This window comes from Westiellopsis prolifica IICB1 (assembly GCF_004323185.1).
Classification (GTDB): Bacteria; Cyanobacteriota; Cyanobacteriia; order Cyanobacteriales; family Nostocaceae; genus Pelatocladus; species Pelatocladus prolificus_A.
The window spans coordinates 2,701,396-2,756,407 of the sequence record NZ_NAPS01000001.1; the positions used below are offsets into that span (position 1 = coordinate 2,701,396).

At 39.3% G+C, this 55,012-nt stretch carries 41 protein-coding genes and 1 pseudogene; 22 read left to right on the forward strand and 20 right to left on the reverse strand.

Annotation, left to right across the window (positions count from 1 at the left end):
- Positions 1 to 155 precede the first annotated feature (155 nt).
- On the reverse strand, positions 156 to 1,004 hold the full coding sequence (locus B4U84_RS11200; RefSeq protein WP_131118886.1) for an alpha/beta fold hydrolase: 849 nt from the start codon (positions 1,002 to 1,004) through the stop codon (positions 156 to 158).
- A 410-nt stretch (positions 1,005 to 1,414) separates the two neighbouring features.
- Here B4U84_RS11200 and B4U84_RS31940 point away from each other — a divergent pair, with 410 nt between their 5' ends.
- Complete coding sequence (locus B4U84_RS31940) at positions 1,415 to 1,546, forward strand: hypothetical protein (protein WP_278248328.1); 132 nt, start codon at positions 1,415 to 1,417, stop codon at positions 1,544 to 1,546.
- 107 nt (positions 1,547 to 1,653) lie between these two features.
- Here the strand turns inward: B4U84_RS31940 and purB are convergent, their stop codons facing one another.
- A complete protein-coding gene (gene purB, locus B4U84_RS11210) occupies positions 1,654 to 2,949 on the reverse strand; it encodes an adenylosuccinate lyase (protein WP_131117834.1) in 1,296 nt (431 codons plus the stop codon).
- 205 nt (positions 2,950 to 3,154) lie between these two features.
- Positions 3,155 to 4,072 carry a YihY/virulence factor BrkB family protein gene (locus tag B4U84_RS11220; protein ID WP_131117837.1) on the reverse strand — a complete coding sequence of 306 codons (918 nt, stop codon included), beginning with the start codon at positions 4,070 to 4,072 and terminating at the stop codon, positions 3,155 to 3,157.
- A gap of 257 nt (positions 4,073 to 4,329) precedes the next feature.
- On the opposite strand from B4U84_RS11220, the pseudogene B4U84_RS11225 reads away from it, so the two are divergent.
- From B4U84_RS11225 to B4U84_RS11235, 3 genes and pseudogenes are all read left to right on the forward strand, one after another.
- A pseudogene (locus tag B4U84_RS11225) lies at positions 4,330 to 5,394 on the forward strand (KGK domain-containing protein); the annotation flags it as partial.
- Between the two features lie 116 nt (positions 5,395 to 5,510).
- Entirely contained in the window at positions 5,511 to 5,756 is a 246-nt protein-coding gene (locus B4U84_RS11230) for an HNH endonuclease (protein WP_131117840.1), read from the forward strand.
- 37 nt (positions 5,757 to 5,793) lie between these two features.
- On the forward strand, positions 5,794 to 6,042 hold the full coding sequence (locus tag B4U84_RS11235; RefSeq protein ID WP_131117843.1) for a hypothetical protein: 249 nt from the start codon (positions 5,794 to 5,796) through the stop codon (positions 6,040 to 6,042).
- A 205-nt stretch (positions 6,043 to 6,247) separates the two neighbouring features.
- Here the strand turns inward: B4U84_RS11235 and B4U84_RS11240 are convergent, their stop codons facing one another.
- Positions 6,248 to 9,073, reverse strand: coding sequence for a DUF3536 domain-containing protein (locus tag B4U84_RS11240; protein WP_131117846.1), 2,826 nt, complete (start codon positions 9,071 to 9,073; stop codon positions 6,248 to 6,250).
- 609 nt (positions 9,074 to 9,682) lie between these two features.
- Between B4U84_RS11240 and cax the strand changes: the two genes are divergently transcribed.
- Both cax and B4U84_RS11250 read left to right on the forward strand, forming a co-directional pair.
- Positions 9,683 to 10,774, forward strand: a complete 1,092-nt coding sequence (cax, locus tag B4U84_RS11245; protein ID WP_131117848.1) for a calcium/proton exchanger — start codon at positions 9,683 to 9,685, stop codon at positions 10,772 to 10,774.
- 562 nt (positions 10,775 to 11,336) lie between these two features.
- Positions 11,337 to 12,113, forward strand: coding sequence for a peptidoglycan-binding domain-containing protein (locus B4U84_RS11250; protein WP_131117851.1), 777 nt, complete (start codon positions 11,337 to 11,339; stop codon positions 12,111 to 12,113).
- 1,134 nt (positions 12,114 to 13,247) lie between these two features.
- Here the strand turns inward: B4U84_RS11250 and purH are convergent.
- Complete coding sequence (gene purH / locus B4U84_RS11255) at positions 13,248 to 14,783, reverse strand: bifunctional phosphoribosylaminoimidazolecarboxamide formyltransferase/IMP cyclohydrolase (protein WP_131117854.1); 1,536 nt, start codon at positions 14,781 to 14,783, stop codon at positions 13,248 to 13,250.
- Between the two features lie 347 nt (positions 14,784 to 15,130).
- Here purH and tnpA point away from each other — a divergent pair, with 347 nt between their 5' ends.
- The 5 genes from tnpA to B4U84_RS11280 all read left to right on the forward strand — a co-directional run bounded on the left by tnpA (position 15,131) and on the right by B4U84_RS11280 (position 19,595).
- The gene (tnpA, locus tag B4U84_RS11260; RefSeq protein ID WP_131117857.1) at positions 15,131 to 15,601 is read left to right on the forward strand and encodes an IS200/IS605 family transposase; all 471 of its coding nucleotides are present in this window, start codon (positions 15,131 to 15,133) and stop codon (positions 15,599 to 15,601) included.
- Between the two features lie 264 nt (positions 15,602 to 15,865).
- Positions 15,866 to 16,519, forward strand: coding sequence for an alpha/beta hydrolase (locus B4U84_RS11265; protein ID WP_017313249.1), 654 nt, complete (start codon positions 15,866 to 15,868; stop codon positions 16,517 to 16,519).
- 176 nt (positions 16,520 to 16,695) lie between these two features.
- A complete protein-coding gene (isiD, locus tag B4U84_RS11270) occupies positions 16,696 to 16,908 on the forward strand; it encodes a protein IsiD (protein WP_009455186.1) in 213 nt (70 codons plus the stop codon).
- 120 nt (positions 16,909 to 17,028) lie between these two features.
- Positions 17,029 to 18,264 (forward strand): bifunctional phosphopantothenoylcysteine decarboxylase/phosphopantothenate--cysteine ligase CoaBC, encoded by a 1,236-nt coding sequence (coaBC, locus tag B4U84_RS11275; RefSeq protein ID WP_131117860.1) that lies wholly within the window; start codon positions 17,029 to 17,031, stop codon positions 18,262 to 18,264.
- A gap of 101 nt (positions 18,265 to 18,365) precedes the next feature.
- Positions 18,366 to 19,595, forward strand: coding sequence for a response regulator (locus tag B4U84_RS11280; RefSeq protein ID WP_131117863.1), 1,230 nt, complete (start codon positions 18,366 to 18,368; stop codon positions 19,593 to 19,595).
- A 21-nt stretch (positions 19,596 to 19,616) separates the two neighbouring features.
- Here B4U84_RS11280 and B4U84_RS11285 read toward each other — a convergent pair whose 3' ends face one another.
- The 6 genes from B4U84_RS11285 to B4U84_RS11310 form a co-directional block, all read right to left on the reverse strand.
- Positions 19,617 to 20,711 (reverse strand): chemotaxis protein CheW, encoded by a 1,095-nt coding sequence (locus B4U84_RS11285; protein ID WP_131117866.1) that lies wholly within the window; start codon positions 20,709 to 20,711, stop codon positions 19,617 to 19,619.
- A gap of 11 nt (positions 20,712 to 20,722) precedes the next feature.
- The gene (locus tag B4U84_RS11290; RefSeq protein ID WP_131117869.1) at positions 20,723 to 21,571 is read right to left on the reverse strand and encodes a CheR family methyltransferase; all 849 of its coding nucleotides are present in this window, start codon (positions 21,569 to 21,571) and stop codon (positions 20,723 to 20,725) included.
- Positions 21,572 to 21,592: 21 nt separating this feature from the next.
- Positions 21,593 to 22,660: a chemotaxis-specific protein-glutamate methyltransferase CheB gene (gene cheB, locus B4U84_RS11295; RefSeq protein WP_044448667.1), complete on the reverse strand. Its 1,068-nt coding sequence runs from the start codon at positions 22,658 to 22,660 to the stop codon at positions 21,593 to 21,595.
- A 55-nt stretch (positions 22,661 to 22,715) separates the two neighbouring features.
- Entirely contained in the window at positions 22,716 to 25,493 is a 2,778-nt protein-coding gene (locus tag B4U84_RS11300; RefSeq protein WP_131118888.1) for a hybrid sensor histidine kinase/response regulator, read from the reverse strand.
- 158 nt (positions 25,494 to 25,651) lie between these two features.
- A complete protein-coding gene (locus B4U84_RS11305; protein WP_242677605.1) occupies positions 25,652 to 27,607 on the reverse strand; it encodes a methyl-accepting chemotaxis protein in 1,956 nt (651 codons plus the stop codon).
- A 98-nt stretch (positions 27,608 to 27,705) separates the two neighbouring features.
- A complete protein-coding gene (locus B4U84_RS11310; protein ID WP_131117872.1) occupies positions 27,706 to 29,175 on the reverse strand; it encodes a methyl-accepting chemotaxis protein in 1,470 nt (489 codons plus the stop codon).
- Between the two features lie 830 nt (positions 29,176 to 30,005).
- Between B4U84_RS11310 and B4U84_RS11315 the strand changes: the two genes are divergently transcribed.
- Entirely contained in the window at positions 30,006 to 31,178 is a 1,173-nt protein-coding gene (locus tag B4U84_RS11315) for a substrate-binding domain-containing protein (protein WP_131117875.1), read from the forward strand.
- A 337-nt stretch (positions 31,179 to 31,515) separates the two neighbouring features.
- Here B4U84_RS11315 and B4U84_RS11320 read toward each other — a convergent pair whose 3' ends face one another.
- From B4U84_RS11320 to B4U84_RS11345, 6 genes are all read right to left on the reverse strand, one after another.
- Positions 31,516 to 32,382: a TauD/TfdA family dioxygenase gene (locus B4U84_RS11320; protein WP_044448671.1), complete on the reverse strand. Its 867-nt coding sequence runs from the start codon at positions 32,380 to 32,382 to the stop codon at positions 31,516 to 31,518.
- Positions 32,383 to 32,453: 71 nt separating this feature from the next.
- Positions 32,454 to 32,981 carry a chromate transporter gene (locus tag B4U84_RS11325; RefSeq protein WP_017313237.1) on the reverse strand — a complete coding sequence of 176 codons (528 nt, stop codon included), beginning with the start codon at positions 32,979 to 32,981 and terminating at the stop codon, positions 32,454 to 32,456.
- Positions 32,978 to 33,622 (reverse strand): chromate transporter, encoded by a 645-nt coding sequence (locus B4U84_RS11330; protein ID WP_017313236.1) that lies wholly within the window; start codon positions 33,620 to 33,622, stop codon positions 32,978 to 32,980. The genes B4U84_RS11325 and B4U84_RS11330 overlap by 4 nt, the downstream gene beginning before the upstream one ends.
- A 55-nt stretch (positions 33,623 to 33,677) precedes the next feature.
- On the reverse strand, positions 33,678 to 34,682 hold the full coding sequence (locus B4U84_RS11335; RefSeq protein WP_242677606.1) for an iron-containing redox enzyme family protein: 1,005 nt from the start codon (positions 34,680 to 34,682) through the stop codon (positions 33,678 to 33,680).
- On the reverse strand, positions 34,654 to 36,063 hold the full coding sequence (locus B4U84_RS11340) for a hydroxymethylglutaryl-CoA lyase-like TIM-barrel protein (protein ID WP_017313234.1): 1,410 nt from the start codon (positions 36,061 to 36,063) through the stop codon (positions 34,654 to 34,656). Before B4U84_RS11340 ends, B4U84_RS11335 begins: the two co-directional genes overlap by 29 nt.
- A 29-nt stretch (positions 36,064 to 36,092) precedes the next feature.
- Positions 36,093 to 37,067 carry a TauD/TfdA family dioxygenase gene (locus tag B4U84_RS11345; RefSeq protein WP_017313233.1) on the reverse strand — a complete coding sequence of 325 codons (975 nt, stop codon included), beginning with the start codon at positions 37,065 to 37,067 and terminating at the stop codon, positions 36,093 to 36,095.
- Between the two features lie 1,105 nt (positions 37,068 to 38,172).
- Here B4U84_RS11345 and B4U84_RS11350 point away from each other — a divergent pair.
- Positions 38,173 to 39,039, forward strand: coding sequence for a lysophospholipid acyltransferase family protein (locus B4U84_RS11350; protein ID WP_242677607.1), 867 nt, complete (start codon positions 38,173 to 38,175; stop codon positions 39,037 to 39,039).
- 145 nt (positions 39,040 to 39,184) lie between these two features.
- Here the strand turns inward: B4U84_RS11350 and B4U84_RS11360 are convergent, their stop codons facing one another.
- Together B4U84_RS11360 and B4U84_RS11365 are read right to left on the reverse strand one after the other, a co-directional pair.
- Entirely contained in the window at positions 39,185 to 40,300 is a 1,116-nt protein-coding gene (locus B4U84_RS11360; protein ID WP_017313230.1) for an ABC transporter permease, read from the reverse strand.
- Positions 40,301 to 40,383: 83 nt separating this feature from the next.
- On the reverse strand, positions 40,384 to 41,262 hold the full coding sequence (locus B4U84_RS11365) for an Npun_R2479 family HD domain-containing metalloprotein (protein ID WP_017313229.1): 879 nt from the start codon (positions 41,260 to 41,262) through the stop codon (positions 40,384 to 40,386).
- A 560-nt stretch (positions 41,263 to 41,822) separates the two neighbouring features.
- Between B4U84_RS11365 and B4U84_RS11370 the strand changes: the two genes are divergently transcribed.
- A complete protein-coding gene (locus B4U84_RS11370; RefSeq protein ID WP_207390922.1) occupies positions 41,823 to 43,007 on the forward strand; it encodes a 2OG-Fe(II) oxygenase family protein in 1,185 nt (394 codons plus the stop codon).
- Between the two features lie 138 nt (positions 43,008 to 43,145).
- Here the strand turns inward: B4U84_RS11370 and B4U84_RS11375 are convergent, their stop codons facing one another.
- A complete protein-coding gene (locus B4U84_RS11375; RefSeq protein WP_017313227.1) occupies positions 43,146 to 44,738 on the reverse strand; it encodes a helix-turn-helix domain-containing protein in 1,593 nt (530 codons plus the stop codon).
- Between the two features lie 1,152 nt (positions 44,739 to 45,890).
- Here B4U84_RS11375 and fdxB point away from each other — a divergent pair.
- The 8 genes from fdxB to B4U84_RS11415 all read left to right on the forward strand — a co-directional run bounded on the left by fdxB (position 45,891) and on the right by B4U84_RS11415 (position 54,895).
- The gene (fdxB, locus tag B4U84_RS11380; RefSeq protein WP_017313226.1) at positions 45,891 to 46,184 is read left to right on the forward strand and encodes a ferredoxin III, nif-specific; all 294 of its coding nucleotides are present in this window, start codon (positions 45,891 to 45,893) and stop codon (positions 46,182 to 46,184) included.
- A gap of 1,190 nt (positions 46,185 to 47,374) precedes the next feature.
- Positions 47,375 to 48,349, forward strand: a complete 975-nt coding sequence (locus B4U84_RS11385; protein ID WP_131117884.1) for a cytochrome c oxidase subunit II — start codon at positions 47,375 to 47,377, stop codon at positions 48,347 to 48,349.
- Positions 48,350 to 48,648: 299 nt separating this feature from the next.
- Positions 48,649 to 50,343 (forward strand): cytochrome c oxidase subunit I, encoded by a 1,695-nt coding sequence (gene ctaD, locus B4U84_RS11390; protein WP_017313224.1) that lies wholly within the window; start codon positions 48,649 to 48,651, stop codon positions 50,341 to 50,343.
- A 149-nt stretch (positions 50,344 to 50,492) separates the two neighbouring features.
- Positions 50,493 to 51,083, forward strand: coding sequence for a cytochrome c oxidase subunit 3 (locus B4U84_RS11395; RefSeq protein ID WP_017313223.1), 591 nt, complete (start codon positions 50,493 to 50,495; stop codon positions 51,081 to 51,083).
- Positions 51,084 to 51,180: 97 nt separating this feature from the next.
- On the forward strand, positions 51,181 to 51,669 hold the full coding sequence (locus B4U84_RS11400) for a hypothetical protein (RefSeq protein WP_131117887.1): 489 nt from the start codon (positions 51,181 to 51,183) through the stop codon (positions 51,667 to 51,669).
- 86 nt (positions 51,670 to 51,755) lie between these two features.
- The gene (locus B4U84_RS11405; protein ID WP_017313221.1) at positions 51,756 to 52,367 is read left to right on the forward strand and encodes a cysteine dioxygenase family protein; all 612 of its coding nucleotides are present in this window, start codon (positions 51,756 to 51,758) and stop codon (positions 52,365 to 52,367) included.
- Between the two features lie 429 nt (positions 52,368 to 52,796).
- On the forward strand, positions 52,797 to 53,246 hold the full coding sequence (locus B4U84_RS11410; RefSeq protein ID WP_131117890.1) for an ArsC/Spx/MgsR family protein: 450 nt from the start codon (positions 52,797 to 52,799) through the stop codon (positions 53,244 to 53,246).
- A gap of 314 nt (positions 53,247 to 53,560) precedes the next feature.
- Positions 53,561 to 54,895: a tetratricopeptide repeat protein gene (locus tag B4U84_RS11415; protein WP_510650805.1), complete on the forward strand. Its 1,335-nt coding sequence runs from the start codon at positions 53,561 to 53,563 to the stop codon at positions 54,893 to 54,895.
- The last annotated feature ends 117 nt before the right edge of the window (positions 54,896 to 55,012 follow it).

Below are 55,012 nucleotides of genomic sequence, written 5' to 3' on the forward strand. Positions count from 1 at the left end.
CAATACGGTTCGGTTAAGAATTTTTCGTCATAATTTTGGATATGTAGAGACGCGATATATCGCGTCTCTACAGGATTTAAATGCCAATCGATTTGTCTTATCCGAACCGTATTGGGGGTGGGGTGGGAATTATAAGTAATCAAGCGAACCTGATATTAATGTTCTCTATGAAGTTGTAAATAATCTTTTACAGTTTGATTAAAGGCTTCAGGTTGGGTCAAAAATGGCCAATGATTACCGGGAACTCGGCATAGTTGTAAGTTTTTGAGGTATGTTTTATAAGGTTTAAGTTGCCATTCTTGGCGGTTAACACCTTTTTCTGGCTGGACAAATAAGGTAGGAATATGAATTGGGACTGTTAAACCGGGAACCTGCATCACTTCCTCAAAAATGCGATCGCGTGCAACAATAGGAAACTTGCTACCCCAACTACCATCAGGTTTTTGTTCGATACCAGCTTGGAAAACTTTTTGTTGTAAGCGACTCCAGCCTTTGTATGCTGTTAATTGACGGGCTTGTGTTTCTGCTGCTTCGTAACTGGTGAATGGCCCCATTGCTTTGAGAAACGACAGGAAGCGGTACAAAATTGGAAATGTCATCTTCAAGAAACTGGGCATTTGCCAGATAAAAATCGGATCGACTAAAATCATACTCCGCAATCGTTCTGGATTTTGTCTAGCCCAGATGCAAGCTAATTTACCACTCCAGGAGTGGGCGAGGACATGAGTACTTGTCCATCCTAATTTATGCATCAATGCTTCCAGATCTGCGATCGCACTCTCAAAGCTATAATCTTTTTCTGGCTTACTACTTTCACCATGACCGCGTAGATCAGGTGCAACTATGTGATACTGTGGCGCTAGGTAATCTCCCAAGCTAGACCAAACCAAGGCGTGGTCAGCTAAACCATGAAGTAATAATAAAGGTTCCTGATCTTGAGTTTGGTTCCACTCCAAATAAGAAAGTTGAATATCAGGCTTTGCTAAAGTTTGACGTACAGGGATCATTGGAGAATTCTTGGTGAAGAGGTTGCTTCCGGTTTCAATGGTACAGGACTGATGCCAAATCTTTGATCAAGAAAAAAAGAGCGCTCCCAAGGAAGCGCTTTTGTTAAGCAATCATAGAACAATAAACTTAAGTTTAATATTAAAGGCCCTATTTTTAGATTACAGAAATTAAAGCAACAAAATTATTAAGAGAATTTATCTAGCTTGTATTTATGGATTTATATCCAGTAATTATTACAAGTCCTTGAGAGCTAATTACGAACAGATTCACAAAAAGTAATTAATAGACTTTTAGAAGCAAGCCCTAACTTAGGCGATGCTATTCCTGGTAGAACATCCTGGAATTGACTACAAAAGTTGTGGTTCTCTAGATAAAGCGACACCGTCTATGGTGCTATAGTAGTGTCATGTCTACCGCACCATTACTTCGAGTTGTCATTGATACCAACGTTGTCTTTGAAGGCTTAACCAAGCAAGGCGGGTCTGCGGATCTGATTATTGATGCAATTCGTCATCAAAGAGTGGAATCCCAAAAATAACAATAATTTTGGGGCTATAATCTGGCAAAAATTTCAAGAAGCGATCGCTGCTCTCGTAGATTAATCAAGTAGAGGCGAACGGTCGTTCGCCCCTACCAACCACTAAACTAAATCCCCAAACGTTGATACACTTGATCTAAATGTTGCAAATGATGTTGTGGATCGAAGCATCCTGCAATTTCTGTTGATGATAATTTTGCACTCACACGGGGATCTTTGCTAATCAACTCGCGGAAATTTCCTTCCGGTTTGTTCCAAGCGGTATGAGCATTTTCTTGAACGATTTTATAAGCTTCTTCACGGGTGATTCCCTTTTCTACCAAGGTGAGTAAGACTCTTTGGCTAAAGACGACGCCGCCATAAACGTTCATATTCCGCGCCATATTTTCTGGATAAACCAGTAGATTCTGTATCAAGTCAGTTGTCTCTACCAACATAAAATGTGTCAGAGTGCAAGTATCTGGTAAAATTACTCGTTCTACAGAACTGTGGGAAATATCCCGTTCGTGCCAAAGGGCAACATTTTCTAAAGCTGCAACAGCATGACTTCTGATAATTCTGGCCATACCTGTGAGGCGTTCGGAACGAATGGGGTTGCGCTTGTGAGGCATAGCAGAAGAGCCTTTTTGCCCTTTGGCAAAGAATTCTTCGACTTCCAAAACATCGGTTTTTTGGAGGTTGCGAATTTCCACGGCAAAACGTTCGATGGAAGCTGCAAGTAAAGCCAACTGTTGCACAAAGTCGGCGTGGCGATCGCGTGAGATTACCTGTGTTGAGGCTGCATCGGGTTGGAGTCCGAGTTTTTGGCAGGCGATCGCTTCCACGCGTGGTTCAATATTGGCATAGGTTCCCACTGCACCAGAAATTTTACCGACAGCGATCGTTTTGTGCAGAATTTGCAGGCGTTCTTGATGGCGCAACACCTCCGCTAACCACCCAGCTAGTTTAAAACCAAAGGTGATCGGTTCAGCGTGAATCCCGTGGGAACGTCCGATCATCACTGTGTAGCGATGTTCTTTGGCCTTTTGACGAATGACATCAATTAATGCTTGCAGATGTTGCAATAACAAATCCAAACTAGCAACCAATTGCAACGCTAAAGCTGTATCCAACACATCGGAACTAGTTAAACCCAAATGAATATAGCGTCCAGCATCACCTACATATTCATTGACATTTGTCAAGAAAGCAATGACATCGTGACGGACTTCCGCTTCAATTTCTAACACTCGTTTGGGATCGAAATTCGCCTTAGCTTTAATTTCTGCAACCGCCTGAGCTGGAATATAACCTAATTCCGCCTGTGCTTCACAAACAGCGATTTCTACTTGCAACCAGGTTTTAAACTTATATGCATCTGTCCATAAATTGCCCATCTCAGGCAAGGTATAACGCTCAATCACAGTCCGTCACAGAGTACAACGGTCATATTGTACAGTGGTCTGTGGGTTAAAGGATCGGGGATCGGGGATTGGGGATCGGGGATCGGGAAGAGACTTGTTAAATAATTCCCCCCACACTTCCAGACGCGATGAATCGCGTCTCTACATTACTCCCCACACTCCCAGACGCGATGAATCGCGTCTCTACATTATTTCCCACACTCCCCTATTCCCCGCGTCTATGTTTCCTCTTGTCGTCTTTGTTTATTTCATTTAGAGAAACTGCATAATCGGCTGGAGTAATGCAAGAACCATATCTGCGGGCGTAAACTTGGGTAAATTCTGCGCCAAAAAACAAGATTTGAGCAGTATAGTAAACCCAGACTAAGATGACTACTATTGAGCCAGCAGCCCCATAGGTAGAGCCAAAAGTATTGTTACCGAGATATTGTCCGAGCGCATACCTACCAAAGGAGAACAAAAGTGAGGTTAAAGCAGCTCCTATTAAAACATCCTTCCACACAATTTTGGCATCTGGCAAAACTTTAAAAATTAGCCCAAATAATAAAGTGGTAATGATAAAACCAAGAGTGAAGTTAACAATTTGCCAGAGAAAATCAACGCCTGGTAATAAATGTTGAAAGTAGTTAATTAGCGCTGCCAATGCTGTAGTAATTACCAAGGAAACTAGCAGTAAAAAACCAATAGCTAATACCATCGCAAAAGATAAAAATCGTTGGCGAACCATGTTTTTTACGACTTTTCCTGGTTTTGGTTTCACTTCCCAAATTGTATTGAGAGAATCTTGTAATTCTGTAAATAAACCAGTTGCACCAAAAATCAAAACAACGATACTAATCAGTGAGGCGATAGTTCCTGCTCGTGGTTGGCTAGCGCTTTCAATTGCATTTTGAATAACTTCTGCACCCGCAGGGCCAATTAATCCTTGAAGTTGGGTAAAAATTGCGTTTCTGGCTGCTGCTTCTCCAAACACTGCACCTGCGATCGCAATGACAATAATTAATAATGGAGCAATAGAAAATATTGTGTAATAAGCTAATGCAGCTGCTAACCGCGATGCTTTATCTTCCTGCCATTCGTTAAATGTTTCTTTGAGTAAATCCAAAATTACTTTTAGGTTCATTCACTAAGTCTCCTCTAGCAGGATGTTTTAACCTCCAGATTAAAAACATATAGAATTTTTTGTGTGTAAAACATCTTCCTTCGGATGCTTATATTTTATCCTAGAGGTAGAATTGATCGTGCCAACTCTGATTTTTCTCTTGCTTATATCTGGCTAGACAGCATCATACATCTACCAAATACAGTTTTCGTCCGATAAAATCTAGTATTTTAAATACTCTAAATTTAGCAGAGTTAGCGCGGACAATATCTTTGTAAAGAGAATTGCTCTACAGTGCAGAGGGACACGCTACAGGTACGGAATGCAAAATTGAATATGCACAACCAAATAAAGAACGAGTTGTATTGACTTTTTTAAGTGAAGCAGAAATCAGAGAACAGGCTGTTTTTCTATGTCAGCAGCTAGGGTTTACAAATATCACCAATATCAATCAAAAAGAAGTTATCTATCAGGTGTCTTCTGATAGTCTGACAATTATTAAACAAGAGGGTGGGGAAAGTAAATCAGAAAGAGCAAAACAAGCAAAAGCGTTGATTTTGTTGTTAGAAGGGTATGTGACAAATCGCCAACACATCCACACGGTAAATCATGCTACATATTCGATGGAGCAGTTTAATTTTACCAATCTCAAGGAAGCTGCTAGTTATGCACGACGTGGAAGTAATAGCGCGGTTTTAAAGCGAATTGAATATTATTGTCATCATCCGTTATTAGAAGATGGTAACGTGATTATCGACACGCCGGGAATTGATGCACCTGTGGAGAAAGATGCACAGTTAACCTACGCCAAAATTCAACACCCGGATACTTCTGCGGTGGTGTGTGTACTGAAACCTGCGTCTGCGGGTGATATGACGAAGGAAGAAACCGAACTTCTAGAGATGATGCGGAAAAATGCAGGAATACGCGATCGCGTTTTCTACGTTTTCAACCGTATTGATGAAACTTGGTACAACACCCAGTTACGTCAACGACTCGATGATTTGATTAATCAACAGTTTCGGGATACGACAAGGATTTATAAAACTAGTGGATTGCTGGGATTTTACGGTAGTCAAATTAAAAATACCCATGGTGGGGATAGGTTTGGGTTAGATTCGGTGTTTGCTGAGAGTGTTAAAGGTGGAGATGGAAAAGAAGAAACACCGCAATTTGTCAAACAATTGTCACAAATCTATTTCAACGCAAATAGCTGGCAAAAAGGTAAGATTAAAATAAAATTACAAATATCAATTGAGTTTTGTCCTGATGAACCAGAAATAACTCAATCAGAATCGTCTCTTGATGATCTTCGTCGTAAAATCAATGAATTCAATTCATAAACTAGTACTCCAGCAAATTGGTTTTGATAAGTCGCGGGTGTTCAGATCCCCGACTTCTTAGAGAAGTCGGGGATCTATGACCCTTGATAATCTACAATATAAAATCTTTCAAAAATATGCACAAAAACCCCCGCATACGTATTCCTGTGGAAGTGAGAAAATACGTACATCAACGAGATAATTATCAATGTCAAAGTTGTGGTCAAACAGCTAATGAAACTCATCTAACTATTGACCATATTATCCCCTTGGCGCGTGGTGGTACAAACGATATCAGTAATCTACAAACACTGTGTTTTACCTGCAATCAGCAGAAAACAGACAATATTGATCCGCGCTTTCGGCGTTATTTTGAGTCTTAGGCTAAGATCGATTGTTAGTTGATCATCAATGTACCGAATGCCGAAAAAATTGCATCACAATTCCCAAAATTGGACTCAAGCTTTTTTCAAACTCCTTCCAAGTGGCTTGATTTTTATTGCTGTTTTTATCGCATTGTTTCCATGGTTGTATGAAGTCAAAACCAAAGCTGGAATTAACATATCATCCAAGTATCATGCTGGGCCTTTTTTTGAAAAGCACACTCACGGATTATTTAAATGTGAGTGGCTTTATCCTTACCATTGCGATCGCCCAATCAGAAATTAGAATCGGGGATCGGGGATCGGGGATTGGGTATTTGAATAAATTCCTCCTTGTCTCCCCACACTCCCAGACGCGATGAATCGCGTCTCTACATTACTCCCCACACTCCCAGACGCGATATATCGCGTCTCTACATTACTCCCCACACTCCCAGACGCGATATATCGCGTCTCTACATTACTCCCCACACTCCAAGCACTCTCCCTTGTCATCCCATCTGATTCAACCAGTAACTAACGTCAACGGCTAATTTTTGTCCTAACTTTAATAACTGTCGATACTTTGTGATGTCTTCATTACTCGCGATCGCGATTTGACATTGAGGGATAATCTTGTTGTACAAACAGCTAAAGTATAGTTCTTGAGGTCTATTCAAAGTGATCCCGACATTTAGCTGATACCCAACATCTATCAATCTTTCCAAGCGCTGAATATCTGCATCAAATGTACCATTGGGATCGTGCAATAACTGCCAAAGTAATCGCAAAATCAACTGTTCTAACATCTGCTTACCTTCGGGAATATTTAACCGACAGCGCAGTTGTTTCGCTTCATTGGCGATCGCTTTTAGCTCCAGGATATGATTTATACTCAATTGAGGTTCGCTAATATCTTGCTCTAAGGCGCGCAGTATGGTCATACACCGATAGGTCAAAGCTATTTCGGCTGCGACTTGTAATTCTTGGGGTGCTGCTAATTCATCCCGATGGAATGCCATCAGAACCCCGTAATTATCCCGGTAGGTTTGTGTATAAAGTTGGTCTAATCTTGTCAATGTTTCCTGACTCAACAATTGCATCAGACGGTGGCGTTCTTCAGCGAAGAGATTTTCTAAGCTAAACGCTTGATCCCCGAATAACTGCATCATTACTAAGATAGTGTTTGCGGCACTAGCTTTTTGTAGTGATGCCAATAATTGTTCTTTGATTTGACTGTAATGACGCCTTCCTTCAAATGGTTGAATGCAACAGTGGAAATCCCAACCTCCTAAATGCAGCACTGCAAAGACTAAATGTTCAGTTTCCCAGGTGATTTCTGAGATTAACTTTAAGTGTCCGACTGCTAGTGTCAAGCTTCCCAGACGTTGCAGATGGTAATCTAATTCATGAACGTTATAGCAATAAACCCGTTTTTGGTAGGAATGGGAATGCTTGACAGTACAGTAATTGGGTGAAGTACCATTGCCATTGCGGGTTTCGCCTTTGTGATTGTTAAACAAAGAAGCGATCGCGTGATGGGCTGCAACTTGCTTAAACGTGATTTGTGAAGTTACCACCAGTTGGCGATAAACTTCCCCACCATGTCCGAAAATATCAATATTACTGGGAGCAATGGCAAGACGTTTGAGGAATTCTTTTTCTAGTTGCACACCTGCTACATCTGCTGCCAATTCTATAGCACGGGCGGCGTAGCGCAGAATCTGTGTTCCTTCCGGACGGGATATTTCCTCAAAAAACCAACCGCAACTTGTAAACATCAACAAAGCATGACGCTGCATTTCCAGCAAGCGTAAAGCGTCTATTTGTTCTGTATCCTTGAGTTCGCTTTTTTGATGGCGGGCGAGGAAGCGGTGAATATTGTTTGGTGAACGATCCAGAATTACCTTAATATATTCGTCTCGTGCTTGCCAGGGATCAAGGAAAAACTGTCTACCGTGTTCTTCATACACTTGCGTTAGGCGATCGCGTAACCAGTTTAAGGTATTTCGTAATGGACGACGCCATTTTTGATGCCATTCACCACCACCACCACAACCGCAATTATCTTGCCATCTATCTACACCATGGGCGCAACTCCAAGCGGTAACAGGCTTTAACTCTACCTCCCAGCTAGGAGGATTCAAGCTGAGATAATGGGCAAAGTTGGTAACAGTCCAACCCCGGTGGGAAAATTCTTTGGTAAAGGCGTATGCCAGAGTTTTCTCTGTTCCTCCCTTATGATGTCCAAAGGTTTCCCCATCTGTGGCTACAGAAATTAACTGTGCAGGACGATGATCCCCGCGTACCGCCGAACCAATCCGTCCTGCTAAATGTCCCGAATTGAACAGAACATCACTAAAACCCATATCCCGCGAAATCGGGCCATCGTAGAAAAAGATATCGATATAAGGAAGGGATTGGTGATCAGGGATTGGTGATTGGGAAGTCAAATTTTCTATCTCTTGCTCCCCGATCCCCGATTCCCGATTCCCGATTCCCGATCCCCGATCCCCGATCCCCGATCCCCGATCCCCGATCCCCGTTCCCCGACCCACCATACTCAAAGGAGAAGATGCTGTACTGAGTGTGGGTTTGAGATAGCAACGATAGGGACGGGTGGGATCAATCTGACTACCGCCGACTTCGTGCCATTCTGGATGGGGATTGTCTTTGGTAGGTAGGAGACGACAACGCTGTGCTTGGGAGGGTGCTAAGACGATAAAGCGAATTCCTTCTTTGATCAAGGCTTCGAGGGTGGCGTAGTCTACAGCAGTTTCCGCCAACCACATACCTTCGGGATCGCGTTGAAAGCGGGATCGGAAATCTGCTTTACCCCAACGAATCTGCGTATATTTGTCGCGATCGTTGGCTAGAGGCATGATGATATGGTTATATACTTGCGCGATCGCGTTGCCATGTCCATGCAAACGTTCACAAGATTTGCGATCGGCCTCTAAAATTCGCTGATACACTTCTACGTCGTGGCGTTCTAGCCAGGACATCAGGGTTGGACCAATATTAAAGCTCAAATACTCGTAATTATTAACGATCCCCACCAGTTCGCCCCGATCATTTAGCACCCTAGCAAAGGCATTTGGGCGATAACATTCATGATGAATGCGTTCATTCCAATCATGAAATGGTGCTGCACCCGGTTGGCGTTCGATCGCATCCAAATATGGATTTTCCCGTGGTGGTTGGTAAAAATGACCATGTACAGTCACGTAAACACCCGTAGCCGTCGTCAAGGGATTAGGCAATTTGGCGTTTGGAGAATTTTCTTGTGATGTCAAATTTACGCCAGTTTGACCTGGCAATTCAGCAGCAGAAGTCATGTAGTGTATCCAAAATCAAAAATACTTGCAATTGTGCCGACAAATATATGCGTTTACTTTGTATAGCGGCATTTCTGGTAAATATTAGCGCAGGTAGACAACAACAACCAGATGAATGCACTTCAGAGTATAGCTCATAAAATTACGGGCAATCTGCATCATCAAGCAGTCGTTTCCCGAAATACAGGAATAAAACAGCCAATTGAAAAAGACTGATGAAGTTTTTTCCACTGGCAGTACTAAAAATTTAATTGTCTTTTAATATATTAAACATTATTTTTGGTGTAAAATTTTTAGCTTAATAAAAACTTTTGCAAAGAAAAGTTATTAATACTCTTTAAAACTCCAATTTATTTTACAAATTTTACCATCTGTATGTAAACAGAACTATTTCGGAACAATTTAAAGAGTAGAAAAAGAAGACAAGGAAGTGTGGGGAGAGGTGGGAGACAAGGGGGACAAGGGAAGGGGGACAAGGGAGACAAGGGAGAAAGCAGAAAACCAACCACTAAAATCCAAAATCCAAAATCCAAAATCCAAAATCGATTGACCCTTGACGATTGACCCTTGACGATTGACCATTGACAATTGACCATTAACTATTAACAAATGTCAGGTAAAAACATTCTCTTTTTAGTTCTATTGCTGTTTATTCCAGTTTCTGTAGCGGCTCACTTTTTACACTGGGAAGATTTAATAGTATTCATTGCAGCTGGATTAGCAATTTTACCTCTAGCTGCTTGGATGGGAACAGCAACAGAAGAAATCGCTGTGGTAGTAGGTCCTACTTTAGGAGGATTATTAAATGCTACTTTTGGTAATGCCACAGAATTAATTATTGCGATCATTGCCTTAAAAGCAGGATTAGTGGACGTAGTCAAAGCCAGTATCACCGGCTCAATTATTGGTAATTTGCTGTTGGTGATGGGTTTGGCGATGTTATTAGGCGGATTGCGTCATAAAGAACAGACATTTCAACCGATAGTAGCGCGGATGAACTCATCTGCCATGAATTTAGCGGTGATTGCTATTTTATTGCCAACAGCAATGAACTTTTCCTCGCCAGGTATTGGTGAAAAAACCCTGCAAAATCTTTCTTTAGCAGTAGCTGTTGTCTTAATCCTGGTTTATGCTTTGACACTGCTATTTTCGATGAAAACTCACTCCTATCTTTACGATGTCGGTCTAGCAGAAACAGAAGGTTTGGAAGTGAATGATCACAAACCTAATATTTGGTTGTGGGGCGGGGTGTTGTTGGTATGTACTCTGTTAGTAGCAATAGAATCAGAACTACTGGTGGATTCTCTAGAAGCAGCCACCTCTGAGTTAGGCTTGACAGCGTTATTTACAGGGGTGATCCTTGTCCCTATTATTGGCAATGCTGCTGAACATGCTACAGCCGTAACTGTAGCCATGAAAGACAAAATGGATCTTTCCCTTTCCGTAGCGGTGGGATCAAGTATGCAGATTGCTCTGTTTGTTGCTCCGGTGTTAGTGATTGTAGGGAAGTTTTTCGGTCAACCAATGGATCTAGATTTTAGCCCGTTTGAATTGGTGGCTGTAGCTGTATCAGTATTAATTGCTAATTCTATTAGTTCTGATGGTAAATCAAATTGGTTAGAAGGCACGTTACTTTTAGCGGCTTACATACTTTTAGGATTTGCTTTTTACTTCTACCCAGTAGTTGATGCTATGAGTTAGAGACAGGACTGACGCAAGTAATAACTGAAACTATGATTTACACAGTAGGGGTAATTGATCATTTGCCCCTACTGTGTATAGTTTTGCATAAGCCGCAAGAGAATCATGAGTAATCGGTGATCAGTAATAAAAATGTGAATTATCTATCACTAATTACCAAAATAGTGTAGGTGAATAAATGAAGGGTGACACCCCTCAACCCCCTGATTCTTTGGCTTAACAAGGGAACTGAGCTATTTAGTAGCAAATTATAATTCCACTAACTTGAACGCTACTTTAACAGTATTAAATTTAAAATTTAAGTGTAAGAATAATAAAGTATACTATGGTTTACGTCTTTTTGTTTTTGGTTTCAAAGGGACTTGATATTACACATATATCCACTCTATCTGAAATTTTACTCAGATTTTTATTTGCCATCTATCAAAGGAGGCGATTCTGAATATCGCACCGATTTTTTGAAGAAAATAACTAAATTTTTTAGTTAGAAATACGCACTATTCCGGAGGATGAACTCTTTGGTGTGTGAAAGAAAATATGGGCGTTAGTAAAATGAAATACAATGAGTGATATGGGTCTACTGATAACAGGCGTGTTAACAACAGGACAACCTTCTTTACCTAATACTCAGGTGAATTCACCGATTCAGCTAGACAATGACATAAACAAGTCAGAAGAAAATCAGTTATCTGAAGTTGTTGTTGCAAATCAAATCACACCCCCTGAATTCATCACAGAGGATAAGCAAGTTTCTGTGATCCCGCCTGCGATCGCACCGGATGTAGGTGATAATAATCATCAAGCTCAAACTATCAAACAAAAACTGCAAAAATTTGATGAATCCAGAGATTCCCCAGTTGTCACAGAAGATACTGCTATAGATAGTGTTGATGGCTCAAATGTACAGCCAGAGTTTACTTCCATTTATGAAGGAACAACAACTGAGGACAATTTTTTACTTGCTTTTACTTCCACAACTCAGGCTCAAGATATAAATAAATATACTGCCGTTCCACGAAAATCTGTTCACCACCAGCCCCAATATATTGCAGGGGGACTTGGAGAACGGCCTCGTGTCAGAAATAAACAACCCACAAACAATACACGGGTAACAAAAGTTGCTCAAACTAGTCCGGTTTTACCAATTCTCGGTTTTGGTAATAGGGGTGATGCTGTCAGAGTGTTACAACGGGTCTTAAGATTTAACGGTTATACTGTGCAAGTCGATGGAATTTTTGGTGCTTTAACAGAATCTGCTGTCAAGGCTTTTCAAAATCGCCGAAATTTAGTTTCAGATGGAATAGTCGGTCAAAAAACCTGGCGGGAGTTAACAAGATAGTTCATGGTCAAATGTCCATTGTTAAAGATATAGAGAATTTAAAATTGACCATTGATTATTTATCTATAAATATTTATTGCAACAAAAGTTCAATTATTTGATATTAATATTATTCTCAATTTGAACATCAGTGAACATAAATCAAGTTTTTTATGATACTACAAATTTACCCAGTTCACTTATTTATAATAACAGCATGAGAATTGAAATTTGGGTGGGTCATTATGAGTGAACAAACACACCAATCAACACAAGATCATAGTGTAGCCAACATCATGATCATCTCTTTGCTTGCCTTGTGTGGACTAACTGCTATATTTCTACTAGGAATTTTTTAGTTGAGTTAGGATTCAAAAATCTTGGATTTGTTAAAATTTATCTTCAAACAGCAGCCTAGAAATTATCAAGATTGGGCTGCTGTTTTGCATTATTTGGTTGTTGCTTTAAAGACTAATGGTTAAACAAGCCTAAAATCCTTAGCAATGACCAATGACCAATGACCAATGACCAATGACCAATGACAACCTCTACCAGACGCGAAATTTAGCGTCTGGTACATTTGTGCCGACCTACTTATACCAATTATTTATGAAGATGCACAGAATATGAAAAAACTAACCGCCATAGACGCGCAAGCGGCTACTTACCCTACCTTCGGAACCCTCTTCGAGGGAACGGGAACCCTTTCTCTTAACAGAAGCCACTACCTACGGAAGCCGCAGAAGCGTCTACGTGTCTACCGGAACGGTAGACGCCAAGACGCCAAGAGTGGAGAGTTAGTCATTTAGTGCGGCTTCACATTAAATTGGTATTAGTTAAAAACCTTAAAAAACAAAAAGCGCTTGGGAGTGTTGCCGTGTTTCCACCCCAGGCGCTTTTCGTTTTACACTTGCTCCTCACACACAATTAAAAGATATCACTACTTTTAGATGATGACAAGTACTTAAGATAAAAATTTTTTCTCCTCAATAATTTGCCATTAAAAAAGCGCTTGGAGTGTTACCACGTTGCCACTCCAAACGCTTTTTACTTCAAACTTACTCCTCACACACAATTAAAGATTAACATTGTGTTTATCTATCTACAAGCATAATATAGACACTTTGGCAAGTGTAACATCCTACTTAAGATAGATTAATGTAAAAAGTGACGTACACCTGTGAAAACCATGACTAAACCAAGCTCATTTGCAGCTTGTATCGAATCTTGATCTCGCAAACTTCCACCTGGTTGGACTACCGCCATAATTCCCGCCGCTGCGGCAGTTTTTACAGAATCATCGAAGGGGAAAAATCCATCACTAGCAAGAACTGCACCTTTAGCTTTTTCACCAGCTTGTTCAAGGGCAATTTTCACCGAACCAACGCGGTTCATTTGTCCTGCACCAACACCTAAAGTTGTGCGATCGCTACTGACAACAATAGCGTTAGATTTGACGTGTTTGCAAACTTTCCATGCGAACAGTAATTCTGCTAATTCTGTGGGTGTGGGTTGGCGTTCGGTGACAATTTGCCATTGGCTGGTATCGGCGACAATATCATCTGAAGCTTGGACTAGGAAACCACCTGCGATCGCTTTGACTGTTTCTGTGGGGCCACTACTTAAATCTGGTAAAATCAAAATCCGTACCTTCGACTTTGCAGCCAGAATTGCTTTTGCGTCCTCTTCACATCCTGGTGCGACTACACATTCTAAAAATGTTTTTGTTAACTCAGTTGCGGTTGCAGCATCAATTGGACGGTTGAGGGCAACGATACCACCAAAAGCAGACACAGGATCAGCATTGAAGGCTTTTTGGTAAGCTGCGGCGATCGTGCTACCTTGAGCTGTACCACAGGGGTTAGTATGTTTGATAATCGTTGCAGCCGGACTGTCAGTGAATTCGGCGATGATGCGGCGTGCTGCTTCTAAATCAACTAAGTTATTGTAACTGAGTTCTTTCCCTTGCAATTTAGTAGCAGCAGCCCAACCTGTAGAATTTGCACCACTTTGATACCAAGCTGCACTTTGATGGGGGTTTTCACCGTAGCGTAAAGATTGTAGTTGTTTTCCTGAAAGAGTGAATGTTTCTGGTATTTCTGTTTGTTGTGTTTCGAGCAGATAAGATGCGATCGCTTGATCATAACTAGAAGTATGCAAAAATCCTTTCAAGGCACACTTTTGGCGAAATTCAAACGATGGTTCTGTGTGTTGGCGTAATTCCTGTAAATACTCGTCATATTGGCAGGGATCACACAACACCGTTAAATGAGCAAAGTTTTTGGATGCTGCCCTCAGCATAGCAGGACCACCAATATCAATTTGCTCGATTGCTTCTGCTAATGTGACATCGGGTTTAGCAATAGTTTCCTCAAAAGGATAAAGATTTACCACTACTAAATCTATCGGACGAATTTGGTTATCTGCCAAATCCATCATATCTTGAGGAATATCCCGACGCGCGAGAATTCCACCGTGAATGCGCGGATGTAGAGTTTTCACACGACCACCTAATATTTCTGGTGAGCCTGTGTAATCTGCGACTTTTTTTACTGGTAATCCCGCATTTTTGAGAGTTTGAGCAGTACCACCACTACTAATTAATTCAAAGTCAAATTCTTCTACTAAGCTACGGGCAAGTTCAATTAATCCAGTTTTATTTGATACACTCAACAGTGCTAGACGTGCCATAATTCCCCAGTTTTCTTTGATTAAGATAAGCAATATCCCGCCTTGGAATTGATTCCAAGGCTAAAAGCAAAAGTCGGCTTCAGCCGACTAGGAGATTTTGATTAATTGTTATATTCTCCAATATTTGGAACTTAGAACACAGTCGGCTAAAGCTTGAGTTGAGCTATTAGCCTCAAAATTAATTTTGAGGTGGACTCGGCGAAAAGCAATATCCCGCCTTGGAATCGATTCCAAGGCTAACAGCAAAACTCGGCTGAAGCTGACTAGAAGAAATCAAAATCAGTTAATTCTTATGGCGTTCGCGGGAATACTAAGTGCAAAACATATCAAATACAAAAAGCACTTTCATGTCTTTGTGGCGACTTTACTATCATCTTGTGTGGGCGACAAAAGAACGCCAGCCGTTAATCACCACCGATATCGAAACCCAACTTTATAATTACATTATTGGCAAAGCCGATCAATTAGATACCATTATCCATGCAATTGACGGGGTAGAAGACCACATTCATTTAGTAGCTTCAATTCCGCCTAAACTTTCCATTTCTAATTTTGTCCAAAATATCAAAGGTAGCAGCGCTCATTATCTCAATCATCTACCTTCTTCCAAAGAAGTCTTTACTTGGCAACGGGGATATGGCGTTTTTTCGTTAGGTGGTAAACAACTTGAGCAAGCTGTTGCTTACGTGAAAAATCAGAAAGCTCATCACATGAACGGAACCACGATTTCATCTTTAGAAAATCATGCTCATGAAGATGATAGTCCAAACTTTCATCTTCATGAGCAATATCCTGCTTGGAATCAATTCCAAGGCTAATAGCAAAAGTCGGCTTCAGCCGACTAGGAGATTTTGATTAATTGCTAGATGCTTCAATATTTGGAGCTTGGAATATAGTCAGCTTTAGCTGAGTTGAGCTATTAGCCTCAGAATTAATTCTGAGGCGGACTCGGCTGAGTTGAACTATTAGCCTCAAAATTAATTCTGAGGCGGACTCGGCGAAAAGCAATATCCCGCCTTGGAATCGATTCCTGTGAAGGTGGTTAAAACGGTCAATAATTTGATTAATATCGATAAAGAGAGTTGAATCATGGGAGAAAATATCTGTCTTTAGAATTTATTCAGGTTCCCCAAAGAACAGGAAAATCACCTAAAGGATTAATCGTCGCTTTGCATGGTTGGGGTGCAAATGCTGAGGATTTAACATCTTTAGCACCATACTTAAATTTGCCTGATTATCAACTTCTGTTTCCCAATGCACCTTTTCCTCATCCTCATTCGCCTATAGGAAGAGCGTGGTATGATCTGAGCGCGGAGAATATGTATGAGGGATTAACACAAAGTCGGCAATTACTGACAGATTGGTTGCTCAGTTTAGAAAGTAGCACTGGTGTACCGCTTTCGCAGACGATTTTAAGCGGTTTTTCCCAAGGTGGAGCAATGACTTTGGATGTCGGATTAAAATTGCCCTTTGCAGGTTTAATTGTCATGAGTGGCTATTTGCATCCCGGTGCAGCAGAGACATCGCTTGCAACTTCTCTACCTGAGGTTTTAATCATGCATGGCAGATATGATCAAGTAGTACCATTACCAGCCGCACTCAATGCTAAACAAACTTTAGAGTCGCAAGGAATTAGAGTACAGTACTATGAATTTGATACGGGTCATGAAATCCAACTACCAATGCTAGAGTTAGTACGTAATTTTGTGATTAATACTCAAGTCACTACAGAGTAGCTTGTTGCAAGATTTTGTCTCATCCCAGTTACAAAAGTTTTACAAAATCCGGTATATATCCGGAAAAATTTCACGTAATTAATGCTCTCAAATGAGTAATATATATTGGGTGGCTGCGTCGGGCGCAAACAAACCCAAGCTGGATGCAAATGCTGCTAACGGGAGGGGCGAGCATTATGAAAACTCTAAGCATTTCCAAAAAAGAAATTGCTACCATGACTCCACAAGATGTAGAAAAACTAGCTACACGCTTGGAGCAGGATAACTATAGCAATGCTTTTGAAGGTTTGGATGATTGGCACATGCTACGTGCGATCGCATTTCAACGCCCAGAGTTAATTGAACCATATATTCATCTTCTAGATTTAGAACCCTACGATGAAGCCTAAAAATTTTGGATTTTAGATTTTAAATTTTAGATTTTAGATTTTAGATAGTGGACTGGATTGGTGAGCTGTATCTTTCCTCAACTGTTAAGTATCAATTATCAACTTTAAGCCATTACCTCAATGCTAAATCCAACATCTAAAATCCAAAATCTAAAATTGCAAAGGGTTCTGATTGGTATCGGCGGCGGGATCGCCGCCTACAAAATTTGTGAAGTTGTTTCCACATTATTTAAAAGTGGTGTGGAAGTTAGAACTATTCTGACTAATTCCGCCCAACAATTTGTCACACCTCTGACTTTTTCTACTCTCTCACGCTATCCTGCCTTTACAGATGAAAATTTTTGGCAACCAATTTACTCTCGTCCTTTACATATAGAATTGGGCGAGTGGGCAGAAGTATTTTTAATCGCACCTTTGACAGCTAATACATTAGCAAAATTAGCTCACGGAATGGCTGATAATTTGCTTACAAATACTGTCTTAGCTTCCACTTGTCCTGTGGTGTTAGCACCAGCTATGAACACCGATATGTGGGAACAACAGTCGGTACAGCAAAATTGGCAAAATCTCTTAAAAAATAATCGTTTTCATAGTTTACAACCAGGATCGGGATTACTAGCGTGCGATCGCGTCGGTACTGGGAGAATGACAGAACCTCCAGAAATCATTGCTTACGTTCAATCTTTACTCCACACCAGAGGTCAGCGGGATCTAGCAGGAAAACGAATCTTAATCAGTGCTGGGGGAACACGGGAGCATTTTGATCCCGTGAGATTTATTGGCAATCCTGCCACTGGCAAGATGGGGTTAGCTTTAGCACAAGCAGCACTATATAGAGGCGCAACGGTGACTTTGGTACACAGTCCGATGAATGCTGATCTACCTTTGGGAGTCGAAGCAGTTCCTGTGGTCAGTGCTGAGGAAATGCGCTCTGCTATACTACGTAATTATTCTAATTCAGATGTCGTAATTATGTCGGCCGCAGTTGCAGATGTGAAACCACGAGAGTACCATGACGAAAAATTGCCCAAGCGATCGCTTCCAGAATCTTTAGCTTTAGAACCTGTACCCGATATAATCGCAGAATTGTCCCAACGCAAACAAGATCATCAATTATTAATCGGATTTGCTGCTCAGACAGGAGATATTATCACTCCCGCTTGGGAAAAATTGCACAGAAAAAATTTAGACGCTATTGTTGCGAACCCAGTAGATAAACCTGATAGTGGTTTTGGCAGCGACAATAACCAAGCAGTATTTTTAGATAGACAAGGTCGTCAGCTAGAAATTTCACCATGTACTAAATTGCAGCTAGCTCATTATCTATTTGATTTTATTAGTGATTTTAGTAGTTAGTTGGATAACTGCTTCACTCTAGCTGTATGAGTGTCCAAGACCAAGAAATTTCCAAATTATATTAATCAATCATGATATAAAAGGGTGCAAGCTACGGCATAATGATTGCGAGCAGAGCAGAATTGCCACAAATGATACTAACAAGGCTAACTGAAGAATTAGACAACCTAAGTAAAAATGGTAGTAACGGAATACTCATCTTATACAACCACACAGTCGTTTGGAACCTTTACTTTAATGGCGGAAAGTTGGTCTATGCTACAGGTGGAATGCATCCTGTCAGACGCTGGAATAGAGCTATAAAGCAGCATTGTCCTAATTGGCAATGGAGTGTTGAGTCTCCTGTATCGTCCGAAAATCAATATTGGGAATGTCACCTCCTTGCTCAAGGAATTAGCCAAAGACAATTGAGTCCAATCCAAACCAAGTTAGTCATTCGTAGTATTGTTCAAGAATGTTTTTTTGAAATAAGTAACTATAGAGACCTAAAAAATAACTGGACACCTACTCAAAAAGATATATTTCAGTTACCGCAACTCATAGCCTTGTCTTCCTGGGAAATACTGTCAGTGTTCACCAAAGCAACGAACACACAACAAAAATGGCAAACTGCTGGTTTAGATCACCTTAGTCCTAGTCTCGCTCCAGTATTGATGTCAACGGTAGACTCTCAAGTCATCCCAATTTCCGAACAGAAATATTTCAACAGTGATTTCACCCTATGGGATATTGCCTTAGAGCAAGAAAAATCAGTGACAGAGGTGGCTCTCTCTTTGATACCTTGGGTTGATAAGGGTATACTAGAACTCCAAAAGATTCCAGATTTACCATTACCAACTATCAAAAAAATAGTAGCAGCAACGCATCCCGAATTAGAAAATAAATCTATTACATCTGTTCCAAAATCTGCTCAAGAATCTGTTCATAAACCTATTCAAGAATCTATTGATAAATCTACCCAAAAACAACCTTTAATTGCTTGTATTGATGATAGTCCAGTGTTAGCTTATGCTTTAAGAAAAATATTAATCCCCGCCGGATATCAAATGTTGAGTATTCCAGAGCCGATGCGAGGATTTTCTCAACTCATCGAACACAAACCTGATTTAATCTTGTTAGACTTACTCTTACCAAATGCTGATGGTTATAGCATCTGTAAATTTTTACGCGATACCCCCACTTTTAGAAATACACCCATTATTTTCTTAACAGAACGGAATACCCCTATTGATCGGGCCCATGCTATGTTAGTCGGTGCCACTGAATTTTTAGGTAAGCCACCACAGCCAGAAGAATTATTACAAATGGTTCATAAATATCTTAGGCAGTAAATAAAAAGATCACTAGAGCAATCAAACCGCCTCATCAACAATTAAGCCACCTTTCAGGAAAATTTTAGGTATATCCAGAATGCTCATAATTTTTTCCTGATAGGGAGCAGCACCTTGACAAAATTGAGCATTAATTGAATTGATTGTAGTTGGTATTGCTGTTACTTTTTGTAAGTTCAGGGAAAACATCACATCGTAAATTTCTTCGACTATTACACCAGCAACTATACCCTCAACTTCGATCACCATTGCTTTAGAACCAACTACTATACCCTTTGGTGTTACATTGAATAGTAATCCACGTATATCAACTAAAGTAAGTATCTCACCTCGCAGATTCATATTACCGATGATATGTGATGGGCAACAAGGAATAGGAGTTACATGATAGATATCAGTAAACTCCCGCACCATTTCTAAATCAACGCCAAAAAGATAGTCATTTAAAGTAATAACTGCTAAAGTTTTAAAGTTCTTAAAATCATGAGTTTTTGTTGAAATTCTAAGATGATCTGCTCTTTGTTTAAAAACTTTTCTTTCTTCTAAAGTTGCATTCGGACAAAATGTAGAGTTTTTTAGCAGTAAAGGTTCAGAATTTTTCGTTTGAATATCGTCTAGATTAGAGTTATCTAAAATATCCTGTTGCAGATTGCTTTGCAAAAATAAAATCTGTTGTATTTCGTCAAAACATAACCAATTTTTTGGATGACTTAAAATTAAAATATCATCGCAAAAATTGGCAACACCAGTAATAATATTTTTTTGCTCAACTACTACTAATTCTCGTTGTTCATGAAATTTAGTAGCAATTTCCTCTAAAGATATTTCTCTAATTTCATGAATTTTATTAACAAGAATCCCTAGTCGTAATTCTTCATACTTTAAAACTACTACACTATCTGTCAAGTGATAATCTGGTGACAGATAGCCTAATTTCAGATTCAAATCTATGACGGGCAAAATCTCGCCTCGGAGATTAACAAAACCAATAATTCCATTAGGAAGTTCTGGAATCGTTGTCAATTCTGGCAGATTGAAAATCTCTTCTACGAAAACTGTGTCAATTCCGTAGAGATGGTTATTTAAGCTAAAAGTGAGATACAGATTTTTTTTCATTTTTTGATTATTTACTTTTTAATATAAACAAGGGATTCTGGGAATAGTTTTATGTGAAAATTACTCATGTTTTGATTACAAAGTTCTGTATGTCCTGTAATTAAATACCCTAATGGTTGCAGAGTGTGATAAAATTTTTCTAAAATTTTTGCAATTATTGTAGGTTCAAAGTAAATAAAGACGTTTCGACAAATAACTAAATCCATATCTCGAAAATCGGAATATGGATGAATAAACAAATCTTTGACTAAATTTGTATATTGAAACTTGACCATTGTTTTGATTTGTTCGTCTAGATAATAATTATTGTTAAAATTTATAAAATATTGATCAATTATTTTCGGATCAACATTTCTTAATGACCAAGCTGTATAAATTCCTTCTTTTGCTTTTTTCAATGCTTCTTTGTTGATATCTAAACCCAGAATAGTCAAATGCCATTCCTCTAAATTGGGAATCAGTTCTTTTAAAAGAATAGCAATAGAATAAGGCTCATCACCTGTTGAACATCCAGCGCTACAAATACGAAGAGTTTTATAATTATGTTTACGTTTAATTATTTGCGGAAGAATCTTATTTCGTAATAAATTAAATTGTCCCTTGTCTCTAAAAAAGTAACTTTCAGTATTCGTCAAAATAGCAATGAATTTTTGCCATTCTATGTAGCTATATATAGTAGAAGATGCTAAAATTTTATAATATATTTCTGGATAAATGATTTTCAGATATTTCATACGCAAAAATATTTTTTGGATTAAATTTGCTTGATCACGCTCTCTAATTTGTATTCCGGTATGCTTGGCAATTAATCGAATAAAAGCCTTGGTTAGCCCTACACTTAAAGTCTCTGCTTCTGACACTTTGACTCCTAATTATTGTCTTCACAATTCAATAAAATTATTTTGCAACAGAGCCAGCAATCTTGGCGCGATCGCCTGAATTGGTAAAACTTGTTGCGCGGCTCCTAACTCAACTGCTGCTTTTGGCATTCCAAAGACTACAGAAGAAGCTTCATCTTGAGCGATGGTAAAACCGCCAGCTTGAGCGATCGCCTGCATTCCTTCTGCTCCATCTCTACCCATCCCAGTTAACAAGATTCCCACACATGCTTGACGATAAAATTTGGCAACAGATGCAAATGTAACTGTCACCGAAGGACGATGTCCTGCTATTGGTGGTGAGTCAGAATAAATAAATCTACCCCTTTGATCAAGTTCTAAATGTTGTTGTTCTGGCGGAAAATAAATTCTCCCTGGTTGTGGTATGTCCCCTAATTGAGCAATTTGAATTGGTAATCGACAATCAACAGCTAACCAATCAATTAATCCTTGCAAAAAACCAAGATAAATATGTTGTACACAAATCAGTGGTAAGGGAAAATTTGATGGTAATTTAGTTAATATCTCTTTCAGGGCTTGGGGACCACCTGTAGATGCACCAATCACTACTAGTTTTGGTTTAGCTAAGGATCTAGAAGATAAACCAGCAAGATTTTCTGCTTGTAAACTCTGTCTTTGTGTAGTCAGTTTTCGCTTTTTCCGAAATACTTTTACTCCAGAAAGAATTTTTATCTTGTTAATCAACTCCTGTTTGAATTCCTCATCATCTGCTACCAATCCTATACTTGGCTTGGGAAAAATATCCACAGCCCCTGCTTCTAAAAGCTGAAAAATATTTTTGGAATCATCTGTTTGTACAGAAACACTAATTACTAAAATTGGTCGTGGATAGAGTGCCATAACTTCAGTTGTTAACTCTAAACCATTCATATAAGGCATATGAAAATCTGTACAAATGACATCTGGTTCAACTTTAGGAATCAATTCCAAAGCTTCTAAACCAGTACAAGCTTCTCCAACCACCTCAATTTCTGGTGATGAGGTCAAAACTCTTTTTAAAAGTACCAGAGCAATTTGTGAATCTTCAACTAACAAAACTCGAATTGGCATTGATTATTTTTTGGTGGTTGGTGGTTAAACAAGGAAAAAATCTCAACACATATATTTAAATTAATCTTCCTAATATTTCTAAAAGAACATCTTGATTAAAATTACTTTTAATAATATAAGCATTAGCCCCAACATCAGCTCCTCTTGTTTTATCTGCCTCGGAAGCAAGGGTTGTCACTAGAATAATTGGCAATGTTTTATATTCTGGATGCTGACGTATTTTGGCAGTAAGTGACAATCCATCAAGATTGGGCATTTCGACATCAGAAATCATCGCATCAAATTTCCGAGTTTGGAGTTTGTTATAGCCATCTAGTCCATCTTCCGCGATTACTACTTCATATCCGGCTTTTTCTAAAAGTCGTTTTTCTTGGGTGCGAACAGGGATAGAATCTTCTACCAAGAGAATAACTGGTTTGGTTTTTACTATTTTTCTTTGTTTGGCAGAAACTAAAGATGTGGTTTGCTGGTGCAAAGATTTGAGCAAATCGGAGGGGTTAAGAATCATGCACACTTCTCCAGAACCGAGAACTGTGGCGCCACTGACATTACGCACCCGTTTTAATAACTGAGTTTGAGGTTTAATTACTACTTCTTGAGTTTGCATGAGGCGATCAACAAACAATCCAAATAGTTCTTCTCCTACTTTGATTAAAATACAAGGTTGTTGAGTGTGGTTTTGTTGCTCAAATTTGGCAACTTGAGCATAAGCAGGAGAGTTGTAAAGCTCCAGCAAATCAGCAAGATTCGCAACCAAAATACTTTGTTCATCCAAGTTAATAGTTGTGCGATATTCATTAGTAAAAATTTGCTGGGGAGAGATAAATAAAGTCCTCTGGACAAACTCAATCGGTAAAGCATGAACAATACCTTGAACTTCAAACAGGAGTACATTGTTAATCGCCAAACTTGTATTTAACTGAATGCGGAAGGTACATCCTTGAGTGGGGATTGATGCGATTTCAATATTACCTTTGAGTCGTTCGATACTTGTCCGTACGACATCTAAACCGATTCCTCGACCAGAAATTTCTGTAATAAAAGTTTGGGTGGAAAAACCAGGAGCTAAGATCAAAGCATGAAGTTGGCTAGGAGTCATATTTTCCAGTTCTTTATAACTGTACAATCCACGTTTGAAGGCAGTTTGTTTGATTTTCTCAATGTTTAGTCCCCGTCCATCATCTGCTACTTCAATGACAATTTTGTTCGCCATTTGATAGCCTTTCAACCAAATAGTGGCGACGGGAGATTTGCCAAGTTTTTCTCGTTCACCAGGAGTCTCAATGCCATGATCGATAGCATTACGAATCATGTGCATCAGAGGATCTTTGATTTCTTCGAGAATACGTTTGTCAGTGGTGATTTCTCCACCGGAAATGATTAATTCCACTTGTTTTGATTGTTGTTTGCCTAAATCTCGAACGGTGCGAGGAAGTAATTCAAACACGGTGGATAGTGGTAAAAGCCGGAGGGTACGAATTTTGTCTCTTAATTCTCCAGTAACAAAGTCTAATTTAGTATTGTGTTCTTGAATTGTATTTCTTAAAGAATAGATAGTTTTTTCTAAGCGTTCTGTGTAGGAATCAATGTTTAATGATGATGACTCAGCAACTTTTGTTTGGTTATAAAAAGCTTTCCACTCTTCCCAGAGGTTTGTCATTTCCTCAATTGCAGTGGCGGTATGAGCTATGGCGTTTTTAGTGAGAGTTAGTTCCTCGGTGTGTGTAATTAAAGCATCTAAATGAAGAGTTTGCACCCGAATTGTGTCGATGTGATAGGGTTGAGTTGCTCCTTGAGGGGGAAGGGAGAAATCTTGAATTACTGGTTTGACAGCAATTGGGGTAGGAAGTGGCGAGAGTTCAGGAAGAATTGGTAAAGATTCCGGGGTTGTGGATGGAGTCACAACTCCCACTAAATTGTTAAGGATTTCGGCTGTATTCACTCCAGTTGCTTCACCAGTTACAGCTTCGTATACCAACAAGCCGATCGCATCCAATCCTTGATAAAGGCGATCGCTCACTTCTGGAGTTAAGATCATTTCTTGACGTTTGATTCCCAACAAAATATCTTCTAATTGATGGGTGAGGGTGACTACATTTTCTACCCCTAAACTGCGGGAGTCTCCTTTCAAACTGTGAGCTTCTCGCAGCAATTGTTGTAAAGTGGCTTCATCTTGTGGTTGCTTTTGCAAGTGTAGTATACCTGCTGCCAGGGTCTGCAAATGTTCTTCGCTAGTCGTTTGATAAATTTCACGCAGTTCTTTGTCTTCGATCAAAGAAAATTGTGGTTGATGAGTATTGCTGTTATTTGCTGTATAGACAAGCGATGGCGCGTCTTTTAACTCATTAGTGCTTGTTCTAGATTCATTCTCTTGTGCAACTAATTCTTGCGGAGTGACAACTAGTTGTACTTGTTCTAAGAGTTCCTGTTTTGGCAGTTTTGACTCTGCAACGACTACCATTAACTGTTCAAGTATGTCAGCTGTATCTACCCCAGTTGGTTCACCAGTCACGGCCTCGTATACCAAAAAACCGATCGCATCCAATCCTTGATAAAGGCGATCGCTCACTTCTGGAGTTAAGATCATTTCTTGGCGTTTAAGGCTCAACAGAATCTTTTCCACTTGATCACTGAGAGTTACTACATCTTCTACACCAATAATTCTGGAGTCACCTTTGAGACTATGGACTATCCTGGCTAACTTTTCTAAAGTAGCTTCAGCCTCATCCTTTGGCTTTTGTTGTAGATGTAGTAAACCATCTGTCAGTTTTTGTAAATTTTCTTCACTGGAAATTTTATACAATTCCCGCAGTTCTTCATCTTCTATAAACATAATTTGGTCATTGGTCATTGGTCATTGGTCATTAGACGTGATTAATCACGTCTGTACAATAGTCATTTATCATTAGTTTCCCCCTTGTCCTCCTTGTCCCCCTTGTCTCCCGTGTCTCCCTTGTCTCCCCCCTCTCTCCCCTCTCCCTTGTCTCCTACCTAAACGATTTCTTTGAGGGTTAAAGCAACTGCACTGAGTTGTTCAGTACCCAGTTTGGTTTGATTGATACCAGTAGCAGTTTCTTTTGCTCCTCTGTTGATATTGTCCATTGCTTGGACAACTTGTTGAATAGCATCTAATTGTTGCTTGAGATTGAGTGATATTTGTTGATTATTCACGACCATATAATTAATTGCTTCTGCTACTCCAACAAAAGCTTGATCTGATTTTTGAACATTTTCCACTCCTGTTTTTACGATCTTGGTGCCTTCTTCTGTCACCATGACAGTTGAATTAATAGCTTTTTGGATGTTAGAAACGAGGATATTAATCTTGTCGGCAGATTTTTGACTTTGATCGGATAATCTGCGAATTTCATTAGCAACTACAGCAAAACCTTTTCCATATTCTCCAGCTCGGACTGCTTCCACTGAGGAATTGAGCGCCAACATATTAGTTTGATTTGCTAAGTCAGAAACAATTTGGGAAATACTAGCAATTTGACTAGCTTGGGCGCTGAGATGGACAATTTGTTCGGCGATCGCAACTACTTTCTTTTCGAGAATAAACATACTTTCGAGGGTTTCTTTCACAGCTTGACTACCATCTTCTGCGGTTGTGAGAGCTTGCTGTGCAGCGGTAGTGGCTGATTTTGCTTGTTGAGCTGACTGGCGACAAGAAGCTTCTAGCTCATCCATCGTTGTTGTAGTTTCATGTACCGAAGCTGCTTGCTGTCCAGCTATACGTGCTTGCTGATCCAAGCCAGAAAAAGTTTGCTGAATAGAAGCAGATATTACATTTACCAATTGCTTGATCAGATGTACAACTTGACGTGTCCTGAAAATTCCCAGGGACAGCACCACAGCTAAAGAAACAAGAATAATCAAAATGGTGACAATTTTTAATGAATTGACAGTAGCAAAAACACTATTTTTAGGAACTCTATTAATTACTACTAAAAATTCTGGTTGATTCGGACTAGGATCGACTCGACGGAATGCAAACAGATAATCTCCTTGCTCAACAAATCCTTTTTCACTACTTAATAAATTTTTAGCTAATTCTGGAGAATTATCTTGAGCTAAGTTGTCATTTTTTTGAAATTCAAATCCCCACTCTTTTGCAACATTAGGATGGGAAATGTAAAATCCATCTTGATTAACAATGAATTTTTCTTGATTTTGATATATAATATTTCCATCATTTCCTCGTTGACTATCACCCTCTTTAAAAGCTTTGATAAATTTATCAGCAAATACATTAGCGACGATTATTCCCTTTTTTTGTCCAGATGAATTCAGAATCGGTACACTGTAAATAATATTTGGTTTATAAGGTTTTTCAATTTCACCGTTTTCTTGATTCAGAACAACAGGAGAAACATAGATATTGTTAGGTGAAAGTTTTATCGTCTCTGTAAAAAATTGTCTATCTCTCTGTTGTTGTAGTTCTCCTTCAGGGACAACTTTGCTTTTAGAAGCATCGGCATCAACTCGCACTACTTCTTTGCCATTTTCATCTATATAACTGAGTTTCATATAATGAGGCTTTTGTTCCATCATGGCAACAAAATTAGCTTGTAACTGTCCAATCCAAGCGTTGTAAGATAAATTACCTTGCCCGTCTAATCCACCATTATCTTTTGCTCGGATGATACCTTGAATTGAGGGAGATTTGCTTAAGAAAAAAACGTCATCACTAACACCATTGAGAAAGTTATTAATCTTATTAGCTTCTTTGTTTGACTCAGTCTCCATATTATTTTTTGCAACTTCTGATAGGCTGTTGCTGGAAGCATAAATTCCATATAAGCCCACAATCGAGACAGGAATCATAGTGCTGAAAACAAGCAACATGATAAATTGCTCCTGAAGCTTTAATTGATTCGGCAATTTTTTGAAAATTTTATTGAACATGGCTGATGAGTGATAGTTAGAGATTTTGTCATTTGTCATTTGTCATTTGTCATTAGGTAAGTACTCAGACGGGATTAATTACACACGTTATTCTCTGTTCTCGGTTAAGAGTTCCCTGTTCTTGAGCAGCTGTATTTTTACACTAAATTCTTCAGGTTCTGAACGATTTTGTTGAGGTCGATAGTAGCATTTTTGACCATAGTGATACCAATAGCTGTTTCTTTTGCTCCTGAGTTGATATCATTTACGGCTGATACGACTTGTTGTACAGCAACAGCTTGTTGTTTAGCAGTGAGAAAAATTTGTTGGTTGTTGATAAATACCTTGTTGACGGCGTCAGTTATGTTTGCAAATACATCACCCGTTTCTTGAGCTAATTTGATACCTTCTGTCGCTTTCTTGGTACCTTCATCAGTTACCATGACAGCAGAGTTGATAGCTGCTTGTACTTGATTCACCAGGGAATTAATTTGGTCTGCTGACTTGCGGCTTTGATCAGCCAGTTTACGAATTTCACTAGCTACCACTGCAAAGCCTTTACCCTGATCACCTGCACGGGCTGCTTCGACTTCAGCATTTAAAGCTAACATATTGGTTTGGTTTGCCAATTCTGCGACTAAATCAGAAATTGTAGAGATTTGAGTAGTCTGTTCGCTCAAGTGCGTAGTTTGATAAGCGATCGCCATTACCTGATCTCTTAACTGCGAGATCCCTTCAATCGTTAGCCCAACTGTTGTACTTCCTTCCTTAGCTAGAGTTAATGCTTGTTTGGCTCTGTTTGCAGAGTTTTCAGCTTGTTCGGCTGACTGGAGTGCAGAAGTCCCGACTTCATCGATGGTAGTAGTGGTTTGATTTACGGATGCAGATTGTTGCAAAATGATACGTTCCTGCTCAAACACGCTGGTAGCAATATTTCCAGATGAAGTTGCGACTGCATAGGCAACTTCGTTGATTGGCTGCATGATGCGGCGAATGACGTAAAACGAGATATAAATTCCAGCCCCAACATTAACAAGCCATCCACCCCAAGTAATTACACTTGATAATAGCTGAAATTGATCTGATGCCTTTTCTAGCTGCTCAAAATTTCTTTTTTCTTGTTGATCCATTGCAGCAAGTGTAGCTCTGATGTCACTGCTAATTTGTTCACTCTTATCGGAAGTTAAGACAGCAGAAATTTTTTGTTCTTGTCCAGTTTTTTTGAAAGCAATAGTTTCTTCTAATTCCGCAAATTTCGTTTGAGCTAATTGTAGAAATCGATCAGTTTTTTGGCTTTGGGATGGATTAACATTAACTAACTTTTTTAATTGCTCAGTATGTTCTTTAAAATCGTTTTGTGCAGTTCCATAGCTTTGTAGATAATTTTCTTTTCCAGTGAGCAGAAATCCCCGTTGTCCCGTCTCAGCAACTACTATATCTTTCTCCAACTCCTCTAATAGCAGCTTGATTTCATATGTACGCTCCTCCTGATCATGTATTTGTCTTAACTTCGCCTTAGAAATTTCCGAAAATGTCGTTACAATACCTGTCAATATCAGAACTACACCAAAACCTACAGGGACAATTTGGTTGACCTTCAAAGGGCGTTGCACTTGCTTTTGCGTCATTTTTCTGGCTCTCAAACTATGAAAATATGATTTTTATAAAAAGTGGCACCCTGATGTAGCTTCTTCATTGACTCTTAACTATTTTGAGATAAATCTTTATAGATTAGACAAAAAAAATTGCCTCTTAACCATAAGTGAATTGGTTCAACTGGCAAATAAAAAAACATCACTATGAAAATATATCAGTCTTAATAATTCTCAATAACCAATATCTTGTTTGCAGTAACACAGTTTCGTTGTGATGACGCGATCGCTATGTAATTTTTACAGTTGTGTTGCCAAAAGGGTTATGCTCTGATAAATGTACTTAAGTATCTACCGTCAGATTTTTACAATACAGCAGTAATTCCCTGGGTGCAATACCGCCAGTCTAAAAGATCTGATTTGAAGACGGGTGTAGGAATGTAAGGGTTTAGGGGTGTAGGGGTGTAGGAGGAGTTCTATTTTCATGCTTGGTTGTGAGATTTTCTCATGAATAGCTGACTTGGAAAATGGGATGAGCGATCGCATGAAAATCATAAATTAGGTTGGATCAAACACAAGTAGACCTCTCCAGAAATGAGATATCGACCCTGATTATACAAGGCTTGTATATTCTTTTTCGGAGATGTCTAGTGAGATCCAACAAAATCGAAATTTTTGGGTTGAAATGCAGATATCTTGAACTATGCTGTCACTTTGGCTTTTCCAGATTTAGGAGGAGTTGTGTTGCCAAAAAGTTAATGCTCTGATAAATCTACTTAAGTGTAAATTTGAGACTTTGTAAAATACAACAGTAGTCTCCTGGGTGCAACACCGTAAGTACAAACATCTACCTTAGGAGAATAATAATGAATAATGAATTTATAGTATGTAAGCATTGTGGCTATGATACAAATCCGATTACAGCTACACAATGTCTAAAATGCGGTCAAAAACTGGATGTTCCAGTTAAAAATATTAATATGGATACCAAACTCAAGTCTAAATCTTTAGGTGATTGGCTGTTTACACCTTGGATGATTTGGCTTGGTTGTGGTTTGTTGTTTGTGCTTGTGAGTGGGTCAATATACTTATTATTCTCAACTTCCAGCAGTGTCAACAATCCTAATGGTGTGGGAGTTTATGGTTCTGGTGACAGCAATCAGAATATCCCCCCTGATGTTAAACTCTACGATTCAATCAAAGATGTACCGAAAGTGCCAGAAGGTACATTTAATTACGGTGGTGCGATCCTTTTTGCAACTCTGACTGCTAACGGCTTAAACGACGCGATTACCAATGCTCACCCTAATTTTCGCCTCCGTTACACTGAACCGAGAGACAGTCAACCTGGTGGTCGAGAGGGTATAACTATGCTGATCAAAGGTCAACTGAGCTTTGCTCACAGTGGAGGGCCTCTTAGGGATGTTGATTATAGCAAAGCGAAAGAACGGGGTTTTCAGTTAAAACAAGTGCCAGTGGCAATTGATGGGCTTGTTTTTTTTACTCATCCAAATGTTTCTGTTCCTGGAGTTTCAGTTGACCAACTTAAAGACATATACAAAGGTAAAATAACCAATTGGAAAGAGGTCGGAGGAGCAGATTTAGCGATCGTACCTTTTGCCAGAGATCCAAAGGTTGCTAATTTATTGAATGAACTTCTTGGTCAAGATTCTGACCAAGTAAGCCCCAGAGTCAACCTCATCCGTGATTATACAGATGCTATTCGTAAGGTTGCATCGACACCTGGAGGAATTTCTTTTGGAGGAAATGCACCACTTGTTGGTCAACGAACAATCCGCCCCCTTCCTGTTGCTAAAGCTAAATCCCAAGAATATATACAACCATTCATAGATAATGGCAGGCAGCTTAATATTGTTGCAATGAGAGATGGAACTTACCCCATCACCCGACGCCTATTTGTTATTATTCGCGAGGACAGCACTTTGGATCAGCTCGCTGGAGAAGCCTATGTCAATATGTTACTGTCTAAAGAAGGTCAGAATATTGTACAAAAGTCGGGACTAGTTCCCTTGCGCTAAGAGTGTTAGCTATTCTTATATAAGCTTTGATGTTTCACTTTGGCTAAATCCCCTAACTAGTGAAATTTATTAAGTAAGTCGGCGGGAAAAATTCAATGTATATGAAGAAATATAAATTAGCTGTAGGGTGCGTTGTCGCACAGCGCAACGCACCTTGAATTCTTGACTGTGCGTTAGCCTACGGCATAACGCACCCTACATTGAAATTTCTTAACATAGCTATAAATATTAGCGCCAACTTACTTATAATCAATTCTTCTGTTAGGGGAAATCGCTTTTTAATTATCTAACTCCTCATGCTATAACCATTTATTTTCGTAACTTCTTGCTCTATTGGTCAGATTTTTACCTTCTGTAAACTATAAGAGTGAGGTTGAAAACCGAACTGAATTTCACGAGCGTATTCTGAATCCCCTTCAAACCATAGTTTATTTATTTTGCGAGTTTCATCTTTAGGAAAAGATGTTCTTCCATGTAAGACACTCGTATTATCAAATATTAAAATTTGATTAGCACTAAGCTTGAATACAATTTGATTATTTGGATCTTGAATGTAGTTTTGGAAAAGATTAAAAGCTTTCTTTACTTCAGGTAAAACTTCCGTTTTCACATATTCATCATATCTAAAACGTACTAATATTCTGCCTTCTTTTTCTGTAAATATTGATCGTTGAGATGTTTGATTATCTTTAGTTATGGTAAATGAACCTGGAGTAAACAACGTCTGCATTTCTTGGGGATAATGTTCTGCAAAGTAATTATAAACAGATTCAGCGTAGACAATTTGAGAAAGTCCTCCGTTCTCAGCAGCGATTTCACATTGTAAAGCAACAACTTTGGGAGGTTCATCATAAAAAGTTCCATCTGTATGTATTGGATGTATTTTATTTGTATTACTAATGTCCTTTATAGAATTGATATCTCTGATCGTCTGAATACCATTTTCGTCAGAATTTTTATGATGCCTTCTGACAGTTCCAAATAACTTCTTTAAAGCTAATACATTTTCATGAATATTTGGCAAAGGTTCACAATCTAGTATGACAAATTTAAATGATTGGAATATATCAAATATTCTTTGCTTCTCTAGTTCTGAAATTTCTATGACTCTACTAATTTTTAAAGTTAAGTCGTTTGGATCGATTTTAGAAATTTCTAGATTTTTTTGATTCTGTAAAGAGGTATCTAAATTTAGATTTCTCATATTTGTTTCCCCTGATCAAGAATTAAGAAGAGTGAAAATCTGCACAAGAGGAAGGTCATCTTTATAATTACTTAACCTAAAAATATGACCTTAAGAGCGCCTATAAGGGCTGCTAAAAGTACTATCCAAGTGGAAGCAACCAATTGTTTGAAGGTTAATAATGTAGCTATTGTGCAGATACAAACCCAGAAAATATCCTCCATCTTGCCCTGTCCAAGCCTCCAGGCGGCAGCTGCCAATAAACCAATAGTTACAGGATTCAAAGCACCGTGAAAACGCTTAATCCAGTTAGGAGGACGTGACCTTTTAGTAAGCATTGCTACGCCAGCAAGAACCAAGGAAAACGGACCAAACAAACCAAGTCCTGCCGCCAATGCTCCTGGCAAACCAGCTGCCTGATAGCCAATAAGAAAGATTTGATGCAAATTTGGACCTGGTGCTAACTGACTGAGTGCATAAGCTTGTACAAAATCTGCATGGCTCATCCAACCGTGGGCAACAACCAGGCGTTCCATCTCTGGAATTACAGTCTGAGTACTACCAAAGCTAATTGTTGCTAGGTAAGCAAAGGTTAAGAATAGATCAAACAGTACCTTCATCTTTTACCTGTGTCTCCTCTGTTCAAGCAGTAAAGGATAAGCCCGATAGACACAATAACCAAGTAGATGGGTACTCTGAAAACACCCACTAGGACGAATGTAACGACTGCGGCTAACAGGCGCATAGGCTCAGTCAGCGCTTTTGCTGACAGACGACCTACTGCACCTAATAACAACCCAACTGCTGCTGCTGCTACCGAATCAAGTGCGCCTTGAATTACTGGCTGTTGAGGCATCCTTGCCAATAATCCAGATGCCAACAAAACCATAGTTGCACCTGGCAGTAATAGGAAGATAGGGCAAAGTAAAGCGCCCCAAAACCCTTTAAAACGCCATCCAAGAAAGCTTGAGAGATTGGAAACATTAGGCCCTGGCAAACACTGACACCAATTGAAGGCTTCCAGATACTCTTTTTCATTTAACCAGCCACGTCTGGAAAAACTATCCAAAATATGAATGGGTACTCCTCCACCGAAAGCTGTCATCCCGATGCTGGCGAACACACTGACAAGTTGTAATAAGGAAACTTCTTTAGTGACTGGTTCTCCTTGTAACTCGGAGGTCTGTTCGTCTGACTGGGCGATCGCCATAGCTTTGTCAGAAGCTATTTGATCTTTTTTTGTAGCTTCCAAATCATCCATTTGCTTTTCAGTAAAACTTTATCTCTACAAAAGCTGCTTTTAGTCTGCAATTGGCTTATGTAATTAGAGAAGCTTGATCACGACGTGAAAAAATCCCCCTAAGAATGCCGTCATACAGGTTTACACGAGCTTCCAATATCCGCATGGCACCCGCAAACACCTTCTGCAAATCTTCTGAATTACATACAAATGGCATTCCAGCAGCAAACCACCCCTCTGCGTGATCTCCATCAATTTCGCAATGGATCTCAAAAAACTTCACCAGTTCTTTGCTTAATCCACGACGCAGTAGGTGAGCTAGAATTTGACTGTGCTGTAACGGCACTGACATTTCCAAAGCACCCATCCCACCAATGCCATAGTGTAGACCATCAGCAAACCAACACAAATTCACCTGAGTGTTGAAAAAGTAACAGGTTTCTGGATTAATATCTTCTGGGTGTGCGCCACCAAAGTAATTTAATAGCGGTAAAAATAAATTTGGATGCGCCTCTTGAAAATTACATCTACCCATTTCATCATAGATATTCCTAAACAGTTCTCCACGCATCTCAAAAGGCACATAAAGACTGTAAGCAGCAATGTGTAGATGAAAGTTTTGTGTATATACCCAGTGATTGGCGAGAAAATAACGTATTTCCTCATCACTTAGATCATCATTTTCAAATAATAAAAATAGAGGATGATAATTGACCCGATGATTTTGAATCTGCTGTTTGAGCCATGGCAAAAATAGTTGCGTGTTATTGATTTCTTTGGGCAATTGTTGTGGTGGTAAATACTGCTGTTCAACCCTTTCAATTGTGTCACGTATTACCCATTCTTTAAAGGAACGAGATGTACCTAATCCGTAACCTTTTTGAAGTAAGCACTGGTTCAGTTCATATAACATGTACTGTAATTGTTGCCAATCAATACTATTTTTATTCTTGAAAGCTTGCTGGGCAAACTTTTCTAAGGTCTGTATGTGTTCAGGAAGATTTGCTATTTTTAAATCTTCTAATAATAAGGTTTGATTATTTCCAGATGCTTTATTTATTAATTGTGTAAAGCTCATCATTTGCCCCTGATTTGTAATTATGAGCAAGCAAATCTATCATTTGCTCTTCGGTAAAAAATGCACTATGCAATAGTTGATAATAGTGAGATATTGCATCTTGAACATCAATTGACAATTTTTGGCTGCGTGAATGCCATTCATTAACTATGAAAGAAAAAATTTCCTCAGCTTGTTCCTCATTGACATTAATCCCAAGACTTTGTAGTTTTTCCTGGTTATTCTTCAAAAACCAACGAATACCATCCTTACCGCTACGAACACCGAAGCTTTTATTCAATTTAGAACCGATAAAACCAGGATCAATAACATCGTAGATAGTAGGTGCTTTTTTTAGCACTTCGTTCCGACTGCTGCTATAAATGCTATGAGTAATTACCCCTGTTATGGCTTGGGTTGGACACTCCATTAACCCATAGGTTTTTTCCAGCAAACGGCTAAGTCCATATAGCTTGTCGTAGTGAAAATCTGGTAAAGTAACGCCATATAAATCGTGCAATCCTAACGCTATCTCAGCTAAGGGTGGATGTCCAGCACGACTTGCAAAACCCCCTACTGAGACATCGACTCCTTTTAGTCCACAAGACAAACCCAACATTGCATTACCTGTGGCCATACCAAAATCATTATGGAAATGACCCCAGAAGGATATTTGCGGATATGCTTTCACCAGCGACGCAACGTAAACTTCGATTTGTTGTGGTAAGCATGTACCTGCTGTATCGACTAATCTAATCTGTTTGATTCCGTGTTCAGCAGCAATATCAATTACTTTCCTCGCATGATTAATCTCAGCACGGAATATATCTAATAAACCTAAAATGATACCTCCACCTTGGAACTGCTTGAGTGTAGGCAAAAAATCTTTAAACCAGTGAAGGTGTATTTGTTTTTGTTCTTCTAGAGTCAAAGCACTCCAATTTTCACTATTCCAAACTGCTTGAGGTTCCCTAGCAAGAATTTTCCAGAAAATATGCTTAATCTGTTGATCAGACACAGTATGGACAGCAATAACCCACACATTTTTTAACGATTCTCCTAGTTCTTCATTCAGGAGTTGGAATGACCGACGTAGATCTTCTCCGACATAAGATAGAACAATGAACCGAGTTTTTTGAGAGATTTCCCCTTGTTTTTGTAATTCCAGCAACCTCTTTAAAAGTTCAATGGTGTGAGGTACATAGGGTAAAAAACCGATGACTATGGAACGGACACCAATTTCTGAGATTTTTTGTCCAAGCTTGCATTTATCATCTAAGCTAGGTGAGATACTCGATCTTTCAGCACCCTCACGTAGAGTTTCATCCATCAGATCGATAGAGTTTTGAAAATTTAAGACAATCTGATCACTGAGAACTTGATTCGCTAGAGAAGTAGAAACCATAATTCCTCGTTGTGGAGTATGCTAAGTTATCACTTTTGCACTGCTTCCGATTCAAGTTTGATACCAATTTGAAGTGGACGAAGTCTTTTATGTCCTAACTCTAAATTTTTAGGAAGATATACGTTGTATGCTTGGAAGTGTTTCATCTCTGGGGGTGTGTCCATAAGGCGCAGTAGGTTATCTGTTGAGTCATCCCATATCCAAGCTTTATACAAAGTTCGAGGATGATTAATATCGTGCGAAGTAATTACATCGCGACCGTGCAACATCCGATGATTATCTACAATTATGATTTGACGTTCGGTGAGAAGATGATGTTTTTGGAACTTAGGATTAAGGAAATAGTTATCAATCACGTATTTCACTGAAGAATAGGCCCAAGGCTCGACAAACATCGTATCGTGACGAAAACGAACTCGCCATCTCCCGGATGGAAGCTGCTCGAAAAGAGGACAGTAATTTGAAAAGTATTTGGACTTGCAATAACTTAAAACTCTGGGTTGAGTAACAATTTTAAAATGTTCTGGTTCTTCCTGCCAAAGCCTTTGTAAAATTTCTTGACCATCGACTAAAAAGTTTGCTCCTCCTTGTTGTGCTGGTTGGACACACAGAAGTAAAAACAAGCTTGGTGGAGCAATTCTTATAACTTTGCCATCGAGAAATGCGACACCATCAATGTGGGAAGCGTCTGTGTGTAGCCCAAGTTCATCTGTATATCCATAGTGATATTCACGAAAGTTATTCGAGTTGCTTTTATGCTCGCTTATTACATGTTCGGTTACTAGTTTATTAATCCCTGTATCATCGGCGTTAGGGTGATTTTTGATGTAACCAAAATACAAAGAAATCTCTTCTAAGATAGATTGTGATGCATCCCAGGCTTGAATGATTGTAAATCCGTCTTTTTCAATTCGCTCATAGATTAAAGGAAGTTTAACTTGAAAGTCATCCATACTATTGCAGTTGATGACATCAAGACCTTGGAGATCAGAAGTGGTGATCATAGAACTATAGCTCCATTAATAGGTTAACAAACTCTTTAAAAGAGTTTGTAATCAGGTTTCATACCTTGATGAAAGTAATTAGTTGTTAATAAGGTTTAAATTTTATAGGTATTGACAATAAGCTATGTTTTGAGAGATTTAACAGCATTTTTTGTTCTCATAAAATAATCATGCTATCTGCAATAGATCCTTTTACAGGTTTGAGTATTAATCCCGTTACAATGATGTAAACATTGTGTAAAAAAACATATGCTAGTAGCTGAATAGAATCGAATCAGCGATAGTCAATAGTCGGTATAAGCCAGCTTATTATATTGAAATCTTGAGTTTTTCCTGATTTGATAATTAATAGCCATGCAAACATACATGTAATAATATGCGTTGATATTATTACATCCTCCTGCTGCTTTGTATCCCTACTATATATCTCTAGAAAAAGAATATCAATCTTGACTATATAAGGCTTTTCTGTTCTTTTTTACAGATGTCTATTGATAAACCTAAAGAGTGTTTTTCACTCTACACCACAGCCCTCCGATATAGCTGATTCTATATTCCCAATTTCTCACACACACAATTGTGGAGATATAAAAATCCAGTTTGATTTATGAACTTACTCGTGAAGATTGAAACAGAGAACATAAAGTGTGCAGAGTGTTTCAAAAATCAAATAGGAATTTTTTAGTTAGCAGATATCAAGCAGATAGAAACTTCTACTTTGTTTTTACCAGAATATGTACTTACAGAACAACTGGGGCAATCTGGATCAATAGTCGAAAATCTGATACTTGCTCACAAAAGAATCACTATCAATATATCTTTTGAAAAGCTTATCTACAAATCTTTCACAGCCAAAACTATTAAAACCAAAATTGTATTAATTGAAACTCTACAAACTGAATAACTTCGTATTTATGTAAAATAAAAATTAACAATGAATACCATTTTAAAAAAGAATGCGACAAAAAAAAGATTGTAGAGACGCTTCAAACAGCATGTCTCCACATGATGATGTGTTGCAAACGTTGTTAAAATTGGTACGGTCATTATTCTAAAATTTACAACCCCCAAAAGGAAGATTTTTTGAGGCGAAATGCCAACACAGATGTCACAAAAACAATCTCTACAAACCAAACTCGGTTGGTCTTTGGATCAGCGAGACCCGCAATTTATCAAATTTTTGATGCCTTTTTGGGAGTGGGTGTATAAATACTATTTTCGAGTCCAGACTAGTGGCTGGGAAAACATTCCCGCCAACGAAAAAGTTTTATTGGTTGGTTCCCACAATGGCGGACTTGCTGCTCCTGATATGCACATGATGATGTATGACTGGTTTAGACGCTTTGGTGTGGAACGACCAATTTATGGTTTAATGCATCCGGCGGTTTGGAAGGAGTGTCCAGATGTAGCACAAGTAGTGGCTAAAGCTGGAGCCATTATAGCCCATCCAAAAATGGCTAAAGCAGCATTGCATTCTGGAGCCAGCGTCCTTGTGTATCCTGGGGGTGCAGAAGACGTATTTCGTCCTCACTCTTTGCGTAATCAAATTTATTTTGCTGAACGCCACGGGTTTATCAAACTAGCACTACGAGAAAAAGTGCCGATAGTCCCATTAATTTCCACTGGCGCCCACGATACACTGATTGTGCTGGCTGATTATTACAAAATAGTCCAACAACTGCATGAATGGGGAATGCCTTGGTTATTTGGTATCGATCCAGTAGTCTTTCCTATTTATTTAGGATTACCTTGGGGATTAGCGTTTGGGCCTTTACCTAATATTCCTTTACCAGTGCCTATTCGTACACGAGTTTGTCCACCAATTGTATTTGAAGACTACGGTAGAAAAGCAGCAAGCGATCGCCATTACGTTAAAGCTTGCTACGAACTCGTCCGCAGTCGAATGCAGCAAGAATTGGATGATTTGGTGATCGGGGATCGGGGATCGGGGATAAGGGATCGGGGATTATAGACGGGTATTGGTTACTCTCCTTTGTCCCACCTGCTCCCTGCTTCCTTGTTCTCCTTGTCCCCCGTGTCCTCCTTGTCCCCGATCCCTTGTCCCCGATCCCCGATCCCCAATCCCCGATCCCCGATCCCTTATCCCCAATCCCCGATCACCTCTCCAAACTCCGGGGATCAAGGGCATCTCTGAGTCCATCTCCCAGTAAGTTGAATGCCAAAACTGTTAAGATAATTACCAGTGCTGGCGGCCAAATTAACCAAGGTTGTAATACTAGTATCGAAGCATTTGTTGCTAGAGATAACATGTTGCCCCAGGAAGGGTCTGGTTGCTGAATTCCTAAACCAATCAAACTGAGTACTGCTTCTGCACCGATAAAACTGGGAACCGCAAGAGTTGCAGAGATGATAATATATGTTGCAGTTTGTGGTAAAACATGACGAGTAATGATATACAATGGCTTACCACCCATAGCTCGTGCTGCTTGTACAAATTCGCGTTCTTTGATGGATAATACTTGACCACGAATTACTCGTGCTAACCCAGCCCAACTAATAAACGACGTAATCAAGACAATTAATAAAAATCGCTGGGTACTGCTTAAGCCTGGTGGTAACACAGCACCCAAGGTGACTAATAAATATATGCTAGGAAAGGTCATCAGTACTTCAGCTAGGCGCATGATTGCAGCATCAATCCAGCCACCGAAATAACCAGAAATCCCGCCTATGATCATTCCTAGAGGAAAAGTCAAGGCTACTCCTACAATTCCAATAAATAGACTGATGCGACCTCCATACAATAAGCGACTAAATTGATCCCGTCCTTGGTCATCAGTACCCAATATATTAATTCTGGCTGGATTAGTAGTACCAAACAAATGCCAATTTACAGAAATTCCAGGAAAAATAGTTACTTCATCCCACTTGGGAGGTAAGGGAACACTCAACTTTAAAAGGCGATATTCTGGCCCTTGTACAAATAATTGTAAAGGTGAAGGTTTGCTTTTATCTACAATCAGTTGGCGATCGCCTGTTTCTAAATTTGTATCTCCCTGAATCGTCGGATAAACATGAGGTCCGATAAACTTCCCTGAAGTCGAAAACCAGTAAATTTTCGTTGGTGGTAATAAGGAACCATTTGCTTGCGGAATATAAGGGTCATAAGGCGCAACAAAATCCGCAGCAATTACTGCTATGTAAAAAATTATGAGCAAAATTGCCCCAAATTGCGCCAAAGGATTTTTCTTTAATCTTTGCCACCAATTCATAGTTAGTCAAGGGTCAAGGGTCAAGGGTCAAGGGTCAAGGGTCAAGGGTCAAGGGTCAAAAACTTTAGACTATAGACTCTTGACTATGGACTCTTGACTATATCAACAAAATATAACTTTTCGTCTTGAGGAACTTCATGTTCGACAACAAAAACATGAGAGTGGAGATTAGCAATAATTTGTTTACCTTGCTGTGTCAGAGCTAGATAACGTAGTGCATCTTGGATATATGGGTAGACTCCATGCCAGTAGAATTTAGCATAATTCTTGCGTAAGTCAGCAGGTGTTTGGTAGCCCAAAACCTTATTTATACCAGTTTCTTCAAATTCGTAAAATAAAGAAGTAATCTTTTTTAAGTAGCGGGGATCGCTTAATTGTCCAATTAAATCAGCAGCACGAACCAAGCCTGCATAGTTATTTGTACATTGATGATCCTCAGCAGCAGGTACTGGAAAGCGAGTCAATTCAATATTGGTCTTAATAGCTTCAGAGTCTATTAATTTGTGACCACCAAAGCGCTCATCAATAAAAAGTTTTGCTCTATCTACATGATAAGGAGTCAAACTAGCATCAGAAGCCCCAGAAGGGAGAGAAATCATTTTGTGATCTTTACCTGTAGCATACAAGGCTTTTTCCTCACGGTCTTCTCGACACACGCCTTTGACATAACCAATGTCATGACACAATAGGGAAATAATAAAGTGCAGCCAGTCTTCACTAGAAACACCTCCTTCTCGAATGTGTTTGCCGCGTAAGATTTCTTGTCCTACTAAAGTCACAAGAATTGAGTGTTCTACATTATGATACAGGGCGTCACTGTTGGCAATGTTTTCTAAAGCCATGTTTCCCGCCCAAGCAATTATGTCTTGATAATCGGTTTTGAAGCAGCCGTAGGTACGACGGTAGCCTTCTCGAATTTGTCCTACAAAAGCATCTATTAATATTTCTGTGGCATTGAACATACTAGTTACTCAGTCGGAAAACTAAAATTACTGATGCATTTATACCAAAATAGCCAAACACCTTGGCGTGAATAAAATTAAGCATAATGCTCATGTCTTATTGTAGTGATGATCACAGATTGGACTGAAATAATATCAATATAGTTACATCACAATCAAATCAAAATCAGTGATTGCTGCTGCTATTATGCATGGCACAATTAATGGAGTTGCTGTACTTCCTATTTGACTGATTAAGAGAGGAAACGATTTAACAGTTGGTATTGGTGGTTTGGCAGGATTTCTTGCGATCGCGATCGTAATTATATGTCTTTTCGCTTACGATTATTTTTTAGCTAAAGAGCCTTTAATGTCAAAGTGAAGGTTGTTTCGCTGTAAACTTTCAAGTCTGGTTCTGAAGCCGAGCATGGGGGGTGGCTCCGATGCTTAAGTAAATCTTAAGAATAAAAATCATAAATTTTATTTTTACTTAATAAGTGACATTTCAAAAATTATAGGTTTAGATATTATTTACAAATTTGAGGCAAAGTCACTAAGTATTACTACGGAAGTGATGATTTTTGCCTTCAGAAGTTTTTCTGTATGAGGAAAAAACCAAGGTTTTATTCATAAATAAAACCTCATTTTTTGCTGCCAAAAAAATTAAATACGAATTCATGACGATGACTAATTTGCAAACTTTCTACCTACCCAAATCCATTACTGCAACTCAATCCAATATTGACTTAGGACACCAAATGATTCAGTCCTGGAGGACTGATGGAATCTTTCAAATAGCGACTAGCACAATACAGGATAGAAAAGTCCAGAATGCATTTGAAGCCAGTAGAAGGTTCTTTCGTATGCCGTTGGGGTTCAAATCCCAACGCATCAGTGATCTTACCTATAGCGGCTATATTGCTTCAGGCGAGGAAATCACAGCAGGAGAATCGGATTATTCCGAGATATTTACTCTCTGCAAAGATGTTCCCTTAGATGATGTATGTGTACAAAAGCAATGGCCATGTCATGGACCAGTACCTTGGCCGAATCATGATTACCAGCAAAACATGACAATATTCATGGATGAACTGGGCTTGATAGGTGAGAAGTTACTGAAACTGGTAGCTTTGGGCTTGGAAGTTGACATGAATACTTTTGATTTCACGCTCAATGGTTGGCACCACATGCGTGTCTTGCGATTCCCACCAATTTCAAAAAAATCGGCGAGGGGAATCGGCGCACACACTGATTATGGACTATTGGTGATTGCAGCTCAGGATGATGCCGGTGGTTTGTATGTACGTCCTCCAGTGGAAGGAGAACAGAGAAACCGGAATTGGCGTTCAGATGAAAGCTCCGCAGGTATGTATGAAAATGAGGAACCCTGGACTTTTGTGAAGCCTGTACCAAATGTACTGACGGTATTTCCTGGTGATATCCTTCAGTTCATGACTAATGGCTACCTACTCTCAACTCCACATAAAGTCAGGCTGAATACAAGAGAGCGATTTGCTTTAGCGTACTTTCATGAACCAAATTTCAACGCTTGTGTCCGTCCTCTGTCTAATCCATCAAGCAATGAATATATTCACTACGGAACGCACTTTACTAACATGTTCATGAGGTGTTATCCAGACCGAATCACGACACGGCGTATTCAGGACGAAGACCGCTTATCAGTTTTGGCTCTTTTAAGGAATCAAGCTTTAGCTAATACCTACTCATTTCGTGAAGCTAGAAGCTACCAGTCAAGCCAGAGATAGATTTAAAGATGCGTTAACACCTTGGTCTACAGTCAGCGCTATTTCATTCTCATCCAGCCCGCCTCAGAATCAATTCTGAGGCTAGTAGCAAAACTCGGTTAAAACCGACTGTTGAGTCTATAATGCATCTTGCTAAATTCAGGCCGAATTCAAACCCAACACCTTACGTAAAACTACTTGGTCTTCTAATTTAACCTTCAAGCGACCTTTTTCAATATCGCGAATCCAACTTTGACTTTTACCTGCGAGTTTAGCTAAATCTCTTTGGGAGAGATTGAGGTTTTTGCGCGCCCGTAAAATTTGTTCGCCCAGTAAATCACCAGTCGTTTTGATTTTTCTTTTGTTTTTTGTGATTCGTTGCTTTTTTTCTGAGTCAACTGTTTGCTTCTCCCAGTCTGGTGGTAGGCTGAAAGATAAAATTCGGGCGTTCATCAACAAATTCCACTTACCACGGGGGCTGACGTCTGTCAAACGTGATGTACCGCTACCGTCATTAATCCAAAATTCTAGTGCTTCGTCTGGGTCTTCGGGAATATCAACCAGTCTCGCCCACAAAGGTTGGATTGTTGGCGGGTAGGTGACTGGATCAAATTCTGATTTCATCCCGTGGTGATTGAGAACTTCTAAATCATGTTCAAAAGTCCGCAACAGGCGTTTGCGTTCTTCTCTTTGGCGACATGCTTGAGCAATTTTCTCCTCACCATAAGCGACGCGCATCAATGTCGGAACTGTAATCCGTTGAGCGGCACCCATTTTGGTTTTAAATAGTAACCACAGCATTAATCGTGCTGTACCTTCGTGTTGTTGCCAAATACTCATAACTGTGGTTAATAGAGATTTTGGCAGGCTACCGTATTGATAAAACGCAGTTCGTTCTTTACATGCTTGTTTGTTGAGGAAATACTGCGCCCAGATTCCAGCTCGAATTTTGAAGGTTAAGCCAACAAGATATTTACATCCAAGATTATCTTCTTGGAAGTGGCGTTGAACTTGGACTAGTTCCCACAAACGGCTTGGTTGTAGAGAGAATCCTTTGAGCATACCTTGCTGGGGCCAGTCGATGGAAACGACAAGTGAGCAAGCTTGCTGAATTAAGTTGTTAATCAAAGTCAGCTTGACATTTTTGCTTAAGTCCTTGCGCTTTTCTAAGCCCAAGTATTTCTCAATTTGTCGTTCATCAATAGTAAACTCTTGTTCCCAAGGTCGGTCTTGGGTTGTTGCATAAGCTGCAAAAATCAGATGTAAACAAGCGGATCTGATATCTAGTGTCTCTATTGCTGCTAATTCTGTGACAAGTTCACTGCTTTGGGGTGATTTGCTCAGATGAAATGCGATCGCCCCTTTTCCTTGATTGACTTGGCGACGATAGCACAAATTTCCTTGTTCATCTGTTTGCCAAGGTAATGATGTTCGTTGGGAGAGCAAATTGCAAGCTTCCCAAATCACAATTGCTGAAGCAAAGGGGTTACTCTTACCGTTGGAAAATAAATCTGGACTAGTTACCTCGCGTAAATCAACTTTGCATCTTCCCCTTTTGGCGTGCCAAGGTATGGGAGAATTGGTTGGGCAAGCTACCACACATTGTGGTTCAGGATAGTAACCCTCACAGTTGTTACAAAGACAAGGGTCAATCCAATATTCATCGTTTTCAAGTTTAATAGCACCTGTAGGACATTGAGGACGGCAGTTGTCACATCCAACGCAACTATTATTAGGTATTGTGTAAGGCATAAGGCTATTGCCAATGTACTCGTTGAGATGTCTGGCTCGGATTTCCCCTGGATGTGTCCCCTCTTTTCACCACTCACAACCACACAATTCGGGCAACACTATAAATTGTTATTGCCGTACTCACCACCCACATCTATCTTCGGACTTTCCATCCAATTGAAAGTTACTCTATGCTCATAACCTAGCCGAGCCTTATTAAATTCTTAATTATCTATACTTTTCACAGATATTGTTGTAGGTTTGTTCATCATGAGCGAAAGATAAATTTTGTTAATTTTTTGATTTTCAGTAATTTCCACTCTGTTTATTGCTCAACAAAACCTGTTGTAGAAATTTGTTTGTTGTTTGAGCAACACTCCCCAACTCAGAAATACTGTATAAGCAATACAGTTAAGTTAAGGGTAAAGAGTAAGGGGTAAAAGAATTCCTTTATTCCTTGAACCCTGTCCCTTTAATCTTTTTCCTATTAGGACTCTGAGATAATTATATGCTTATCCAAATCATATCAACTGTATGGACATTTGCATAACATCTTCCTTATGGCGGGTAGTTTGTGTCAGAGCAATTTTATATTTGACACGAAGATACGTGTTTGAATATTTCACCCATCTTGGGAAATAGGATTATTAATAATATTAATATTTAACAAAAATTATTATCTGTTAATTGGTTTACATTTTTAGTTGTTTTTCATCAAAAACCAGATCCCCGACTTCTTTAAGAAGTTGGGGATCTGGAACATTTCTGTATCTCTTAATACTTTATATAGCTTTTTGATTTTATTGATATTTACTGCAAATGAATATCATCTTTGTTGTTGAATTTAAAATGCTGAAAATATAATAATCGTAGTTTATTGTTCATGATTTATTATTGATATATAGCAATTGTATATGATTTGTGATTATCGCAGAGCTTAGAACCCCGACTTATCAACATAAGTCGGGGTTCTTGTCTTTTATTAAATGTTATTAGCAAAGAATTTCATCTAGATTTAAAAGATAGTAAACAACCCAATAAATGTTGCAAAGTTATGGAATTTTGACTATGTAAATCGTTAGATTTGAACATTAAAAAAAGCTAATTACAGTTATGTTAGTATGAGCGTTAAAGCGCCAATCTAGTTGTAGATGAATTCTGGAAGGTAAGTTCATGGCAGTACTCACAGGATTGACATTTGGTGGTAAAACTTGGACACCCAAATTTGCACAATCAATTGATGAACACAAATGCATCGGCTGTGGCAGATGCTTTAAAATTTGCGGACATGATGTGTTGGTATTAAGACCAATGAATGAAGAGGGTGAATTTGTAGATGATGAAGATGATGATGAAATCGAAAAGAAAGTGATGACAGTTGCTCATCCAGAAAATTGTATTGGCTGTGGTGCTTGTTCTAGAATTTGCTCGAAAAACTGTTACACTCATGTTGAATTGAATAACTAAGTAAGTAAGTTGGCACAAATGTTCCAGACGTGCCATAGCAGGTTTGGTACTAGTTGGGGTCGTCATTTGTCAAAAGTCATTTGTCATTGGTAAGGGTTTGGTACATGTCTACTTTTTGTAACATCCCTATATTCCTTTCCGCCGACTTAGTTAGAAATCATGAACTTGTTTATTGATACTTAGGAAATGAGATTTTGTTGTTTAAGGCGAGTTCTTTGTCAAAAAAGGAACTGTTTATCAAGGAAATAAGTTCAATAGAAAAAGATAAGTAGAGGGGATTTCTCTATATTTATAGGGAATTTATAAGTAAATCGGCACAAATCAAACTAACTAGTTGAGGTTGTCATTGGTCATTGGTCATTGGTCATTGGTCATTGGTTATTGGTTATTGGTTATTAGAGACGCGAGTAACATCGCGTCTGTACAATAGTCATTGGTCATTTTTAGGTATGCTTACTTTTCGGTAAATAGTTATTGGTGAACAGATCTGTGTAAGCTAAATGTGAATTATTAACTAATTAAATTTGGCTAATTAGATAAAATTGTTTGACTAAATTAAAAGTAATTTTTATTGAACGTTGCTCATAATCCAATTTAATTGATTAAAATATTTTGGAAATCAACAGAAGTTAAAACAAGTTTAAATTATCCCCACATAGATAATTAAAAGCCGACAATTGAGAAGTAAGATAAATTGGGTTTTATTGGTTTTGTGTTTAAGATAAAACCCATGTCACAACAAGTGAAAAGTCAAAAGTAAAAAGACAAAAAACAAATTATATTTAGTTCTCAAAAAGCTGGAAGTTCACTATGAACCTTTGACCGATATCCTTAATGGTAAAAGCCGTAAAGTCGGGAACATCCCAAATGTTCAAAAAACCCTACGATTGAAATCGCAGTCTCATAGCTAAAGTCTGCTTAAGCAGACTGCTTGATTTATTTGAGTTGTATGAAGACGACTTGTGCTATTAGCTAAGGGTTTAAACCTATATTGAAAAAAATGGGATGCTCCCCCAAATTCCATAGGGAACCAATCCAAAATCCAAAATCTAAAATTGGATGACTCTACAAATCGGTTCAGATAATAGTGCCATAACCATTGCCTGCTTTTTACTTTTTACTTTTTACTTTTAGCTTTTAACTGGAAACTTAGCGACGGTTACACCTGGAACGACGTTATCCCGAAATGTATGCAACAAATTCCTGTTTCACTGTTAACCTTAGTTGCTGGGGTATTAATCACACTCTTCAGCCTTTGGGTAGGTCAGCACCATAGTCTACTACCAATTCAGGCATCGGAACAAGCGCCTTTAGTAGACGGTTTTTTCAATGTGATGCTGATTATTGCTACTGCTTTATTTGTGGTAGTTGAAGGAACGATTTTGATTTTTTTGGTGATGTTTCGTCGCCGTAAAGGTGATGATACAGATGGTGCGCCCATTGAGGGTAATTTACCTTTAGAAGTCTTTTGGACAGCAATCCCTACTGTAATAGTTCTGGGTTTGGGGATTTACAGTGTCGATGTTTATAGCAGAATGGGAGGGTTAGAACCGGGTGGTCATAGCCACACTCCAGTTCATGTTACCCACCAGATGCCAGGAAGTGCAATTGCTGCAACTCTGGGTGATGCTTCTGGAATGACACAACAAACAGCCACTTCAGTAAACGATGCCAATATTGGTATTGGTGCGGGTGCTAACGAACAAGGTAAATCACCTGACTTAGTTGTTGATGTTACGGGAATGCAGTTTGCTTGGATTTTCAACTATCCTAATAGCGGTGTTACTGCTGGTGAGTTGCACGTACCAGTGGGTACTGATGTACAACTCAACTTAGCCTCTACAGATGTGATTCACTCGTTTTGGGTACCACAATTCCGCCTCAAACAAGATGCAATTCCTGGTATTCCCACAAAACTACGATTTGTTGCGACTAAAGTTGGTACATATCCTGTAGTTTGCACAGAACTGTGTGGTGGTTATCACGGTTCGATGAGATCACAAGTAGTAGTTCATACACCTGAAGAATACGAAAGCTGGTTGACAGAAAATCGCATCGCTCAACAGCAACAAGGATTACAACAAGCTGTAGCAATTAACCCAGCAGAATTATCTGTATCAGAATATCTCGCGCCCTATGCAAAGAAGATGGGGATCGGGGATTAGGGATCGGGGAGTGGGGAGTGTGGGAAGTGTGGGAAGTGTGGGAAGTGTGGGAAGTGTGGGAGTAGGGAACAGAGAGCAGGGAGACAAAGGAGAATAACCAATGCCCAATGCCCAATGACGCCAGGTGCTACAACGGAGGAGCCACTGCGGTGGACGGGTTTCCCGGCATAAAGCACGTGGCGTGGAACCTCCAAGGGCGCACTGGCTCCCCAATGCCCAATGCCCCATGCCCAATGCCCAATGCCCAATGCCCAATGCCCAATGCCCAATGCCCTGACAAATGACAGAGGACTAAAAACATGACTCTTGATATACCACCGAATCATCCACCTGGAAAGGAAGCCACAATTGTGGTGACTGAAAGTACTCATCATCATCCGCAAGCGTGGAAATGGTATGACTATTTTACGTTTAATGTTGACCACAAGGTGATCGGTATTCAATATCTGGTGACGGCGTTTTTGTTTTATCTGATTGGTGGACTGATGGCGATCGCCATGCGTGCTGAGTTAGCAACACCAGATGCTGATTTAATCGATCCGAATCTGTATAACGCTTTCATGACCAATCACGGAACGATCATGATTTTTTTGTGGATCGTTCCCAGTGCAATTGGGGGATTTGGTAACTTCCTAGTACCGTTGATGGTGGGTGCTAGGGATATGGCTTTCCCAAAATTGAATGCGATCGCCTTTTGGTTGAATCCACCCGCAGGCTTACTAATTTTAGCTAGTTTCTTTTTCGGCGGTTCCCAATCTGGTTGGACAGCTTATCCCCCTTTAAGTTTGGTGACTGCGCCGATCGCCCAATCAATGTGGATACTTGCTATTGTTTTGGTGGGAACTTCCTCAATTTTGGGTTCGCTAAACTTTGTTGTCACCATGCTGTTTATGAAAGTTCCTAGCATGAAATGGGATCAACTTCCCCTATTTTGCTGGGCAATTATGGCAACTTCTGTTTTAGCATTGGTATCTACACCAGTGTTAGCAGCAGGTTTGGTACTGTTGTTGTTTGACCTCAATTTTGGGACTTCGTTCTTCAAACCAGATGCAGGTGGTAACGTTGTTATTTACCAACACTTGTTCTGGTTCTACTCACATCCGGCAGTTTATTTAATGATTCTGCCCATTTTCGGCATTATGTCGGAAGTGATTCCTGTCCATGCGCGTAAACCGATTTTTGGCTATAAAGCGATCGCCTATTCGAGTTTGGCGATTTGTGTTGTCGGTTTGTTCGTTTGGGTACACCACATGTTTACTAGTGGTACACCCGGTTGGATGCGGATGTTCTTTACCATCTCCACCTTGATTGTTGCTGTTCCCACTGGTGTGAAGATTTTTGGTTGGGTTGCAACCCTCTGGGGTGGTAAAATCCGTTTTACCAGCGCCATGCTGTTTGCGATCGGCTTATTAATGATGTTTGTTATGGGCGGTTTAAGTGGCGTGACGATGGGAACAGCGCCTTTTGACGTTCATGTCCACGACACATATTATGTAGTTGCCCACTTCCACTATGTTTTGTTTGGTGGTTCTGTGTTTGGTATCTACGCCGGGATTTATCACTGGTTTCCCAAAATCACTGGACGGATGGCGAATGAAACTTTGGGTCGAATTCACTTCATTTTGACCTTTATTGGTACGAACTTGACTTTTTTACCAATGCATGAATTGGGATTACAAGGAATGCCGCGGCGTGTGGCGATGTATGATCCACAATTTACCCACCTTAATGAGATTTGTACAATTGGTGCGTATATTTTGGGTCTATCAGTGGTTCCTTTTGCCATCAATATGATTTGGAGTTGGATGGCTGGGAAGCAAGCTGGTGATAATCCTTGGAATGGTTTGAGTTTGGAGTGGACTACTAGTTCTCCACCTGCTATTGAGAATTGGGAAGTTTTACCTGTGGTGACTCATGGCCCTTATGACTATGGGATGAATGGTCATGGTATAGCTTCGCAAACAGGTGATACTACTGTTGCAGCTAATGGTTAATAGTTAATTTTTAACTATTAAGTTACTAAGCGTTGCATAAATAAGGGATGAAGAATGAACCGCCAAGTAGCCAAGAACGCCAAGAATTCAATTTTAATTATCCCGAAAATATGCAACGTTAATTACCTAACAATCAACAATTACACAGTATGGCGATCGCAACAACGACGAGTCCAAGTCATCATGAGGAACATCAGGATTTACGAGTTTGGGGATTGTTGACGTTCCTCATTTCGGAGTCTTTAATGTTTGGTGGGTTTTTTGCTACTTATTTGTTTTTTCGCGGTAGTACAGAGGTATGGCCGCCGGAGGGAACGGAAGTAGAGTTATTGGTACCGACAATTAACACGATTATTCTGGTTTCGAGTAGTTTCGTTATTCACTTTGGTGATACGGCGATTAAGAAGAATGATGTCAAAGGGATGCGGTTTTGGTATACTATTACCGCAGTTATGGGGGCAATTTTCTTATTAGGTCAGGTTTATGAATACATGACCTTGGGATATGGTTTGACTACTAATGTCTTTGCTAATTGTTTTTATCTCATGACTGGGTTTCACGGTTTGCACGTGTTTGTGGGACTGTTATTAATATTAGGTGTATTGTGGCGATCGCGTCGTCCTGGTCACTATGGTGCTACTAAACATACTGGCATTGAGATGGCAGAGATTTACTGGCACTTTGTAGACATTATTTGGATTATTCTCTTCACGCTGTTGTACATTCTGACTTTGTTTTAGGAAATAGTTAGTGGTTAGTTTATGTAGAGACGCAAAATTTTGCGTCTCTAGACAGAACCGTATTGACTAATCACTAACTAATATCAAGGAGATTTTTATGCAAATTGATGCAGAAAGATTTTCCTGGTTTCAAGTACCAGAGGAAATCAAAGAATTATTAATTTTGGCGGCTGATCATTGGGAAAATACGTCAGAGTCGGAAAAGTATATGCATCAAGCTTTAGCCAAAACAGGCGATAATCTAGAAGTTTTGGTAGCGGCTTATAGATATTTTTATTACAAATATAATTACAAAATGGCACTGCAAACAGCAGTGAAAGTTATCGACAAAATTAAAGAATCTGAGAAATTACCTGATGATTGGCAAGAATTACAGCCAATCTTAATTAAGAGAAAAGAAGATGAACAAATTCGTTTGTATTTAAATGCTTATGCTGCTTCAGGATTAGTATTAGCCAAACTTGGAGAACTAGAAAAAGCCAAAGAAATTAGCTCTAAAGTTAAATCTATTGATGATAAAAATGACTTTGGTGCTGGAATATTACTTGATATTTTGACTCGACCCGCAGAAGAAGATGAAGAATGAGACACTACAAATCAATATGCTACCAGGGTATAAGGGTTTAAGCGTGTAAGAATAAACAAAAATTTTTCTGAAATTAAGCATAATTCATGAAACAAAGAGATTGGCATGTCAATGGAGATGGAGAGTATCAAGCTTGTAATTCAGCCAGAGCATGGGACTTACTTGAAGATAATTATCGCCTTTATCGATTCTTGACTGAACTCGAAGATATTCTTAATAATGTTGAAGATGAAACTAGTCGCCTACCAGAAATTCAAATGTTAGTTAGGCGCTTACTTGTAAACTCTTATTGGGTGCAAAGTCAATACCTAGAACCTCATCAAAAAACAGGAACATCAGTTTTAATTCTCTACGATGAATTAGGCTTTCCCCTGACAGTACAAACAGTAACATTTGCACCAGGCACAAAATCTAATATTCATAATCATGGCACTTGGGGAGTAGTAGCCTTATTAAAAGGCAAAGAAAAAAATACATTTTGGCGACGTAATCCTAACCAAGAATTCCCAGACAAAATTGAACAAACAGGTGAATTAATTTTATTACCTGGTGACATTATCAGTTTTACACCCGATGCAATTCATTGTGTAGAATCAGTGGGTGATGAACCAACAGTTACTTTTAATATTTATGGCGAAACTGACCCAAAACAAAGATTAGAATATAATGTACTTTCTCATACAGCAAAGAACTTTTGACGAATACATAGAACCCCGACTTTTTTTAATCAGTCGGGGTTCTTGCTTTTCATAATTTGTAATACCAAATAACTTGTATTTATCATTAAAATTTAATTATGATCTAAATCTGTAGTCAGTGCTAAGAGGTTATTTATAAAGTAAAAATTAAATTACTGTAGTGTGTGTTAGGCTGAAGCCATAACACAACGGCAATAAAGCGGGAGGAACATCCACGCCGCTTTTTGCCTCCCCTACTTAAGATTTACTTTATAAATAGTCTCTAAAGTACTAATTACGAACCTTTCATCATTTGCAGTAGAGGGGAAATATTTTGTTGCGTATAAAACTACGTTAAATCAGTGAACAGTCAACAGTGAACAGTGAACATAAATAAACACTGATAACTGGTAACTGATAACTGATAACTGTTAAATAGGAGATACTGCAATGGCAAGAGTAATTTTTTATGAAAAACCTGGCTGTAAGAATAATACAAAACAAAAAACTTTGCTGACAGCCGCAGGTCATGAAGTAATCGCGTATAACCTACTAACAGAATCTTGGACAGCTGAACGTCTACATTCATTTTTTGGCGATCGCCCCGTAGTCGAATGGTTTAACCGCGCTGCTCGCCGTGTACAATCAGGTGAGATTATTCCCGAAAAAGTAGACCCACAAACAGCTCTAGTGATGATGCTCAAAGATCCACTGTTGATTCGCCGTCCATTGATGGAAGTAGGCGATCGCCGGGAAGTGGGTTTTGATACAGAAAAAATAGATGCTTGGATTGGCTTAAAATCTAAAGATGAAACTCTTCAAGAAATCACCGACAAACTGAAGAATCAAGATTTACAAACTTGTTCTCACAAACACGGACATGGACATGGTCAGCATTAATCAACTAAGATTTAGCAGCTAGTAGTCCACCACATTGATTTTGATGGGCTGTCAGATCCCCGACTTTTTTCAAAAGTCGGGGATCTAGTTCCTCGCAACCCCTCATACCATTTGACGTTAATCGCAATACACATAAATTATGTAGAGACGCGATATATCGCATCTCTACTTTTAAAGGAAATTGGTATAAGACACCAAGAAAAATTTTATTTAAATAATTAAAGTTTTCGTTAAGACTACATAAGCATACTTGTATACTATTGAGTAAATTGGTTATTTTGTTTTAGCTTGAACAACAATAGTTATACAAAGAACTGGGTGGTGCGGTGTCCAGTCTTGTCCAAAAAGCTGACAGTGAATATACGACCTTAGTCAAACAGCATCAATCCTATGAGCAAATTGTCTGCAATGTCATGCTGCGAATGGTCGCAGTTGATGATGGAAAGTTAAGACGCAGACAAGTTCCTTTATCTGAATTGGATTACCCAGAACCAGCAAATATCCAAGTACAAGAAGTAATTCAACGTTTTTGTGCAGCAGGTTTGCTAGCAATTTCAAAAGATGGTGAGGGTAAACCCTATGTAGAAGCAACGGATGATGCTTTGATTAACAAATGGTGTCAATTAGTGGAGTGGAAGCAAAAATACGAGGAAAGTTTAATTTTACAAAGACGGTTGACACCTGCGGCAATGAAATGGAAAACAGAACAAAAAGCTAAATTACTTTGGAATGGCGATCGCAGTCTGAATTTGCTGAAACAGGTACTTCATTGTGATGACAATTGGTTAAACCAGGTGGAAACAGAGTTTGTCCACCAAAGTGTTGTGCAAAGACGCAAAAACTTGGCTGTACGTGGAAGTTTTGCTTTTGGTTTTGGTTTATTGGCTATTTTTGCTTTCGTTGTTTACAGACAATCTTTGATTAGTGGAAGTTGTAGTTCGGAAAAATCTGATAGTAGCGATCGCCAATCTTTATCTACACCCCTGCTCTCTTCAAATCCTTGTCCTCCGCTGTTTGTTTCCAAGACAACCACAGTTACCACCGCACAGAATCAACCAATTCAACCTCCTCTACCTCAAACGATCATCATTGAAGATTTCTACACCAGAGGAAACGAAAAAATCAACAAAAGCGAGCAACAAAAAGTTATTCAAACTTACAATCGAGTGATTAGTAAAAATCCTGGTGATATAAATGCTTATATAAATAGAGGAATTGCTTACTACAGACAAGACCAATACAACCAAGCTATTACTAATTATACCCAAGCTCTTAAGATTAATCAAAATATTCATGCTTATATAAATAGAGGCATAGCCTACCACAGAGTAGGTAAATATGAATTAGCGATCGCTGATTACAACAAAGCGCTCAGTATAAATAGTAATAGCGTGGATGCTTATATAAATAGAGGTATCACTTATCGGAGACAGGGTAAATATAAGCTGGCGATCGCTGATTTCAACAAGGCTATTAGTATAGATGCTAACAACGGCGATGCCTATTATGCCCTTGGTCTTACTTACACGCAATTAGGAAATCAACAAGCAGCGATCGCGAGTTATCGCCTTGCGGTACATCTTTACCAGCAAAAAGGAAAGACAAGTTATCAAAATAGCGCAGTAACAAGAATCAAGGGACTTCAGTAGGGGGAACGGGGGTGTGGGGAGTAATGTAGAGACGCGATTCATCGCGTCTGGTAGTGTGGGGAGTAATGTAGAGACGCGATTCATCGCGTCTGGTAGTGTGGGGTGTGTAGGGTGTGT

What these genes read in the sequence shown, in the direction of transcription:
- B4U84_RS31940 (WP_278248328.1), top strand. Translation starts at nt 1,415, where the DNA reads ATGTCTACCGCACCATTACTTCGAGTTGTCATTGATACCAACGTTGTC.
- B4U84_RS11220 (WP_131117837.1), bottom strand. Translation starts at nt 4,072, where the DNA reads ATGAACCTAAAAGTAATTTTGGATTTACTCAAAGAAACATTTAACGAA.
- B4U84_RS11230 (WP_131117840.1), top strand. Translation starts at nt 5,511, where the DNA reads ATGCACAAAAACCCCCGCATACGTATTCCTGTGGAAGTGAGAAAATAC.
- B4U84_RS11235 (WP_131117843.1), top strand. Translation starts at nt 5,794, where the DNA reads ATGCCGAAAAAATTGCATCACAATTCCCAAAATTGGACTCAAGCTTTT.
- B4U84_RS11240 (WP_131117846.1), bottom strand. Translation starts at nt 9,073, where the DNA reads ATGACTTCTGCTGCTGAATTGCCAGGTCAAACTGGCGTAAATTTGACA.
- cax (WP_131117848.1), top strand. Translation starts at nt 9,683, where the DNA reads ATGTCAGGTAAAAACATTCTCTTTTTAGTTCTATTGCTGTTTATTCCA.
- B4U84_RS11250 (WP_131117851.1), top strand. Translation starts at nt 11,337, where the DNA reads ATGAGTGATATGGGTCTACTGATAACAGGCGTGTTAACAACAGGACAA.
- purH (WP_131117854.1), bottom strand. Translation starts at nt 14,783, where the DNA reads ATGGCACGTCTAGCACTGTTGAGTGTATCAAATAAAACTGGATTAATT.
- tnpA (WP_131117857.1), top strand. Translation starts at nt 15,131, where the DNA reads ATGTCTTTGTGGCGACTTTACTATCATCTTGTGTGGGCGACAAAAGAA.
- isiD (WP_009455186.1), top strand. Translation starts at nt 16,696, where the DNA reads ATGAAAACTCTAAGCATTTCCAAAAAAGAAATTGCTACCATGACTCCA.
- coaBC (WP_131117860.1), top strand. Translation starts at nt 17,029, where the DNA reads ATGCTAAATCCAACATCTAAAATCCAAAATCTAAAATTGCAAAGGGTT.
- B4U84_RS11280 (WP_131117863.1), top strand. Translation starts at nt 18,366, where the DNA reads ATGATTGCGAGCAGAGCAGAATTGCCACAAATGATACTAACAAGGCTA.
- B4U84_RS11285 (WP_131117866.1), bottom strand. Translation starts at nt 20,711, where the DNA reads ATGAAAAAAAATCTGTATCTCACTTTTAGCTTAAATAACCATCTCTAC.
- cheB (WP_044448667.1), bottom strand. Translation starts at nt 22,660, where the DNA reads ATGCCAATTCGAGTTTTGTTAGTTGAAGATTCACAAATTGCTCTGGTA.
- B4U84_RS11300 (WP_131118888.1), bottom strand. Translation starts at nt 25,493, where the DNA reads ATGTTTATAGAAGATGAAGAACTGCGGGAATTGTATAAAATTTCCAGT.
- B4U84_RS11305 (WP_242677605.1), bottom strand. Translation starts at nt 27,607, where the DNA reads ATGACAAATGACAAAATCTCTAACTATCACTCATCAGCCATGTTCAAT.
- B4U84_RS11310 (WP_131117872.1), bottom strand. Translation starts at nt 29,175, where the DNA reads ATGACGCAAAAGCAAGTGCAACGCCCTTTGAAGGTCAACCAAATTGTC.
- B4U84_RS11315 (WP_131117875.1), top strand. Translation starts at nt 30,006, where the DNA reads ATGAATAATGAATTTATAGTATGTAAGCATTGTGGCTATGATACAAAT.
- B4U84_RS11320 (WP_044448671.1), bottom strand. Translation starts at nt 32,382, where the DNA reads ATGAGAAATCTAAATTTAGATACCTCTTTACAGAATCAAAAAAATCTA.
- B4U84_RS11325 (WP_017313237.1), bottom strand. Translation starts at nt 32,981, where the DNA reads ATGAAGGTACTGTTTGATCTATTCTTAACCTTTGCTTACCTAGCAACA.
- B4U84_RS11330 (WP_017313236.1), bottom strand. Translation starts at nt 33,622, where the DNA reads ATGGATGATTTGGAAGCTACAAAAAAAGATCAAATAGCTTCTGACAAA.
- B4U84_RS11335 (WP_242677606.1), bottom strand. Translation starts at nt 34,682, where the DNA reads ATGATGAGCTTTACACAATTAATAAATAAAGCATCTGGAAATAATCAA.
- B4U84_RS11340 (WP_017313234.1), bottom strand. Translation starts at nt 36,063, where the DNA reads ATGGTTTCTACTTCTCTAGCGAATCAAGTTCTCAGTGATCAGATTGTC.
- B4U84_RS11345 (WP_017313233.1), bottom strand. Translation starts at nt 37,067, where the DNA reads ATGATCACCACTTCTGATCTCCAAGGTCTTGATGTCATCAACTGCAAT.
- B4U84_RS11350 (WP_242677607.1), top strand. Translation starts at nt 38,173, where the DNA reads ATGTCACAAAAACAATCTCTACAAACCAAACTCGGTTGGTCTTTGGAT.
- B4U84_RS11360 (WP_017313230.1), bottom strand. Translation starts at nt 40,300, where the DNA reads ATGAATTGGTGGCAAAGATTAAAGAAAAATCCTTTGGCGCAATTTGGG.
- B4U84_RS11365 (WP_017313229.1), bottom strand. Translation starts at nt 41,262, where the DNA reads ATGTTCAATGCCACAGAAATATTAATAGATGCTTTTGTAGGACAAATT.
- B4U84_RS11375 (WP_017313227.1), bottom strand. Translation starts at nt 44,738, where the DNA reads ATGCCTTACACAATACCTAATAATAGTTGCGTTGGATGTGACAACTGC.
- fdxB (WP_017313226.1), top strand. Translation starts at nt 45,891, where the DNA reads ATGGCAGTACTCACAGGATTGACATTTGGTGGTAAAACTTGGACACCC.
- B4U84_RS11385 (WP_131117884.1), top strand. Translation starts at nt 47,375, where the DNA reads ATGCAACAAATTCCTGTTTCACTGTTAACCTTAGTTGCTGGGGTATTA.
- ctaD (WP_017313224.1), top strand. Translation starts at nt 48,649, where the DNA reads ATGACTCTTGATATACCACCGAATCATCCACCTGGAAAGGAAGCCACA.
- B4U84_RS11395 (WP_017313223.1), top strand. Translation starts at nt 50,493, where the DNA reads ATGGCGATCGCAACAACGACGAGTCCAAGTCATCATGAGGAACATCAG.
- B4U84_RS11400 (WP_131117887.1), top strand. Translation starts at nt 51,181, where the DNA reads ATGCAAATTGATGCAGAAAGATTTTCCTGGTTTCAAGTACCAGAGGAA.
- B4U84_RS11405 (WP_017313221.1), top strand. Translation starts at nt 51,756, where the DNA reads ATGAAACAAAGAGATTGGCATGTCAATGGAGATGGAGAGTATCAAGCT.
- B4U84_RS11410 (WP_131117890.1), top strand. Translation starts at nt 52,797, where the DNA reads ATGGCAAGAGTAATTTTTTATGAAAAACCTGGCTGTAAGAATAATACA.